30 protein-coding genes and 1 pseudogene are annotated in these 45414 nt (G+C 72.7%); 17 read left to right on the top strand and 14 right to left on the bottom strand.

Translation table 11 applies throughout. The features are described from left to right. Positions 1–335 (top strand): transposase (locus tag BMW88_RS39805; protein WP_143116501.1); only part of this gene is annotated, 335 nt, incomplete at its 5' end. 202 nt (positions 336–537) lie between these two features. Here BMW88_RS39805 and BMW88_RS39800 read toward each other — a convergent pair. The 3 genes and pseudogenes from BMW88_RS39800 to BMW88_RS42585 all read right to left on the bottom strand — a co-directional run bounded on the left by BMW88_RS39800 (position 538) and on the right by BMW88_RS42585 (position 1541). After that, positions 538–894, bottom strand: a complete 357-nt coding sequence (locus BMW88_RS39800; RefSeq protein ID WP_089962121.1) for a YciI family protein — start codon at positions 892–894, stop codon at positions 538–540. 112 nt (positions 895–1006) lie between these two features. Next, positions 1007–1126: pseudogene (locus BMW88_RS44610) on the bottom strand (winged helix-turn-helix transcriptional regulator); the annotation flags it as partial. 271 nt (positions 1127–1397) lie between these two features. After that, positions 1398–1541, bottom strand: a complete 144-nt coding sequence (locus BMW88_RS42585) for a hypothetical protein (protein ID WP_177221663.1) — start codon at positions 1539–1541, stop codon at positions 1398–1400. Between the two features lie 142 nt (positions 1542–1683). Here BMW88_RS42585 and BMW88_RS39790 point away from each other — a divergent pair, with 142 nt between their 5' ends. The 11 genes from BMW88_RS39790 (at position 1684) to BMW88_RS39740 (ending at position 29119) form a co-directional block, all read left to right on the top strand. After that, positions 1684–2304 carry an LOG family protein gene (locus BMW88_RS39790; protein WP_089962116.1) on the top strand — a complete coding sequence of 207 codons (621 nt, stop codon included), beginning with the start codon at positions 1684–1686 and terminating at the stop codon, positions 2302–2304. An 84-nt stretch (positions 2305–2388) separates the two neighbouring features. Beyond that, the gene (locus BMW88_RS39785; protein ID WP_143116500.1) at positions 2389–5358 is read left to right on the top strand and encodes an AfsR/SARP family transcriptional regulator; all 2970 of its coding nucleotides are present in this window, start codon (positions 2389–2391) and stop codon (positions 5356–5358) included. Positions 5359–5504: 146 nt separating this feature from the next. Further along, a complete protein-coding gene (locus BMW88_RS39780) occupies positions 5505–6773 on the top strand; it encodes a Zn-dependent hydrolase (RefSeq protein ID WP_143116499.1) in 1269 nt (422 codons plus the stop codon). Positions 6774–6790: 17 nt separating this feature from the next. Further along, positions 6791–8188 (top strand): amidophosphoribosyltransferase, encoded by a 1398-nt coding sequence (purF, locus tag BMW88_RS39775; RefSeq protein WP_089962110.1) that lies wholly within the window; start codon positions 6791–6793, stop codon positions 8186–8188. A gap of 271 nt (positions 8189–8459) precedes the next feature. Further along, a complete protein-coding gene (locus BMW88_RS39770; RefSeq protein WP_089962108.1) occupies positions 8460–10331 on the top strand; it encodes a non-ribosomal peptide synthetase in 1872 nt (623 codons plus the stop codon). Further along, the gene (locus tag BMW88_RS39765) at positions 10325–13141 is read left to right on the top strand and encodes a condensation domain-containing protein (protein ID WP_089962106.1); all 2817 of its coding nucleotides are present in this window, start codon (positions 10325–10327) and stop codon (positions 13139–13141) included. The genes BMW88_RS39770 and BMW88_RS39765 overlap by 7 nt, the downstream gene beginning before the upstream one ends. After that, positions 13138–16467, top strand: coding sequence for a non-ribosomal peptide synthetase (locus tag BMW88_RS39760; RefSeq protein WP_089962104.1), 3330 nt, complete (start codon positions 13138–13140; stop codon positions 16465–16467). The genes BMW88_RS39765 and BMW88_RS39760 overlap by 4 nt, the downstream gene beginning before the upstream one ends. Next, positions 16467–16706 (top strand): MbtH family protein, encoded by a 240-nt coding sequence (locus BMW88_RS39755; protein ID WP_281249524.1) that lies wholly within the window; start codon positions 16467–16469, stop codon positions 16704–16706. Before BMW88_RS39760 ends, BMW88_RS39755 begins: the two co-directional genes overlap by 1 nt. Continuing rightward, positions 16706–17761 (top strand): pyridoxal-phosphate dependent enzyme, encoded by a 1056-nt coding sequence (locus tag BMW88_RS39750; RefSeq protein WP_089962100.1) that lies wholly within the window; start codon positions 16706–16708, stop codon positions 17759–17761. The genes BMW88_RS39755 and BMW88_RS39750 overlap by 1 nt, the downstream gene beginning before the upstream one ends. 1 nt (position 17762) lies before the next feature. Then, complete coding sequence (locus BMW88_RS39745) at positions 17763–18794, top strand: ornithine cyclodeaminase family protein (RefSeq protein ID WP_089962097.1); 1032 nt, start codon at positions 17763–17765, stop codon at positions 18792–18794. Positions 18795–18835: 41 nt separating this feature from the next. Beyond that, positions 18836–29119: a non-ribosomal peptide synthetase gene (locus BMW88_RS39740; RefSeq protein ID WP_089962094.1), complete on the top strand. Its 10284-nt coding sequence runs from the start codon at positions 18836–18838 to the stop codon at positions 29117–29119. Positions 29120–29334: 215 nt separating this feature from the next. Here the strand turns inward: BMW88_RS39740 and thrC are convergent, their stop codons facing one another. From thrC to BMW88_RS39720, 4 genes are read right to left on the bottom strand one after another with little or no spacing between them, the layout of a single operon-like run. Further along, positions 29335–30651: a threonine synthase gene (thrC, locus tag BMW88_RS39735; protein WP_089962090.1), complete on the bottom strand. Its 1317-nt coding sequence runs from the start codon at positions 30649–30651 to the stop codon at positions 29335–29337. Continuing rightward, complete coding sequence (locus BMW88_RS39730; protein WP_089962086.1) at positions 30636–31859, bottom strand: MFS transporter; 1224 nt, start codon at positions 31857–31859, stop codon at positions 30636–30638. The genes thrC and BMW88_RS39730 overlap by 16 nt, the downstream gene beginning before the upstream one ends. A gap of 15 nt (positions 31860–31874) precedes the next feature. Continuing rightward, complete coding sequence (locus BMW88_RS39725; RefSeq protein WP_245778379.1) at positions 31875–32993, bottom strand: branched-chain amino acid aminotransferase; 1119 nt, start codon at positions 32991–32993, stop codon at positions 31875–31877. 1 nt (position 32994) lies between these two features. Further along, positions 32995–33357, bottom strand: coding sequence for a nuclear transport factor 2 family protein (locus tag BMW88_RS39720; RefSeq protein WP_089962083.1), 363 nt, complete (start codon positions 33355–33357; stop codon positions 32995–32997). Between the two features lie 148 nt (positions 33358–33505). On the opposite strand from BMW88_RS39720, the gene BMW88_RS39715 reads away from it, so the two are divergent. Beyond that, a complete protein-coding gene (locus BMW88_RS39715) occupies positions 33506–35014 on the top strand; it encodes an amino acid adenylation domain-containing protein (RefSeq protein ID WP_089962079.1) in 1509 nt (502 codons plus the stop codon). Positions 35015–35343: 329 nt separating this feature from the next. Here the strand turns inward: BMW88_RS39715 and BMW88_RS39710 are convergent, their stop codons facing one another. From BMW88_RS39710 to BMW88_RS39685, 5 genes are all read right to left on the bottom strand, one after another. Further along, a complete protein-coding gene (locus tag BMW88_RS39710; protein ID WP_089962075.1) occupies positions 35344–36027 on the bottom strand; it encodes a hypothetical protein in 684 nt (227 codons plus the stop codon). Between the two features lie 786 nt (positions 36028–36813). Then, entirely contained in the window at positions 36814–38265 is a 1452-nt protein-coding gene (locus BMW88_RS39695) for a hypothetical protein (RefSeq protein WP_089962072.1), read from the bottom strand. Further along, positions 38262–38693, bottom strand: a complete 432-nt coding sequence (locus tag BMW88_RS39690) for a hypothetical protein (RefSeq protein ID WP_089962067.1) — start codon at positions 38691–38693, stop codon at positions 38262–38264. Before BMW88_RS39690 ends, BMW88_RS39695 begins: the two co-directional genes overlap by 4 nt. A gap of 174 nt (positions 38694–38867) precedes the next feature. Then, entirely contained in the window at positions 38868–39107 is a 240-nt protein-coding gene (locus BMW88_RS44605) for a hypothetical protein (protein ID WP_143116498.1), read from the bottom strand. Then, positions 39088–39321 carry a helix-turn-helix domain-containing protein gene (locus tag BMW88_RS39685; protein WP_089962063.1) on the bottom strand — a complete coding sequence of 78 codons (234 nt, stop codon included), beginning with the start codon at positions 39319–39321 and terminating at the stop codon, positions 39088–39090. The genes BMW88_RS44605 and BMW88_RS39685 overlap by 20 nt, the downstream gene beginning before the upstream one ends. 244 nt (positions 39322–39565) lie before the next feature. On the opposite strand from BMW88_RS39685, the gene BMW88_RS39680 reads away from it, so the two are divergent. The 3 genes from BMW88_RS39680 to BMW88_RS39670 all read left to right on the top strand — a co-directional run bounded on the left by BMW88_RS39680 (position 39566) and on the right by BMW88_RS39670 (position 42801). Beyond that, a complete protein-coding gene (locus tag BMW88_RS39680) occupies positions 39566–40699 on the top strand; it encodes an RNA polymerase sigma factor (protein ID WP_089962060.1) in 1134 nt (377 codons plus the stop codon). A gap of 475 nt (positions 40700–41174) precedes the next feature. Next, positions 41175–41366: a hypothetical protein gene (locus BMW88_RS39675; RefSeq protein ID WP_143116497.1), complete on the top strand. Its 192-nt coding sequence runs from the start codon at positions 41175–41177 to the stop codon at positions 41364–41366. Between the two features lie 205 nt (positions 41367–41571). Further along, entirely contained in the window at positions 41572–42801 is a 1230-nt protein-coding gene (locus tag BMW88_RS39670) for a hypothetical protein (RefSeq protein WP_089962054.1), read from the top strand. Positions 42802–42815: 14 nt separating this feature from the next. Here the strand turns inward: BMW88_RS39670 and BMW88_RS39665 are convergent, their stop codons facing one another. Both BMW88_RS39665 and BMW88_RS39660 read right to left on the bottom strand, forming a co-directional pair. Beyond that, the gene (locus BMW88_RS39665; protein ID WP_089962052.1) at positions 42816–43379 is read right to left on the bottom strand and encodes a tetratricopeptide repeat protein; all 564 of its coding nucleotides are present in this window, start codon (positions 43377–43379) and stop codon (positions 42816–42818) included. A 34-nt stretch (positions 43380–43413) separates the two neighbouring features. After that, complete coding sequence (locus BMW88_RS39660) at positions 43414–44940, bottom strand: NB-ARC domain-containing protein (protein WP_089962049.1); 1527 nt, start codon at positions 44938–44940, stop codon at positions 43414–43416. 243 nt (positions 44941–45183) lie between these two features. Between BMW88_RS39660 and BMW88_RS39655 the strand changes: the two genes are divergently transcribed. Next, on the top strand, positions 45184–45414 hold a 231-nt coding region (locus BMW88_RS39655; RefSeq protein ID WP_143116409.1), incomplete at its 3' end, for a transposase.

Raw genomic sequence — 45414 nt, 5'->3', positions numbered from 1 at the left:
TGGGCCCCGGTCGCGCCAGGACACGTCCGGACCGGGTTCTGGCGGACAAGGCATACAGCTCCAAAGCCAACCGTGCCTATCTGCGGCAGCGGAAGATCAAGGCGACCATCGACCAGCCCCGTGACCAGGCCGCCCATCGCAAGGCCAAAGGCTCCGCAGGTGGGCGGCCACCGACGATCGACCGGCAGGTCTACAAACAGCGCCACGCCGTCGAGTGCGGCATCAACCTGCTCAAGCAACACCGGGCCGTGGCCACCCGCTACGACAAACTCGCCACCCGCTACCAGGCCACCGTCCACGTCGCCGCCATCAACATCTGGCTACGCCACATCTAAAACACCGCCTAGTCGTGCTCAGCGGGAGGCGACCGGCTTCGCCACACCGTCCAGGATCATCTCCAGGCGGAACTCGAACGAGTGCTCCGGGCTGAACGCGCTCTGGATCCCAGCTGAGCTGGGCGGTCACGCCGAACACCTTGGCCCAGCCGCGGCGGTGGGCCTCCCCTCACCGCCGCGACGACCTCGTCGTGCGGGTCGGTCACCCGCGCTCGACCAGCGGGCGGACTTCCAGACCGCTGTGCGTGTAGTTGAGTTCCGGCAGCAGCCGCGCCAACTCCAGTGCCTCGTCCAGGTCGGCCGCCTCGACGAGGTAGTAGCCGCCGAGCCCTTCCTTGGTCTTCAGGAACGGGCCTTCGGTGGCCTGGACCTGACCTCCGGCGTCCGCGCGCAGCGACGTGGCCGCGGTGGTCGCCTCGAGCTGCTGACCGTCGAGGAGGCGGGCGCCGGCCTTGGCCATGAATGCCCCGTGACCGGCGTGGTGCGCCTGCCACTGCTCCTCGGTCATCGCTGCCCACTGCTCGGCGTCGCCGTAGATGAGGATCATGTACTTCGCCACGTCGTCAACCTCTCGGTGCGGGCCGCCTCCACAGGCGGCCTCACCCTACGAGGTACAGCGCGGGGCGTCGGATCGACAAACGGCAAAATCCAGTCCCGCTTGAGCTGCTCCGTCACGAGGGGAGTGCGCTCGACCGTGATTCGCGGGCTGAACTGCGGTGATGCTCGCCCCAGGCATTCAGGTGCTCCACCACGGGGCTCAAGCTCCGCCCTAGTTCGGTGAGACCGTGTTCGACCTGGGGAGGGGACGCGGTGTGGACGGTGCGCGCGACGAGACCGTCCGCCTTGAGCCGGACGTCGCCGTGGCGTTCGTGATTCGCCGCGTCCGCCGCTGAACGCGGTCGGGGTGACTGGCAGCCGGTGCGGTGGCGGAGCGGGTCGGGTGCCGACGCCGCTGGCGCGGGCCTGAGGTGCGGCTGGGTGCGCATCCTCGGCGGGCTGATCAACCGGTGCGAACGGCAGCCCGCGGGAACAGCGGGCTCGGCAGCGGTGGGGCCGAGGGTGTCAGCACTGCTGCGTGCAGGCGAGGCCGGCGTTGCCGCCGCGGGTCCATGGGGTGTCGTCGTCCGCGAACGCGGTGCCGGTGGCTAACAGGGTGACGGCGAGCGTGGCGAGGAGAGCGGCGGTTGCGGAGCGGATCGTCGACATCGGTGTCGCACCCTTCGTCGGTGGAGGGGACTTCGGTGGAGCTGATGCGGCTGACGCTAGGAGCGCTGGTTATTGGTGGGTTATCGGTCCTCACGGGGACGTCGATGTCTGCCTGATAAGAACCGTGCCGATAGTCGCGGGCATGACCAGCATCGAATCGCGCACCATCACCGTCTTCTGCGGGGCCCGACCGGGATCGCCCGCCGCCGCCGTCGCCGCCGAGCGGCTCGGGCACGCCATCGGGATGGGCGGCCACCGGCTCGTCTACGGCGCGGGCGGGGTCGGGCTCATGGAGGTGACCGCGCGGGCCGCCGCGGCCGCCGGGGCGGTGGTGACCGGGGTGGTGCCCCGGTTCCTCTACGAGCTGGACCGCGTCCAGCAGGCCGTGTGCACCGACCTCGTCGTCACCGACGACATGTTCGAGCGCAAGCGGCTCATGATCGACCGGGCGGACGCGTTCGTCGCTCTGCCCGGCGGCTTCGGCACCCTCGACGAGGTGCTGGAGGTCATCGCCCTGGCGTACCTCGGGCAGTGCCCCAAGCCGCTGGCCCTGGTCGACGTCGACGGGCACTGGGACGCGCTCTGCGCCCTGTTCACCGATGTGCACCAGCGCGGGTTCACCAGGCCGGGTTTCGACGAGTACTACCAGGTCACGGCCAGTCCGGAGGCGGCAGTCGACTTCGTCACCGGTGTCGCGGCGCGTACCTCCCACGACTCCGCCGTCACCTGTTTGGCTCTTGCTCACAGTTCAGGCGCCGATTAGGTAAGAAGGTGACGAGGTGCGTCGGCGGGGTGAGGCGCGCCGGGGGAGGGGAGGACTGTGCACGGCGTGCCAGGGGGGAGAACTGTGCCGGGGCATGCCGAGGACTCCCGTCTCCACTACCGCGTGCTGGGGCCGCTCGCGGTCAGCCGGGGGGACGTGAGCCTGCAGGTCCCGGCAGGGCGCCAGCGGGTCGTGCTGGCGATGCTGCTGTTCGAGGCCAACCGCATCGTGTCGATCGAGCGGCTCATCGACGCGGTGTGGGAGACCGACCCGCCGGCCACGGCCCGCGTGCAGATCCAGATCTGCGTGTCCTCGTTGCGGCGGTTCCTGCAACTGCCCGGCCAGCCCGAGACCATCCTGACCCGGCCGCCCGGCTACCTGCTGCGCCTGGCCGCGAGCCAGCTCGACGTGCTGCGGTTCGACCAGTTGGTGGCCGAGGCGCACCGGGCGGTCGAGGCGGGGGAGAAGGCGACGGCGGTCGCGCTGTTCCGGACCGCGCTCGCCCAGTTCCGCGGACCGGTCGCCGACGGCGTGCCGAGCGAGGTGGTCCGGGCCAGTGCCACCCGGCTCACCGAGCGCAGGCTGCAGGTCGTGGAGAGCTGCGTCGACCTCGAGCTGTCGCTGGGCAAGCACCGCGAGCTGGTGGGAGAGCTGCGCGACCTCGTCGCGGCCAACCCGCTGCAGGAGCGGCTCCTCGGCTTCCTGGTGATCGCGCTGCACCGGTCCGGCCGCACCTCCGAGGCGCTGCAGGCCTACCGGGACGGTCGCCGACGCCTGGTCGACGAGCTCGGTCTCGAGCCGGGGGCGGAGCTGCGGGCACTCGAACAGCGCATCCTCGCCGAGGAAGACGACGTGGACCCCGCCACGGCCGCCGGCCAACCGGACACCACCACCGTCACCCAGCTCGTGCCCCGGCAGCTGCCCATGGACATCGCCGACTTCACCGGGCGCGCCGACCAGCTGCGGCACATCGACGTGCTGGTCGACGGCTCCACCGAGGTGATGCCGATCGTCGTGGTCACCGGGGCCGGCGGAGTCGGCAAGTCGGTGCTGGCGGTGCACATCGCGCAACGCCTGCAGACCGGGTCGTTCCCCGACGGCCAGCTCTACGCCGACCTGCACGGCACCGGCAACCCGGCCGCCTCCTCCGCCGTCCTGTCCCGCTTCCTGCGTTCGCTCGGGGTGCCGGGCGCCGCCGTACCCGAGGACCTCGCGGAGAGGGCCGACCTCTACCGCACGTTGCTCGCCGACCGGCGCGTGCTGGTCGTCCTCGACGACGCGAGCGACGAGGGCCAGGTGCTCCCGCTGCTGCCGGGCAGCGCGGCCTGCGTGGTGCTGGTGACCTCGCGGTCACGGCTGACCGGCCTGCCCGGCGCCCGGCTCGTCGAGCTGGAGCAGATGGACACCGACACCGGCATCGACCTGCTGTCGCGGCTGGTCGGACCGGCCAGGGTGGCGGCGGAGCGGGACGCCGCGACCCAGCTCGTCGCCGCGGTCGGCGGGCTGCCGCTGGCACTGCGCATCCTCGGCGCCCGGCTCGCCGCGCGGTCGCACTGGTCCTTGTCGGCCATGGTCACCCGGCTGCTGGACGAGCGGCGTCGTCTCGACGAGCTGACCTACGGCGACCTCGGGGTGCGAGCGAGCCTCGCGCTCACCGTCGACCCGCTGCCCGAGCGGGCCCGCACCCTGCTCCGCCGCCTGGCAGGCATGGACAACACGGTGTTCGGCGAGTGGTACGCCGCGGCGGTGCTCGACACGTCGATCGCCGACGGCGTCTCGGTGCTGGAGACGCTGGTGGACGCGCAACTGGTGGACTTCGCGGGCGAGGACCCGGCGGGCAACCCGCGCTACCGCTGTCACGAGCTCGTCCGGGTCTACGCGCGGGAACGGCTCGCCGCCGAGGAGGACGAGGCCACCCGCCTGGACACCGTGCGCCGCGTCCTGGGCTGCTGGCTCTTCCTGTTCGACGAGGCGCACCGCCGCGAGTACGGCGGCGACTTCACCCGCCTGCGCGGCGATGCGCCCCGCTGGTCGCTCGACGCCGGCTACGTGGCGACCATGCTGGCCGTGCCGCTGAGCTGGCTCGACCACGTCCGCGCCGACGCGCTGGCCGCGATGCGCCAGGCCGCCGAGTGCGGGCTGGCGGAGGAGTGCTGGGACCTCACCGTCGGCGCGGTGACCCTGTTCGAGTCGCGCAGCTACTTCGACGACTGGTGGGAGAGCCACGAACAGGCGCTGATCGCCGTCCGCCGCGCCGGCAGCGCCATGGGCGAGGCCGCTGTGCTGTGCTCGCTGGCGTCGCTGCAGATCACCCGGCAGGAGGTCGCGCTGAGCAGGGCGTCGCTGGAGCGGGCGCTGGAGCTGTTCGAGGGCCTGGACTGCGCCCTGGGCCGGGCGCTGGTGCTGCGCAACCAGGCGACGCTGGACCGCATCGACGGCGACCCCGACGCGGCGATGGACCGCTACCGGCTGGCACTGGCCGCCTTCGAGGAGGCGGGTGACCGGGTCGGCGTCGCGCACGTGCTGAACAACATCGCGCAGACCCACATCCTGCGCGGCGAGCCCGACACGGCCGAGGCGCTGCTGAACCGGTCGCTGGTGATCTGCCGCGAGGTCGGCAGCCACCGGGTCGAGGCCCAGGTCTGCTACCACCTCGGGGTGGTCGCGCTCAGCCAGGACCGCCTGCGCGAGGCGGAGGCGTCGTTGCGCGCCGCGCTCGAGATCGTCCGCGCGCACGGCGACCGGGTCGGCGAGTGGCGGGCTCTGGCCAAGATCGGCGTCGTGCAGGCCAGGCTCGGTGATCCGGGTGCCGGCAGCGAGTCGCTTCTCGCCGCCATCGAGGTGTGCGAACGCACCGGTGACCAGATGGGCGGCGCCGAGGTGCGGCTGGACCTCGCCGAGCAGCTGCACGCCTTGGGGGCCTCGGACGCCGCGGAGGAGGCGGTCGTGCTGGCGCTGGCCGTGCTCACGCGGTCCTGCACCGAGCAGCTCACCGACCGGGCGGCGCGCCTGCTCGCGATGATCCGCGCCGGAACGGCGATAAGCCTTCGATAACCCGGGTCGGGACCTTGGTGACGGCCGCGGCGAGACCGCGTGCCGCCGTCCAGTTTTCCCGACGCGGGAGGAACAACCATGATGCCCTGGCACGCGTGTGAACTGTCCGAAGTGGTCGGACCGGTCGGCCGGGAAGCGTGACCGGCATGGCCCGCAACGCAACCGTCGTGGGCGGTGTGGCCGTCGGGTCCCGGCCGACCATCGACGGGTCCAGACTGCTCGGTCGCATCGAGGCGCTGGCGCGGGTGGGCGCCGACCCCAGGGGTGGCATCACTCGGCCGGCCTTCAGCGACGCCGACCGCGCCGCCGTGCGGCTGGTGTCCGAGTGGGCCCGCGAGGGCGGCCTCACCGCGAGCGTCGACGCGGCGGGCAACCTCCTGCTGCGCGGCCCGGTCCGCGGTGGCAAACCGGTGTTGATGATCGGGTCGCACCTGGACACCGTCGTCAACGGCGGCCGGCTCGACGGCGCCTACGGTGTGCTGGCCGCGCTGGAGGCGCTGCAGTCGGTCGTCGACCAGGGCCTCGACTGCCGCCACGAGCTGGTCGTGGCCGGCTTCGCCAACGAGGAGGGATCGTCCTTCCCGCAGCCGTTCTGGGGGTCGATGGCCATCGCCGGCCGCGCCGGTCAGTTCGGTCCGGAGCCCGTCGACTACCTGGGTAACCCGTTGCGCGCGGCCCTGGCCAGGTCCGGCGGCGACCTCGACGGTGTCGCCCGCGCGGCGTGGCCGCTCGGCTCGATCGCGGCGTACCTGGAGCTGCACGTGGAGCAGGGGCCGGTGCTGGAACAGGCCGGGCTGCCCATCGGCATCGTCGACGGCATCGTGGGCCGCACCGTGCTCTCGGTGGACCTGATCGGCCGCGCCGGGCACGCGGGCACCACCCCGATGGCCGGCAGGCACGACGCGCTGGTCGCCGCCGCGGCGGTGGTGCTGGGGGTGCGCGAGCTCGCCGCCACCCGCGACCTCTGCCAGGTCAGCACCACCGGCCGGATCGAGGTGGAACCCAACAGCACCAACGTGGTTCCCGGGGTGGCTCGGCTGACCGCCGAGGTGCGCGATCTGGACCGGACTCGCCTCGCCGTGGTGGAGCGCGAACTGCGCTCGGCGATCCACGCGTCGGCCGCCGCGGCCGGGGTGCGGGCCGAGATCCGCGTTGCCATGCGGCAGGACCCGGTGATCACCGACGACCGGCTGCGGGCGGCGTGCGTCGCCGCGGCCGAGTCGCTGGGCCACGACCACGCGGTCGTGTCCAGCGGGGCGGGCCACGACGCGCAGGTGATCGCCGGGATCGCCCCCATCGGCATGATCTTCGTCCCCAGCCGGGGCGGGGTCAGCCACGTGCCGGAGGAGGACACGGCCCCCGCCGATCTGGTGGCCGGCGCCGAGGTCCTGTTCCGCGCCGCCGTGTCGCTCTGACCCCGAAGGAGAGCACGATGCCTCTTGACGAGGTGGGTGAGGCGTGTGGTGTGGCCGGACTGTGGCACCGCGACGCGGACGTCGCCCGGCTGTGCTCCTATGCCCTGGTCGCGTTGCAGCACCGGGGTCAGGAGTCGGCGGGCGTGGTCACAGGCGACCGCCGCACCCTGCGCCAGGCCGGTGGGATGGGCTTGGTGCAGCAGGTGTTCGACGAGGCGAAGCTGGCCGCGATGCGCGGTCATGTCGCCGTCGGGCACGTGCGGTACGCGACGGCGGGAGGCTCGACCGAGGCGAACATCCAGCCGCTGCTGGGCATCACCCGGCTCGGCTCGGCGTTCGCCTTGGCGCACAACGGGAACCTGACCGGCATCGGCGACCGGGAACGGTCGCCGGACGCGGTGGCCGGCGGTGCGGACACCCAGGAGCTGGTGGACGCGCTCGCCGACCGGACCGACGACGTGGCAGGCGCGCTGCGCGCGGTGCTGCCGCAGGTGAGGGGCGCGTTCAGCATCGTGGTGGCCACCACCGGCGCTCTGTACGCCGCGCGCGACCCGCAGGGGTTCCGGCCTCTGTGCCTCGGCCGGCTTCCTGACGGCGGGCTGGTGGTCGTGTCCGAGACCGTCGCACTGGACACGCTCGGCGCGACGTTGCTGCGCGAGGTCGCACCCGGCGAACTGGTCACGATCGACGACCGGGGAACGCGCGGCGAGCTGTTCGCCGACGCCCGGCCGGCGCCCTGCGTGTTCGAGCGGGTGTACTTCGCCCGTCAGGACTCGCTGCTGGACGGGGTGCGGGTGCAGGGGATGCGGCACGCGATGGGCGTGCTGCTCGCCCGGGAGGCACCCGCGGTGGCCGACGTGGTGACAGCGGTGCCCGACACCGCCAGACCGGCTGCCATGGGCTACGCGCAGGAATCCGGTCTGCCATATGTGGAAGCGTTGGTGCGCAACCAGTACCTCGGCCGCACGTTCATCAAACCCAGCGACTTCGAGCGCAGCCTCGGGGTGCGGATGAAGATCAACGTGGTGCCGGAGGCGGTGGCCGGCAAACGGGTCGTCGTGGTGGACGACTCGATCGTGCGGTCCACCTCGATGCGCGAGGTGGTGCAGCTGCTGCGCCGGGCGGGCGCTGCCGAGGTGCATGTGCGCGTGTCCTCGGCACCGGTGCGCTGGCCCTGCTTCTTCGGCGTGAACATGCGCTCCAGGGCCGAACTGGTGGCCAGCGACCGCACCGTGGCGGAGGTCGGCGTCCTCGTCGGCGGCGACTCGCTGAACTACCTGTCGGTGCGGGGCATGGTCGAGGCGGCCGGTGGCGGCCCGGCCTGCACCGGCTGCTTCACCGGCGTGTACCCGGCGGCAGTGCCGACGGCCGGGCACGTGCACCTCGAGCGGACGGTGCCCGCGCAGATCGGCTGAGGCTGCTCGTACCCCGTCGGGCGGGTGGTGGCCGTGCAGATGGGCTGGCGCTGCTCGTGCAGGTCGGGCGGGTGGTAGCCGTGCAGATGGGCTGAGGCTGCTCGCGCCCGTCGGGCGGGTGGCGCTCGTGCACCTCGGGCGGATGGAGCCCGTGCAGATCGGCGGACGCCGTCCGCCACCGGGCATCGCCGCTGCTCCGCGGTCGATAACCCACCGATAACCGCACCCGCCACGGTGGGAACCGTCGCGGTTGGACCTTGAGGAGGCCAGGGTGTCGAACGAGTTCGCGGTGCCGGTGGTGCACCAGATGTTCGCCCGGCAGGCACGCAGGACGCCCGACGCGCGGGCGGTGTTCTCCGACGACACCACCCTGACCTACGCCGAGCTGGACCGGCGGGCCAACCGGCTCGCCCACCACCTGCTCGGTCTCGGTGCCGGTCGAGGCGACCTGGTCGGGCTGCGGGTGCGCCGCTCGGTCGACTCGGTCGTGGCGATGCTCGCCGTGCTCAAGACCGGTGCGGCGTACGTACCGCTGGAGGACGGCCTGCCCGACGACCGGCTCACCGTGATGGCCGCCGAGTGCGCGGTCCCGCTCGTGGTGGTCGGCGGCGGTCTGCGGTGGACGCTCACGCCGGCGCCGGTGGTGCGGGTGGACGACCCCGCGATCGCCGTGGCACCGGACACCGATCCCGGGGTCGAGGTCTCGCCGGACGACCTCTGCTACGTGCCCTACACGTCCGGCTCGACCGGCCGGCCCAAGGGGACGCTGGTGTGCCACCGCAACGTCCCCGGGTTCTTCGCGGGCGACGGCTACGCGGACTGGGGTCCCGGTGCGGTGGCGGTGCACCACTCCGCGCAGTCGTGGGACGGCCACGTGCTCGACGTGTACCCGGCGCTGCTCTCGGGCGGCGCTCTGGCGGTGTACCAGGGCGATGCCACCGACCCGGTGGCGGTCGTGCGCTGGGCGGCGGCCAGGGGCGCCACCGTCCTGTGGCTCACCGCCGCCGCGTTCAACGCGGTGGTCAACGTCGACCCCGCGTTGCTCACCGGGGTGCGGTACCTGATGGCAGGCGGTGAGTCGCTGTCGGTGCCGCACGTGGCCGCGGCCGCTGCCGCGCTGCCGGGCACCCGCATCGTCAACGGCTACGGCCCGTCGGAGTGCACGGTGTTCAGCTGCGTGCGCGAGATCGAGCCGGCCGACCTGACCGCGGCCGCGATCCCGATCGGCCGCGCCGTCGGCGACCGGGTCGTCTCCGTCGTCGACGAGCGCGGCGACGCGGTGCCGGCCGGGACGGTGGGGGAGCTGTGCGTCGGTGGCGACGCCGTGTCGCGCGGCTACCTCGGCCGCCCGGCGATGACCGCGGAGCGGTTCGTGCCCGATCCCGGCGGCCCGCCCGGCGCCCGCCGCTACCGCACCGGTGACCACGTGCGCCGACGCCCGGACGGCGCGCTGGAGTTCGTCGGCCGCACCGACGGCCAGGTCAAGATCCGCGGGATGCGCGTCGAGCTGGACGAGGTGGCCGCGGCCATGCGCGCCCGGCCGGGGGTGGTCGACGCGGCGGCGGTCGTGCGCGAGCGGGCACCCGGTGACCCCGTGCTCGTCGGGTACCTGGTCATGGAGCCCGGTGCCGACCACGACGCCGATCACGACGAGGAGCTGCGGACCTCGCTCGGTGCGGCGCTGCCCGCGGCCATGGTGCCGACCGCGTTCGTCCGGCTCGCCGCGCTCCCGCTGACCCGCAACGGCAAGCTCGACCGGGCCGCGCTGCCGGAACCGGCAGGGCCGGGCGCGGACGTGCGCTACGAAGCACCGGTCGGGGCCACCGAGGCGTTCCTCGCCAGCACCTGGCAGGAGGTGCTCGCCGTGCCGCGCGTCGGTCGCGGTCACGACTTCTTCCGGCTCGGCGGGCACTCGCTCGCCGCGACCCAGGTGGTGTCCCGGATCCGCGGCCGGTGGGGTGTCGAGCTGCGGGTGCGCGACGTCTACGACGCGCCGCGCCTGGCCGACCTCGCCGCGGTGACCGACCGCGCGGTCACCGCCGGTGCCGCCGCACCCACCGCGATCGGCCGCGCCGCGCGGGCCACCAGGACCCGCGCCACCAGAACCGATACCACTCAGGACAGTGGGAGAGCACAGTGCTGAACCAGGAGACGGTCGAGGACACCACCCAGGAGACGGTCGCCCCCGCTTCACGCGCCCAACAGCGGCTCTGGCTGATGGAGAAGGTCGACTCCTCCTCGTCCGCCTACAACATCCGGTTCGGGTGGCGCCTGCTCGGCCGCGTCGACCGGGCCGCGCTGGGCGCGGCGGTGACCGACCTGGTGAGCCGGCACGAGGTTCTGCGCACCACGTTCGAGCACGACGGCGACGAGCTGCTCCAGGTGATCGCGCCACCGGCCCCGGTGCCGGTGTCCGACGTGGACCTCAGCGACCGGCCCGACCGCGAGGCCGCGCTGGACGCGCTCGCCGAGGCGCAGCTGCGCATCCCGTTCGACCTGGAACGCGGTCCGCTGCTGCGGGCGCACCTGGTGCGCGTGGCCGACCAGGAGCACGTGCTGTTCGTCGTGCTCGACCACCTGGTGTGCGACGCGTGGTCGCTGCGGCTGATGCACACCGAGCTGGTCGAGCGGTACGCCGCGCACGCCGCCCCTGGCATCGCGGCGCCGCTCGACGAGCCGGACATCCAGTACGCGGACTTCGCGGTGTGGCAACGTGACCAGCTCGCCGGCGGCGGGCTGGACCGCCAGCTCGACCACTGGCGCCGCCACCTCGCCGACCTGCCCGCCCGGCTGGAGCTGCCGACCTGCCGCCCGCGCGGGCGAGCGCCCCGCGGCCGGGGCGGCAGTGATGAGATCGAGCTGCCCGCCGACCTCGTCGCCGACGCGGAGCGACTGGCGGCCGAGACCGGGTCGTCGCTGTTCACCGTGCTGCTGACCGCGTTCAGCGTGCTGCTCGCCCGCTACTGCGGCCAGCCCGACCACGTGGTCGGCAGCCTCGTCGCCAATCGGACCAGGGCCGAGACCGAGGGCGTCATCGGGTTCTTCACCAACACCGTGGCCCTGCGCATGGACGTCGGCGGCGAGCCGACCTTCCGCGAGGTGCTGGCCAGGGTCCGCGAGACCGTGCTCGACGCCTACGCCCACCAGGAGGTGCCGTTCGATCGCGTGGTGGAGGAGCTGCAACCCCGCCGCGAGTCCGACCGCCAGCCGTTCTTCGACGTGATGATGCAGTTCGCCGACATCGACCGGGAGTGCGTCGAGCTCGCCGACGTGCGGGTCGAGCCGCTGCGCATGGCCAGTGAACCCGCTCCGGTCGACCTGATCCTCGCCGTGCTCAAGGAGGAGGGCCGGCTGGTCGGGGTCTGGGACTTCGACGTGCGGCTGTTCGACCTCGGCGCGGTGCGGCGGATGCAGCGCCACTACCTGACCCTGCTGCGCGCCATGGTCGCCCACCCGGACACGCCGGTCGCCGCGGTGCGGCTGGTCGACCCCGACGAGAGGCTGCAGCTGCTCGGCTGGGGCCGGGGCACCGCGCTGCCGGTCGACGGCTGGGCGGAAGCCGTCCACGACCCGGTCGTCGACATCGCCCGCCGCGCGCCGGACGCGATCGCCGTCGCCTCGGCCGAGCCGCTCACCTACGCGGATCTCGACGACAAGGCCAACCGGCTGGCACACCACCTGCGCTCGCTCGGGGTGCGGCGCGAGACCCTGGTCGGGGTCGCCCTCACCGGCGCCGACCGGGTGGTCGCGGAGCTCGCGGTGCTGCGCGCCCGTGGGGTCGTGGTCGATCTGAGCTCCCCCGTGGACGGTGCGGCCCCACCGCGCTGCCGGGTCGTGGTCACCGAGGCGGGGGCGACCCGCCCCGCCGGGCACGGCCCCGCGGTGGTGCACGTCGACCAGGACGCGGCGACGATCGCGGCCTGGCCGGCCGATCCGCCCGGTGTGCCGCCGGTGCCCGAGGCCAACGCCTACCTGCTGGCGGAACCGCGCTGGGGCGGGCACATGATGCTCAGCTACCGGGCACTCGCCGGGCTGATCGCCTTCCAGCGCGCCGAGTTCGGCATCGGCCGGGACGTGGTGGTGCCGCTGCGCGGCCGGACCGGTTCGGCCGCGGCGCTGTTCGAGAGCACGCTCGCGCTGTGCGCCGGTGCCCGGCTCGCGGTCTGCGACGGACCGGTCACGGGTGCGGCGCTGGTCGTGGTCGACGCCGACGAGACCGACCGGGTGCCCGACCTGCCCGCCGACGCGGAGGTGGTGGTGCTCGGCGACGTGGACGCGCTGCCGCTCGCCCGCGGCCTCGGCAAGCGGCTCGACCGCTGCGTACGCGGTGTGTACGACGTGCCGGCCGGTGTGTGGTGCGCGCTGCACGCCCCCGCCGACGAGCCGCCTGGCGGCACGCTCGGCGTCGGGGTGCCCGCCGCCAGCGGCACCGTCTACGTGCTCGACGAGTGGCTGCACCTGGTGCCTGCGGGCGTGCGCGGCGAGCTGTGCTTCGGCGGACCGTCCATCGCCCGCGGCGTGCCCGGCAGCCCGGCCGGCACCGCGGCCCGTTACCTGCCCGACCCGTTCGGTGGTCCCGCGTCCCGGCTCTACCGGACCGGGGTGCCGGCTCGCTGGTCCCGCAGCGGCGTGCTCGAACTGCTCGAGACCACAGCACCCGGACCGGTCGAGGCCGAAGCGCCGGCGGAGACCAGGACGGCACCGGCCGGCCCGGTGGAGCAGATCATCGGCGAGGTCTGGTGCGACGTGCTGCACCTCGACGACGTCGTGCTGGAGGACGACTTCTTCGACCTGGGCGGGCATTCGCTGCTCGCGAGCCAGGTCCGCACCCGGCTGGACCGGGAGTTCGGTCTCGACGTGCCGGTCCGGGTGCTGTTCGAGAACCCGCTGCTGAGCGACTTCGCCGCCGCGGTGCTGGAAATCGCCGACTCGGCGGGAAGGGAAGACCAGTGATCGACCAGACCCGACGCGGCGAGCTGGAGGCCAGGCTGCTCGCCCGGCGCAACGGCAAGGCCCGCGCCGACGTGCTGCCGCACCAGCCGCCGCACCTGCCGGTGCCGTTGTCGTTCAGCCAGGAGCGGATGTGGCTCTACGACCGGCTCGAGCCCAACAGCTCGGTGAGCAACCTGGCGTTCTCCTTCCACCTCGCCGGGCCGCTGGACACCGCAGCGCTGGCCGAGGCCGTCGCCGAGGTGCAGCGCAGGCACGCGGTGCTGCGCACCGTGCACCGCGTCTCCACTGTGGACGGTGTGGAGGGCGTTGCCGTGCAGGAACCGCTGCCCGAGCCGCTGCCCGCCCCGCCGGTGCACGACCTGAGTGCCGCGGGTGACCCGCTCGCCGCGGGGCGCGCCTGGGCCAGGGAGGCGGCCGAGCTGCCGTTCGCGCTGGACACCGCACCGCCGTTCCGCTGGCACCTGGCTCGGCTCGGCGCCGACGAGCACCTGCTGCTGCTGTGCGCGCACCACATCGCCGCCGACGGGTGGTCGGAGTCGGTGCTCAACCGCGAGCTGGGTGCGCTGTACGACGCGTTCGCCGCCGGTCGGCCGTCACCGCTGGCCCCGCTGCCGGTGCAGTACCGCGACTACGCGGCCTGGCAGAGGGCCCGGAGCACCGGACCGGCCTTCCAGTCCGCGGTGGACGAGGTGGCTGAGCGGCTCGCCGGTGTGCCCGACACGCTCGCGCTGCCGTTCGACCGCAAACCCCGCGCGGACAGCGGTTTCGGCGGTGGCACGCTCGCGCACAGGCTGCCCGCCGACCTGGTCGCCGCCGTCGCCGCGTTCGCCAAGGCGCGGTCCGCGTCGCCGTTCATGGTGCTGCTCGCCGCGTTCGGCACGCTGCTGTCGCGCCACAGCGGCCAGAGCGACATGGTGATCGGGGCGCCCACCGCCGGCCGGGCCCGCACCGAGCTGGAGGGCCTCGTCGGGTTCTTCGTCAACACCCTGCCGCTGCGGGTCGACCTCACCGGCGACCCCGCGTTCGGTGAGCTGGTGGCGCGGGTGCGCGACGGGGCGCTGGACTCCTACTCCCGGGAGGACGTCCCGTTCGAGCAGGTCGTCGAGCGCCTCGCGCCACAGCGGGACCCCGGCCGGCAGCGGCTGGTGCAGGTGATGTTCCAGCTGCACAACACCCCCGCGTGCCCGCTGGCGCTGTCCGGGCTGACCGTCACCCCGGAGCAGGTGTTCACCAACTCCTCGGCGCTGGACCTCACCCTGTCGCTCATCGACCGCGGCGACGAGCTGGAAGGGCTCTGGGAGTATCGGGGCGCGCTGTTCGACGTCGCCACCGTGCGCCGCCTGCAGCACTGCTACGAGGTGCTGCTCCGCGCGGCCGTCACCGACCCGGACAGCCCGGTGAGCCGGCTGCCGCTGCTGCCGGCCGACGAGCGGCACGCCCTGCTGCACACCCGCAACGCCTCGGAGTTCCCGCGCGAGGCGGCCTGCGTGCACGAGCTCTTCGCCGCCCAGGCCGCCGCCACCCCGGACGCGGTCGCCGTCTCCGGCGACGACGCCGAGCTTTCCTACCGCGACCTCGACCTGCACGCCAACCGCATCGCGCACCTGCTGCGCCGCCACGGCGTCGGGCCCGACGTGCCGGTCGGCGTGCTGCTGGACCGCTCGGTGCAGCTGCTGCCCGCGCTGATGGGCATCCTCAAGGCAGGCGGTGCCTACCTGCCGATCGGCACCGAGGCGCCGGCGCCTCGCGTGCGGCAGCTGCTCGACTCCGCCCGCCCGCCCGTCTGCCTGGTGCGCCCCGACCTCGCGGACACCGTTCGCGAGCTGGGCAGCGAGCCGATCGTGCTGACCCCCGACCTCGCGGCCGCCGCGGGCGAGCCGGACACGCCGCCCGACACGGGCGTCACGCCCGAACACCTGGTCGCGGTGTTCTACACCTCGGGGTCGACCGGCGCGCCCAAGGGCGTGATGTGCCGGCACGCCGGCTGGGCCAACCGCATGCAGTGGATGCAGCGCGCGCACGGGCTGCGGCCCGGTGAGGCCGTGCTGCTCAAGACGCCGCTGACCTTCGGCGACTCCGCCGTGGAGCTGCTGTGGCCGCTGCTGGCCGGCGGCCGGGTGGCGCTGCTCGAACCGGGCCGCCACCGCGACCCGAGGGCGATCATCGAGGCCACCCTGCGCCACGGCGCGGTGCACGTCCAGTTCGTGCCGGGGATGCTCGGCCTGGTCCTGGACACCATGACCGACGACGAGTGCGCGCAGATCAGCGCCAGGGTGCGCACCCTGCTCTCCAGCGGCGAGGCGATCAGCGCCGAGCTGGTCCGCCGTTTCCGCGACCGGTTCGGCGACACCGTCGCGCTGGACAACACCTGGGGCATGACCGAGGCGTCCATCGACTCGTCGCTGCACGTCTGCGACGGGACCGACACCGCGGAGGGCGTGCCGGTGCCGATCGGCTTCCCGGTCGACAACTGCCAGACCTACGTGCTCGACGAGCACCTGGAGCCCGTGCCGGTCAACGTGCTCGGTGACATCCACGTCGGCGGCGCGGGCCTGGCCCGCGGCTACCTGCGCGACCCGCGCCGCACGGCCGACGCGTTCCGGCCCAACCCGCACCGGCCGGGGGAGCGGCTCTACGCCACCGGCGACCGCGGGTACGTCCGCGCCGACGGCCAGGTCGTGCACGTCGGCCGGGTGGACGGCCAGGTCAAGATCCGCGGCGCGCGGATCGAGATCGGCGAGGTCGAGGCCGCGCTGCACACGCACCCCGACGTCGACGACGGCGCCGTCGGCGTGTGGGAGCCCAGCCCCGGTGACCGCAGGCTGGTCGCGTACGCCGTCCCGGTCGCGGGCGCCGTGCTCACCCCGGCCTCGGTGCTGGACCACCTCAAGCGCCAGCTGCCCAGCTACTCGGTGCCGTCCACCGCGCTGCTGCTCGAGGAGTTCCCCCGCAACCCCAACGGAAAGCTCGACCGCAAGCAGCTACCGCTGCCGGACGAGTCCTCGGCCCGGCGCGCCGCCTACGTCGCGCCGCGCACCCCGGTCGAGGAGCTGGTCGCCGGGGTGTGGTGCCAGGTGCTCGGCGTGGAGCGGGTCGGCGCGCACGACGACTTCTTCGCACTCGGCGGCCACTCGTTGCTCGCGATCCGCGCCGTGGTGCAGATCGGCTCGCGGGTGGGCACCGAGCTCGCGCCCAACCTGATGTTCGACCGGACCGTGCTGGCCCAGGTCGCCGACCACGTCGAGGCCGCGGTGCTGGCCGACGTGTCGGCGATGACCGACGACGACGCGCTCGCCGAGCTGGCGTCGCAACCCCTGCTCGGCTGATCCGGCCGACCCCTGAGGAGGACTGGAAGATGGACTACCAAGTCGTGGTGAACACCCAGGAGCAGTACTCGATCTGGCCGCGCGGGAGGGACCTCCCGGCCGGCTGGACCGCCGAGGGCACCGCGGGCACCAAGGACGAGTGCCTCGCCCGGATCGAGGAGGTCTGGGTCGACATGCGGCCCCGTAGCCTGCGCGAGCAGATGGCCGCGACGGCCGCCGTCCCAGGGGACGGGAACTGATGGTCTACGCCCGCGCCACCACCGTCTGCCGGCGGAGCTCGGCCGAGGTGCTCGGCGCGTTCCGGGCGACGGTCGGCAACACCCCGATCGTCCACATCGGACTCGACATCGCCGGGACGCGCCGCTGGATCGGCCTGAAGCTGGAGGGGCACAACCCCTGCGGCTCCATCAAGGACCGGACCGCGGCGAGCCTGCTCGAGTCGATCGGCCCGGACGCGCTCGACGGCGCGTCGGCGATCGTCGAGTCCACGTCGGGCAACCTCGGGGTCAGCCTGGCCCACCTCGCCGGCGAGCTGGGGCTGCCGTTCCACGCGGTCGTGGACCCCAAGCTGTCCCCGGTGGTGGCCGAGCGGATGCGGGAGCGCGGCGCGCTGCTGCACCGGGTCACCGAGCCCGACGACACCGGCGGCTACCTGCTGACGCGGCTGGACACCGTGGCGCGGCTGCACCGGGAGATCCCCGGCGCGGTCTGGCCCAACCAGTACGCCAACCCCGCCAACCCGGCCGCGCACCGCGACGGCACCGGACCGGAGATCCTGCGCCAGACCGGCGGGGCGGTGGACGCCGTGTTCGTCGCGGTGTCCACCGGCGGCACCATCGCGGGCGTCTCGGAGCACCTGCGGACCGCGAGCCCGGCCACCAGGGTCATCGGTGTCGACGTGGTCGGCTCGGTGGTGTTCGAGAACCGGCCCGGCGCGCGCAGGCTCTCGGGCATCGGGGCGAGCAGGCGGTCGGACTTCCTGCGCGCCGACACCGTGGACGGCCACGAGATGGTGACCGACGAGGAGGCGTTCGCGTTCTGCCGCGCGCTGGATCGCTGGTGCGGGCTGCGGGTCGGGGGGTCCAGCGGCGCGGTGCTCGCCGGGTGCGTCCACCACCTCGTCCGCCACCCCGAGATCACCCGGCCCGTGTGCATCGCCCCCGACATCGGCGAGAACTACCTGCGGACCCTGTTCGACGACGACTACCTGCGCCGCGAGGGGATCGAGCTGCACGACGACCTGCTGCGCCCGACGCCTGCGCACGACCCGGTGCGCTTCCTCGGAAAGGCCTGACATGCGCGACCCGATCCGCTACCTCACCGAAGCCCAGACGCGGCAGGCGTGCGACCTGCTCGACCCCCTCGCCGTGATCCGCGAGGTGCTGGTGCGCCACGCGAAGCACGAGGTCGTGCTGCCCGCTGAGGCCTACCTCGGCTGGACCACCCCGGCGGGCGCGTCCGCGCGCAGCATCAACATGCCGGCGATGGTGCTCGGCCGCGAGCCCGCCGCGGGCACCAAGGTCATCAACGCCAGCCTGGACAACGTCGACCACGGCCTGCCCAGGGCGAGCGGGCTGACGATGGTCTTCGACGTCCACACCGGACGGATCACCTGCCTGATGGCCGCCGCTCACGTGAGCGCGCTGCGCACCGCCGCGGTGTCCGTCGCGTCGGCCGCCGAGCTGCTGCGGCCCGGTGCCCGGACGGCCGCGGTGATCGGTTCCGGCGTGATCGCCGAGAGCCACGTGCGGTTGCTCGCCGAACGACTCGACGGCATCGCCGAGCTCGCCGTCTTCGACCAGGTACCGGCCAGGGCCGCGGCCTTCGTCGAGCGGCTCCGCCCGCACCTGGACGCGCACGGCGTGCACGCGGTCGTCGCCGGGTCGGCGCGGGCCGCGGTCGACGGCGCGGACCTGGTCATGCCGTGCACCACCACGACCACGCCCTACATCGAGATGTCCTGGCTGCGCCAGGGGGCTGTCGTGGTGAACGTGTCGCTGGACGACGTCGGCCCGGACGTGGTCGCCGGCTGCGACCTGCTGCTGGTCGACGACTGGTCGCTGGTGCGCGACGACACCCACCGCCTGCTCGGCCGGATGCACCGCGCGGGCGAGCTGACCGGCCCGGACGAGGTGCCCCGGCAGGGCGTGCCCGCGGTGCACGGCGAGCTGGGCGAGGTGTTCGCCGGCGTGAGCCCCGGCCGCGTCGCCGACGACCAGACGATCCTGGTGAACCCGTTCGGCATGGCGGTCGAGGACGTCGCCCTCGCCGGCGAGGTGTTCCGCGTGGCCCGCGAGCTGGACCTCGGCACCCTGCTGGACCGCTGACCCCAACGCCCGAGACCGCACGAGCACGAGCGAGGACGCGGATGTACACGGCACATGACACCGTTGACCTGTCGGACGCGAAGCGGGCGCTGCTGGCGCGGCGGCTGGCCGGCGCCACCAAGGCCGTCACAGGCATCCCACGCCGGGAGGACCGCGGCCCGGCGCCGCTCTCGCCAGCCCAACGCGGGCTGTGGGTGCTCGACCAGTTGCTGCCCAACAACGCGCTCTACGGCGTGCACCGCGTGCTGTGGCTGCGCGGACCGGTGGTCGTCGACGCCCTGCGCGACGCCGCCGCCGTGCTCCTGCGCAGGCACGAGGTGCTGCGCAGCACCGTCCACAGCGGACCGGTGCAGGTCGTGGCACCGGACGCCGAGCCCGCGTTCCGCGTGGCCGACGTGCGCGGTGCGGACCACGGCGAGGTGCTGGCCCGTGCCGACGCCGAGGTGCGCAGGCCGTTCGACCTCGCCGAGGGCCCGCTCGTGCGCTTCACCCTGTTCCGCCGCGCCACCGACGAGCACCTGCTGGTGCTGCACGCCCACCACCTGGTCGTCGACGGCTGGTCGCTCGGCGTGCTGGCCCGTGAGCTCGACGCCGCCTACCGGGCGCTCGCGGCGGGCGAGCCCGTGGACCTGCCGCCGGTCGCGGTCCAGTACGCCGACGTCGCCGCCTGGCAAGCCGGGCGCGCGCAGCCGGCGGGACTGGCGTACTGGCGCGACCGGCTCGCCGGCGTCTCACCGGTGCTGGACCTGCCGACCGACCGCCCCCGGCCGCGCGACCCCAGCTACGGCGGTGGCTCCGTGCGCCACCGGCTGACCCCGCAGGTGAGCGCCGGGCTGCGCGCGCTGGCCGCCGGCACCGGGGTCACCGAGTTCAGCGCGCTGCTCACCGCGTTCACCGTGCTGCTGCGCACCTGGTCCGGCCAGGACGACTTCGCCGTCGGCTCGGTCGTCGCGGCCCGCACGCACGCCGACAGCCAGGACGTGGTGGGGCTGCTGGCCACCACGGTGGCGCTGGTCGCCGACCTGTCCGGGGACCCGACGGTGCGCGAGCTGCTCGCCCGCCAGCACGCGGTCGTCCGCGACGCGCTCGCCCACCAGGACGTGGCGTTCGAGCAGGTCGTCGACGCGGTCGCGCCGGCCCGCACGCTCGGTCGCAACCCGCTGTTCCAGGTGCTGTTCCAACACACCGGCCCGGCGTCCGAGCGGTGGGACCTGGCCGGGGTCGAGGTCACCCCGGTCGACGCCGACAACGGCATGACCAAGTTCGACCTGTCCCTGTTCACCGTCGACGACGGTGACGCGATCGAGCTGGTCGTCTACTACGCCACCGACCTGTTCGACCGCGACACCGCGCACCGCATGACAGCGCACCTGGCCCGCGTCGTCGAGCGGTTCGCGTCCGCACCGGGCACTCGGCTGTCCGAAGTGGACTCCGTTGACCCGGCCGCGCTGACCGCACTGCTGGCGCTGGGCCGCGATCACTCGCCGCAGATCCCGGCCGGCACCGTCGAGGAGCTGCTCGCCGCCGTCACCGCACGCACCCCGGACGCCGTCGCGGTCCGGGACGGCGCCGGTGCCGCGCTGAGCTACCGCGAGCTGACCGAACGCGTCGGGCGCCTCGCCGGGCACCTGCGCGCCGTCGGCGTCGAGCGGGAGTGCCTGGTTGGGGTGTGCCTGCCGCACGACGCCGACCTGCTCGTGGCGCTGCTCGCGGTGTGGCGCGCCGGCGGCGCCTACCTGCCGCTGGACCCCACCCACCCCGCCGACCGGCTCGCCATGGTCCTCGGCGACGCCGCGGCCCCGGTCCTGATCACGACCGAGGCGATCGGCGCCCGCCTCACCACCCCGGCGCGGCCGGTGCTGCTCGACGGCGACCGGGACCTGATCGCCGCCGCCGACCCGGTCCGGCCGGCACCGGGCGACGCAGAGCGCCTCGCCTACGCCATCTACACCTCCGGCTCCACCGGCCGGCCCAAGGGCGTGCTGATCGACCACGGCGCGCTGGCGAACCTGGTGTGCGGCCTCGGCGAGCGCATCGGGTTCGGTGACGGCGACACGATGCTCGCCACCACCACCGTCTCCTTCGACATCGCCGGCCTGGAGCTGTTCCTCCCGCTGGTCGCCGGTGGCACCACGGTGCTCGTCGACCACGAGCGGGCCGCCGACCCGCACGCGTTCGCCGCGGCCATCACCGGCTCCGGCGCCCGGTTCACCCAGGCCACCCCGTCGGCGTGGCGGCTGCTCGTCGAGGCGGGCTGGGCCGGTGCGCCCGGCCTGGTCGCGCTGTGCGGCGGCGAGGCGCTGCCGGCCGACCTCGCCGTCGCGCTGCGGGCCAGGGTCGAGGTGCTGTGGAACGTCTACGGCCCCACCGAGACCACGATCTGGTCGGCCGCCGCCGACGTGACCGCCCCTGCGGCGGGCGTGGCCATCGGCGGCCCGGTCGCCAACACCGGCCTGTACGTGCTGGACGAGCGCCACCGCCCGGTCCCCGTCGGCGTGGCCGGCGAGCTGACCATCGGCGGCGCGGGCGTCGCCCGCGGCTACCTGGGCCGGGCGGGGCTCACCGCGGAGAGGTTCGTACCGGATCCCTTCGGGCCGCCCGGAGCGCGGATGTACCGCACGGGCGACCGGGCCCGCTGGCGAGCCGACGGGCTGCTGGAGTTCCTCGGCCGCACCGACCACCAGGTGAAGGTGCGCGGCTACCGCATCGAGCTGGGCGAGATCGAGTCCCGGCTGCTGGCCTGCCCCGGTGTCGAGCAGGCGGTCGTGGTGGCCCGCGAGGACCGGCCCGGCCGGCGCACGCTCGCCGCGTACGTGGTCGGTTCCGCCGAGGCCGATCGGCTGCGTGACGCCCTGCGCGCCGACCTGCCCGACTACATGGTCCCGGCAGCCGTCGTCGTGCTCGACGCACTGCCGCTGACCCCCAACCAGAAGGTGGACCGCGCCCGCCTCCCGCGCCCCGAGATCGCGGGCAGCGCGCACGAGCCCCCGCGCACCGGGACCGAGGCGGTGCTCGCCGCACTGTGGTGCACCGTGCTCGGCGCCGACCGGGTCGGCGTCCACGACAACTTCTTCGAGCTGGGCGGTGACTCGCTCGCCGCCCTGCGCGTCGTGCTGCTCGCGGCCGAGCGCGGGCTCACCCTCGCACCGCGTGACGTGTTCGCCCACCAGACCGTGGCCGAGCTCGCGGCCGGTGCAGGCCCGCGCGTGGTGGTCGAGCACGAGCCGTTCGCCCTGGCGCCGGCGTCGCTGGACCGCACCGGCCTGGCCGACGCCTACCCGCTCACGCCGCTGCAGACCGGCATGCTGTTCCACTCGCTCGACGCCGGCTCCGGCGACTACACCCGCCAGTTCGTGCTCGACCTCGACGGGCCGCTCGACGCCGACCGGCTCGCCGCCGCCTGGGCCAGCGTCGTCGCGGCGCACCCGGTGCTGCGCACCACCTGCGCTTGGACCCAGGGCGCGGAGCCCGTGCAGGTCGTGCGGCACACCGGTGGTGGCCTCGCGGTCACCGGCACCGCCGACTGGGATGGGCTGGTGCGCGCCGAGCGGGCCGCGATCGACCTCGAACACACCCCGCACCGGATGGTGCTCGCCTCGACCGGCGCGTCCCACCGCCTCCTGTGGACGGTGCACCACCTGCTGGTCGACGGCTGGAGCGTCGGACTGGTGCTGCGCGAGCTGCTCGCCCGCTACGGCGGCGTGACCCCGCGCCCCGCGGCGCCGTTCCGGTCGTTCGTCGAGTGGCTGCGTGCGCGCGACACCGCGGCCGACGAGCGGTTCTGGCGCGGCCGCCTCGGTGCGCTGGCCGCGGCGACCCCGCTGTCGGTTGACCGGGCCACCGGCCTGTCCGGCGTCGGCGCCGCCGGGGCCGAGCTGCCCGAGTCGCTGGTGAGCGGTGTGCGGGAGCTGGCGGCGCGGCTGCACGTGTCGGTGGCGAGCGTGCTGCACGCCGCGTGGGCGCTGGTCCTGCACCGCTACTCCGGCGAGCCGGACGTGACCTTCGGCAGCACCTCCCTCGGCCGGGCCGGTGACCTGCCCTGCGCCGGTGAGATCGTCGGCCTGCTGATGAACACCGCGCCGCTGCGCGTGGCCGTCGACCGGTCCGCCACGGTGGACCGCTGGCTGCTCGCGGTGCACGCCGAGCAGTCCGCGGTGCGCGAGCACGAGCACTGCTCGCTGGTCGACGTGCACCGCTGGAGCGGAGTACCGGCCGGGCAGCCGTTGTTCCACAGCATCCTGGTGCCGCAGGGCGGCGTCGAGCACTACGACGACGTGGCCGGGCTGCGGATCACCCCGCGCGACACCGGTCTCGACGGGCCGGGGGAGCTGCCGATGACCGGCTACCCGGTCGTGGTCGAGCCCACGATCGCCACCGGGGACGGCGGCGTCTCGGCGCTGCACCTGTACTTCGACCGCGCCGTGCTGCCCGAGCCGGCCGCCCGGCGCCTCGCCGACGGGTTCGTCCGCGTGCTCGGCGGCTTGGTCGCCGGTAGCCGGGCCGGTGGCACGGTCGGTGCGGTTCCGCTGCTCTCCGCCGAGGAGCTGGCCACCGTCGTCCTGGACTCCAACCGGTCGGCGATGAGCTACCCGGCTGACCGTTGCGTGCACGAGTTGTTCGAGGAGTGGGCGGCTCGTACGCCGGAGGCGACTGCGGTCGTCGATGGTGTGACCCGTGTGTCCTATGGGGACTTGAACGTGCGGGCGAATCGGGTCGCGCACCTGTTGCGGGACAGGGGGGTGGGTCCGGACGTCTTCGTCGGGGTGTGTTTCGAGCACAGTGTGGAGATGTTGGTGGCGTTGCTCGGTGTGCTGAAGGCCGGTGGTGCGTACGTGCCGCTGGACCCGTCGCATCCGGCCGACCGGCTCGCCTACGTGCTCGGTGACACCGCGGCGCCGATCGTGCTCACCCAGGCCGCCGTGCGTCACGCCGTGCCCGAGGTCGACGCGGTCGTGATCGACATGGCCGACGCGGCGTTCGCCGCGCAGCCCGGCACCGACCCGCGGCCGCTGGCAGGGCCGGAGAATCTGATCTACGCGATGTACACGTCCGGGTCGACCGGTCGTCCCAAGGGTGTGCTGGTGCATCACCGGGGCGTCGTCAACTACCTGTGGTGGGCCGTTGAGGGTTATGGCCTTGGTGGCGCTTCCGGTGCGCCGATGGTGGGTTCCATCGCGTTCGACCTGTCGGTGCCGAACTTCTTCCTGCCGCTGATCGGTGGCAAGGACGTGACGCTGCTCGACCAGGACCGCAGCCTCGAACCGCTCGCGTCCCTGCTCGCCGCACCGGGTGACTTCAGCCTGCTCAAGATCACTCCCGGGCACGCCGACGTGTTGAGCGGCCAGCTCGCGCCCGCCTCCGTGTCCTCGGTGCGCACCTTCGTGGTCGGCGCCGACGAGGTGCGGCCGGAGACCGCCGCGGCGCTGCGCCGGGCGGCGCCGGCAGCGCGCATCATCAACGAGTACGGCCCGACCGAGACCGTGGTCGGCTGCTCGACCTACGTGGTGCCCGACCCGGTGGACTACTCCGCGTCGGTCCCCATCGGACGGCCCATCGGCAACATGCGCATGTACGTCCTGGACGAGCACCTCGAGCCGGTGCCCATCGGTGCCGCGGGCGAGCTGTTCATCGGTGGCGACGGCGTGGTCCGCGGCTACCTCGGCAGGCCGGACCTCACCGCGGACAAGTTCATGCCGGACCCGTTCGGCGCGCCGGGGGACCGGTTCTACCGCACCGGAGACCTCGCCCGCTGGCGCGAGGACGGCGAGCTGGAGTTCCTCGGCCGCATCGACCACCAGGTCAAGATCCGCGGCTACCGCATCGAGCTGGGCGAGATCGAGGCGCGCATGCTGGCCCACCCGCTGGTCCGCGAGGCCGTCGTCGCCGCCCGCGAGGACCGGCCCGGCCACAAGCAGCTCGCCGGCTACGTGGTGCCCGGCCCTGGCTTCACCGTCGATGACCTGCACGCCCACCTGGCTCGGTCGCTGCCGGACTACATGATCCCGGCCAGCGTCACGCTGCTCGACGCCATGCCGCTGAGCACCGGTGGCAAGGTCGACCGCAGGCTCCTGCCGGCACCCGCCCACGCCGGTGAGCGAGCCGGGCACACCGCGCCCCGCACACCGGTCGAGCGCGCGCTCTGCGACATCTGGCGCACCGTGCTCGACGTCGCGGCCGTCGGGGTGCACGACGACTTCTTCGCCCTCGGTGGCGACTCGCTGCTGACCGTGCGGCTGGTCGCGCTCGGCCGCGCCGCCGGGCTGGAGTTCACGCCGCGGAGCGTCTTCCGCGCGCCGACCGTGGCCGAGCTGGCCGCGTCGGTGTCCGCGGCGGACGGCGGCGTGGCGGACGGCGGCGTGGCGGACGGCGGCGTGGCGGTGGCGCGGCAGCCGTTCGTCCTCAGTGGACTCGACGAGGCCGGGCTCGCTGCTCGCGCCCATGCGCTGACCGGGCGCACCGACCTGGTCGACGCCTACCCGCTCACCCCGCTGCAGACCGGCATGGTCTACCACTCGATGCTGGGCGAGCACTCCGACGACTACACCCGCCAGCACGTCTCGGACCTGCCGGCCGATGTCGACACCGACCGGCTGCTCTCCTGCTGGCACGACGTGGTGGCCGCGCACACCGCGCTGCGGACCACGGTCGCGCTGACCGATCTGCCCCGCCCGCTGCACCTGGTCTGGGCCGGTGCCGCACCGGACGTGCGGGTGGTCGACGTCGCCGGCGCGGCGGAGGCCGACGCCCTGGCCACCGCCGAGTTCCACACCCCGTTCGACCTCACCACCGCCCCGCCGCACCGCCTCGTGCTGGCCCGCCACCCCGGCGGCTGCCGTCTGGTGTGGACGGTGCACCACCTGGTGGTGGACGGGTGGAGCGTGGCACTGGTCTTCGGTGAGCTCGCCGCCCGCTACGCCGGTGAGGCCGCGGCCGGGTCGGACTTCGGCGACGCCGTCGCCTGGCTCGCCACCGCCGACGCGCAGGCCGACGAGCGGTTCTGGCGCTCGCGGCTCGGTTCGCTCGCCGAGGCCACGCCGCTGTCGGTGGACCGCGCGACCGGCCGGGCGGGCGCCGGCGTGCACGTGGAGGTGCTGCCCACCGACCTGCTGGGCGAGCTCCGCGTCACCGCCAGGGACCTGCGGGTGTCGGTGGCGAGCGTGCTGCAGGCCGCGTGGGCGCTGGTGCTGCACCGCTACGCCGGCACCCCCGACGTCACCTTCGGCGTGATCGGTTCCGGGCGCACCGGCGGGCTCGCCGACGCCGGTGAGATCGTCGGCCTGCTGATGAACACCGTGCCGCTGCGAGTCCAGGTGGACCGCACGGCGCCGGTCGGGGAGTGGCTGCGAGCCGTGCACGCCGAGCAGCTCGCCGTGCGGGAACACGAGCACTGCTCGCTGGTCGAGGTGCAGCGCTGGAGCGGCGTCCCGGCCGGGCAGCCGTTGTTCGGCTCGATCCTCGTCTACGAGAGCACGCAGGCCGACGGCCTGGCGAAGGCCGGGTGGGAGCGCGCGGCCAGCCCGGTCACGCCGGCCAACGGCTACCCGATCGTGCTGGAGCTGTCGCCGTCAGGTGACAGCCTCGGGGTCGAGCTGTTCTTCGACCGGGCCCGGCTCGACGACGACACCGCGGCTCGTGCGGTCGCGCACTTCGTCCACGCCCTGCGAGGGTTGGTGCGCGGCGGCACCGTCGGCTCGGTGCAGGTGCTGCCCGCCGCCGAGCACGAACTGGTCGTGCACGCGTCGAACCGCACCGCGATGGACTACCCGGCTGACCGTTGCGTGCACGAGTTGTTCGAGGAGTGGGCGGCTCGCACGCCGGAGGCGACGGCGATCGTCGACGGTGTGACGCGGGTGTCCTATCGGGACTTGAACGTGCGGGCGAATCGGGTCGCGCACTTGTTGCGGGACAGGGGAGTGGGCCCGGATGTGTTCGTCGGGGTGTGCTTCGAGCACAGTGTGGAGATGTTGGTGGCGTTGCTCGGTGTGTTGAAGGCCGGTGGTGCGTACGTGCCGCTGGATCCGTCGCACCCGGCCGACCGGCTGGCCTATGTGCTCGGTGACACCGCGGCGCCGATCGTGCTCACCCACGCCCCGGCGCGTGCGGCCCTGCCTGCCACCGACGCCCGCGTGCTGTGCGTTGACGACCCGGCCGAAGGGTGGCACGGCGACACCGACCCCGTCTCCGGAGCCGGGCCGGAAAATTTGATCTACGCGATGTACACGTCCGGGTCGACCGGTCGTCCCAAGGGTGTGCTGGTGCATCACCGGGGCGTCGTCAACTACCTGTGGTGGGCCGTTGACGGTTACGGCCTCGATGGCGCTTCCGGTGCGCCGATGGTGGGTTCCATCGCGTTCGACCTGTCGGTGCCCAACTTCTTCCTGCCGCTGATCGGTGGCAAGGACGTGACGCTGCTCGACCAGGACCGCAGCCTCGAACCGCTGTCCGCGCTGTTGACCGCGCCCGGTGACTTCAGCCTGCTCAAGATCACCCCAGGCCACGCGGACGTCCTGAGCGGGCAGTTGGCGGCGGGAGCGGTGTCGTCGGTGCGCACGTTCGTGGTCGGCGCCGACGAGGTCCGGCCGGAGACGGTGGCCGGGCTGCGGCGCATCGCGCCCGGCGCGCGGGTGGTGAACGAGTACGGCCCGACCGAGACCGTGGTCGGCTGCTCGGTCTACCTCACGCCCGGTGACGTCGACTACTCGGCGTCGGTGCCGATCGGCAAGCCCATCGGCAACCTGCGGATGTACGTGCTGGACGAGCACCTCGAGCCGGTTCCGGTCGGTGTGGCCGGTGAGCTGTTCATCGGTGGCGACGGCGTGGTCCGCGGCTACCTCGGCAGGCCGGGCCTGACCGCGGAGAAGTTCCTGCCGGACCCGTTCGGCGCTCCGGGGGACCGGTTCTACCGCACCGGGGACCTCGCCCGCTGGCGTGCCGACGGGGAGCTGGAGTTCCTCGGCCGCATCGACCACCAGGTCAAGATCCGCGGCTACCGCATCGAGCTGGGCGAGGTCGAGGCGCGCATGCTGGCCCACCCGCTGGTCCGCGAGGCCGTGGTCGCGGCTCGCGAGGACCGGCCGGGGCACAAGCAGCTCGCCGGCTACGTGGTGCCGAACCCCGGGTTCGCCGTTGAGGACCTGCTGGCCGAGCTGCGCGGCGTCCTGCCCGAGTACATGGTCCCGGCGAGCATCACCGTGCTGGACGCCATGCCGCTGAGCACCGGCGGCAAGGTCGACCGCAGGCTCCTGCCCGACCCGGTGCGGCGCACCGGCGGTACCGGCTCCGACGAGCCGCGCACCCCGACCGAGTCGGTGCTGGCCGACCTCTGGCAGTCCACCTTGGGCACTCCGGTGATCGGCCCGCACGACGACTTCTTCGCGGCGGGCGGCGACTCGCTGAGGGCCATCACCCTGGTCGACCGGATGCGCACCGCGCTGAACCTGCCGGTGTCGCTGGGCCTGCTGTTCCGCCACCCGACCATCGCCGAGCTGGCGGTCGCCCTGCGCGACCTCGCCACCGTCACCACCGGCGGCGAACCGTTGCGGCTGCGTCGCGGCAGCGCCGGTACGGCACCGCTGTTCCTGCTGCCCGCCCAGGGCGGCATGGCCGGGCCGTACCTCGACCTCGCCCGTCTCCTGCCCGACGACGTACCGGTGTACGCGCTGCAGTCGCTGGGCATCGAGGCGGACACCGAGCCGTTGGACACCGTCGAGGCGATCGCCGCCGACGCCGTCGCGCGGATCAGCGCGGTCGCCCCGGACGGGCCGGTGCGGCTGGCCGGCTGGTCGTTCGGCGGTCTGGTCGCCTACGAGACCGCCCGGCTGCTGGAGGCCGCGGGCCGCGAGGTCGCGTTCGTCGGGCTGCTGGACACCGCGGTGTTCGACCCGGAGAACGTGCCCGGCTGGTTCGCCGACTACGACGCCGGTTCCGAGGTGATGAAGTTCGCCGCGCACCTCGGCATGGCCGGGGTGGACGCGCTCGGCGACGAGCAGGCCGTCGTGGACGCCATGCTCGGTCACCTGCGCATCGGCGGGCACATGTCGGACATGATCGACGCGGTCGTCCTGCGGCGGATCGTGCGGGTGTACGCGGCCAACGGTGCCGCCACCACCCGTTACACCCCGCGCGGCACGGTCGGCGCCGACCTGCACCTGCTGCGTGCCGCCGAGCGCGACGCGCTGTCGCTCAACGAGGCCGACCCGGTGGCGTGGCGGCCGCACACCACCGGCACCGTGCACGACGTCGCGTTGCGCGGCGACCACGAGAACCTGCTCACCGCCCCTCACGTCCACGAGGTAGCCCAGGTCCTGACCGCGCTCATGAGCTGAGCACACGGGAGAAGGGGTGACCGCGACGAACTGCTCTCCGAAGCCGGTCCGGCATTCGGAGAGCAGTTCGTCGTCGCAGGAGCACAAGCGAGCCGCCGCTGCGGACACCAGGCTCACGCAACCCGGGAGAGTTGTTGCGCCACCCAAGTTCCACACGCTCAAGGGCCTGAGCCCGGTCGCACACCGAGCTCAGGCCCTCGCGACTCGCACTGCGCTCAACCGGTCCGGCTTCCGGGCAGCAGCCCAGACCCCTGCTCGTTCCCCGGCAACGGGCTTCGCACGCCGACGCCGAGCACCGAGGACAGCTCGCGCAGGGACGGCGCGCAGCGCAGCACCGGCGTGCCGGCCCCGGCCACCCGGTCCACGGCCTTGAGCCCGGAGCCGGTGTTGATCAGCACCACCCGCTCGCCCGCAGCGAGGTGACCGTCGGCGAGCAGCGCGGGCAACGCGGCGACCGCGGTGGCGCTGGACGGCTCGGGGAACACCCCGGTCGTGGCGGAGGTGCGGTGCACGGCGACAAGGATCTCCTCCTCGGTGACCGTGGTCATGGTCCCGCCGGTGGTGCGCACGGCGGCCAGCGCCCGCAGCGCGTCCTGCGGGTCGGCGACCGCGATGCCGTCGGCGATCGTGCCGGCGCCGCGGCCGGGCACCACCACCGGCGCGTCCTCGCCGGTCCGCCACGCCTCGGCGAGCACCGACGCGCCCGCGGCCTGCACGCCGATCAGGCGCGGCAGCCGGGAGATCCAGCCGGCGGCGAGCGCGTCGGCGAACCCGCGGTGCACGCCGGTGATGATGTTGCCGTCGCCGACGGGCACCACCACGGCGTCCGGGACCGACCACCCGAGCTGCTCGCAGATCTCCAGCGCCACGGTCTTCTTGCCCTCGGCGGTGAACGGGTTCACCCCGGTGCTCCGGCAGTACCAGCCCCACTCCACGCACGCCGACCAGCACAGCGCCACCGCGTCCTCGTAAGAGCCGGACACCACGACCACGCGCGCGCCGAGCACCGACAGCTGCGCGATCTTCGCCGGCGGCGTGCCGGTCGGCACGAACGTCACGCAGGTGATGCCGGTGGCGGCCGCGACCCCGGCGAGCGAGGCCGCCGCGTTGCCCGACGACGCCGTCGCCACCACCTGTTCGCCCCTCACGAGCGCGGCCGCGACGACCAGGGAACTGGCCCGGTCCTTCAACGCTCCGGTGGGGTTCGCCGCGTCGTTCTTCAGCCACAGGTCCGCGACGCCGGTCTCCGCACCCAGCCGGGGTACCGCGTGCAGCGGCGTCCAGCCGACCGGCAGCGCGGTCGCCACCCGGCGCACCTCGGGAGAGTCGGCCAGGGGCAGCAGGTCGGCGTAGCGCCACATCGTCGGCACGTCGGTGCGCACTCGGGCCGATGCGGCGGAGGCGGGGGAGAGGGCCATGCCGAGCCTGCCGTCCCCGCAGCGCGGGCAGGTGTAGGTCACCCCGCCCGGCGGGAACGTCGCGGCACAACGGGCGCAGCTCCACACGAAGCCGGGCATCAGGTGGTCGGGCACGGCGACACCTCCGGGTCGAGCCGGGTCCGGTCCGCCGTTCGGATCCGGAGCACCAGCGCGGTGCTCAGCAGCAGCACCACCGCCTCGGCGATCAGCAGCACCCGGTGGTCGAGCACCGTGATGAGCGACGCGCCGAGCGCGATGGACGCGGTCTGGGGCACGGTCGTGGTCACGTCGAACGACGTGTACACCCGGCCCTGCAGGTTGTTGGGGGCGCGGCGCTGCAGCAGCGTCAGCGCGCCGATCACGATCCACGGCAGGCCGAGCCCGCCGGCCGCCGCACCGGCCAGGACCGCGGGCAGGCTCGGCAGCGTCCAGCACAGCACGCCGATCGCGGACGCGACGAGGCCCGCGGCCACGACCTCGTGCTCGGCACGCCTGCGCAGCAGCAGCGCCGCGGTCACCCCGCCCACCACCGAGCCGACGCCCTGCACGCTCGCGAGCACACCGAAGAACTCGGGCGGCTTCTGCAGCCCGCGTTCCAGCACGGCGTACACGGCGGACTCGGTGAAGCCGAAGACGGTCATCGCGACTGCCGCGCCGATCGTCAGCCGCCGCAGGTCGACCTTGCCGGTGAGGAACCGGAAGCCGGCTGCGAGCTCGGCCGCCATCCGCGTTCCGGGGGTGCGCTCCGGGCGCGGCTCGACGATCCGCATGCGCCACAGGCACCACGCCGCGACCAGGAACGTGATCGCGTCCACCACGGCGATCGCGGCGCCGCCCGCCCAGGCGAACAGCGCGGCACCGGCCAGCGGCGCGACGATGCGCAGCCCCTCCCGGATCGTGCGCAGCGTCGCGTTGGCGTCGGCGAGCAGCCGCGTCGGCACGAACGTCGCCAGCAGGGCCTGTTGTGCCGCACCGACCAGACACTCGCAGCAGCCGTAGAGCACCATCACCGCGTAGAGCAGCCACAGTTGTTCCGGTCCGGCCACTCCCAGCAGTGACAGCACGACCAGGGCACCGGCCAGGTTGACCCCGATCAGCAGCCTGCGTCGGCGCACCCGGTCCACGAGCAACCCGAACAGCGGCGCGGCGACGGCGGGCAGCGCGAAGAAGAAATAGGTCATGCCCGCCGCCGCGTCGCTGCCGGTGAGCTGCTTGACCCAGATGCCCGCGGCCAGCCACATCGACGTGTCGCCGAACAGCGAGAAGGTCTGACCGACGAAGTACCGGCGGGTGTCGCGGTCGGCGAGCAGCTCGCGGATCATGAAAGCGCCACCCGGTCAGCCGAGCGGTCCGGCGAGCCGGTACCGCCAGCCGTCCGGATCGGGAGCCCGGCCGAGGTGCAGATCGACGAGGTGGGCGCGCAGCCGCCCGGTCACCGGACCGGTGGCGCCGTCACCGACCCGCCACTCGCCCTCTTCGGTCACCACCCGCCCGATCGGGGTCACCACCGCCGCCGTGCCGCACGCGAACGCCTCGGTGATCGTCCCGTCGGCACACCCGGCCAGCACGTCGGCGAGCGGTACCGGCTGCTCGCGCACCGCGAGCCCGGCCCGTGCGGCGAGCGTCAGCACCGACTCCCGGGTGACGCCCGGCAGCAGCGTCCCGGACAGCGGCGGGGTGACCAGCGCGCCGTCGACGACGAAGAAGATGTTCATGCCGCCCATCTCCTCGACGAGGCGGTGCTCGGCGGCGTCGAGCCAGACGACCTGCTGGCAGCCGTGCTCGGCGGCTTCGGCCTGCGCGAGGAACCCGCCCGCGTAGTTGCCGGCGCACTTCGCCTCGCCGGTGCCGCCGCGTGCGGCCCGGCTGTAGCCGGTGCCTGCCCACACCGACACCGGCGGCGAGCCGGCGCCGAAGAAGTTCTCCGTCACCAGCGCCAGCAACAGGTACCGGTACTCGCGAGCAGGGCGCAGCGCCAGGCTGGCGTCGGTGGCGTACAGAATCGGCCGCAGGTAGAGGCTGCGGGTGTCCGCGGCCGGCACCCAGGCGCGGTCGACGTCGACCAGCGCGGCCAACGACTCCAGGAACAGCTCCTCGGGCAGTTCCGGCATGGCGAGGCGCGCGGCCGAGCGGCGGAACCGGCGCGCGTGGTCCTCGGGCCGGAACGCGGCCACCGACCCGTCGGGCTGGTGGTAGGCCTTCAGGCCCTCGAACACGACCTGCCCGTAGTGCAGGCCGACCATCGCCGGGTCCATCGCGATCGGGGCGTGGGGCAGCACCTCGCCGGCGTGCCAGCCGTCGCCGGCCGACCAGCGCAACGAGACCATGTGCTCGGTCAGCACCTCGCCGAAGGCGGGTGTGGCGCAGCGCGCGGCGATGTCCGCCGTGGACAGCCGGCGCGGCGCGGGGCGGGTGGTCCAGGGGCTCGCCGGGGTCATCGTGCTCTGAGCGGCCACGTCACACCATCGGCGAGAAGAAGAAGGTGTCGCGGCGGGCGAACAGCCCGTCGTCGGTGAACGCGAAGAAGTCGGCGAAGCGCAGGCTCACCTCGCAGCCGTCCTTCAGCACCCCGGCGAACGTGCCCTGTACGGCCACCCCGCCGTCGTCGGCGGTGACGCTGTTGAGCGTGTGCCCGCCGGTCTCGATCACCCGGTCGCCCCGGTAGAAGCGCGACAGCTCGGTGCGGCCGTTCATCGGCGGGTAGCCGGGCCGGTGGTACACCGCGTCCGGCGCGAACAGCGCCAGCAGCCCCGGCACGTCTCCTTTGTCGACGCACGTGTAGTAGCTGCGAACTTTCTCGACACTGGTCTGCGCGGGCATGGTTCCTCCTCGGTGTCGGCGTGTCCCCAGCACGATCACCACGTGCGGCATCGACCGGTTATCGATGTCTTATCGCAGGTCAGCAGCTACGCGACCGGTCGATAAGAGCCGTTGCCCCGGCTCGTCGGCGGCCACCACAATCGGCTCTATGACCCAGCTCGCGACCGAGACCCTGCACGAGCGGTTCGCCGCCGTGGCCGACCGCTTCGCCGACGCGGTCGCGGTGTCCGACCACGGCCGGCATCTGCGCTACGCCGAGGTTTTCGACCGTGCGCGGTCGCTCGCGGCCGACCTGCGCGCGCTGGACGTGCCGCCGGGATCGCTGGTGGCCCTGCGGGTGCCGCGCAGCGCCGAGTTCGTCGTCGGCGTGCTCGGCATCATGCTGGCCGGCTGCGGCTACGTGCCGGTCGATCCCGCCTACCCGGCCGAGCGCCAGGAGTACGTCCTGGACGACTCCGGCGTCGCCGCGGTGGTGACCCCGGACGGCGAAGCGTTCGCCGTCCGCGCCACCGGCGCTGTCGCTCCCACCGAACTGCCCGACGACATCGCGTACGTCATCTACACGTCCGGGTCCACCGGTGCGCCCAAGGGGGTGCTGGTCGGACACCGGCAGGTGCTCGCGCTGATCGACGCCTGCGACGAGCGCTACGAGTTCGACGCCGCCGACGTGTGGACGCTGTTCCACTCGCCGAGCTTCGACTTCAGCGTCTGGGAGCTGTGGGGCGCGTTGCTGCACGGAGGCCGGCTGGTGGTAGTACCGGCCGAGACCGGGGCCAGCCCACCGGCGTTCGCCCGCCTGCTCGCCGAGGAGTCGGTGACGGTGCTGAGCCAGGTGCCGACCTCGTTCGGGTACCTGGTGGCCGCACTGGAGGACGAGCCGCTCGCGCTGCCGTGCCTGCGGTACGTGGTGTTCGGCGGCGAGGCGGTGAACCCGGCCGCGGTGGAGCGGTGGTTCGCCGCAGGCTGGGCGCCCGGCGCGACGGTGGTGAACATGTACGGCATCACCGAGACCACCGTGCACGTGACGCACGCCGTGCTGACCCCCGGCCGCACCCGGCCGCGCCGTGACGCCACCCCGATCGGCACGCCGCTGGCGCACCTGCGCGTGATCGTCGTGGACGACGACCTGCGCCCGGTGCCGCCGGGCACGGCGGGGGAGATGCTCATCGCGGGTGCCGGCGTCTCGCACGGTTACCTCAACCGGCCCGAGCTGACCGGACGTCGCTTCGTCCGGATGTCCGATGTGGACGGACTGGTGTACCGCAGCGGCGACTGGGGCGTGCTCGACGAAGACGGCCGGTTGCACTACGTCGGCCGTCGCGACGGCCAGGTGCAGCTGCGCGGGTTCCGCATCGAGTGCGGCGAGATCGAGGCGACGCTGTCCGTCCACCCCGGGGTGCTGGAGTGCGCGGTCGTGCTCGGCGCGAACCGGCTGGCCGAACCGGTGCTGGAAGCACATGTCGTCCCGCGGGGCGCGCCGGTCGCCGCCGCGGAGTTGCGCGCCCACCTGAGGGCAAGCCTGCCCGCTCACATGGTGCCCGGCCGGTTCCGCGTCCACACCGAGCTGCCGCGAGCGGCGAGCGGCAAGATCGACCGAGCCGTGCTCGCCGCCGCCGGACGTCCTGCCGCTCAAGGCAGAGGTCTCGAACGAGCGTAGGAAGGACCGGTCAGATCGAGTCCGGCGTCCTCGCACCGCGGCCGCTCGTCCGGATGCCTGCGGCGCTCTGGATCACCTGTGGCGAGGTACTGGTAAGGCGTGACCTTGATCGGCAGTACCGTTATCCAGATGCCGGGGCGCAGCGTTGGCGATTCTGGGAAGACCAAACTTCGACGGGCATGAACTCGCCTCAGCCTGCTGCGCAGGTCAGGTCGCTGAGCCGTGTTCACATCACCCTGGTGCTTGCTGTCGGTGACATCGGAATGCCGTACAGACGTACGCGAGCTGGGCTGACGTACTCGCGCAAGATGGCGTTACGTTGTGGCGGTTCAGGTGTCGATGAGGTCTGCCAAGGTCATCCCGTGCACCTCGTCGTGATGCGGTAGCTCGGAAGACAGCACGCGTGCCAGTCCGGATTCCTCACGTGGCACGGCTCCGACCTGCTTCACCTCGTCGATCCGGTCCGCGACTAGCTTCGCGAGCCGGACCGTGTCCTGGCGGCTGTGGTCGGGACACGTCATCGCCCGGCTGATGGCCGTGATGCGGAGGTTGTTGAAGGTTTCCAGCTGTCCCTGCAGATACGCGTCGACCGCACGCACTCGGAGCTCCTCGAGTTCCGGGAGCCAGTACTCGTCCCGTTCGGTGCGGCATTCGATGCGCAGTACCAGGAAATCAACTCCTGTCAATGGGGTTCCGCCGGCGTGCAGCCGGTCGTTCACGATGTTGAGGTCCTCGGGCAGACTGCCCTGGGGCGTGTTGGCCACCAGGAGGTGGCCAGGCCGGAGGACCTGCCCTCCGCCGCCCGCCGAAACCATGGTCCAGTGCAGCCCAAGGACCGGGTCGTCGTCCTGTGACTCAAGGATCACGTCGAGGCCGTCGGAGACCTTGTCGGCGATGGTGCCCGCCATGCTCAACGGCGGGCCGATCAACGATGCGAGCCCGCTGACGACCTTCGCAGCGATCCCGATGGGCCCGGTTCCGGAGGCGCGGTAGAGCGCGGCGTCGACCTCCACGACGCCACCGTTGTAGGGCAGCAGCGTCGTGACTGGGAAGTTCAGGTAGGCGCCGGGAGCCTTCCATGACGGGCGTTCGGCTCGGTGGCTGGCTGGTTCTGCTCGGCCGGTCCGCGGCGGCCAAGGACGTCGAGTTGCTGGTGTTGCGACACGAAGTCGCGGTGTTTCGTCGAGGTCGGCGCTGTCTCGGTTGAATTGAGCTGATCGTGCGGTTCTGGCCGCGTTAGTGCGGCAGTCGCCGGGGGTGGCTGCGTGGGTACCGGTTGTGTCTCCTGGCGCGGTGTTGCGACGGCATCGGCGCCTGGTCGCCAAGAAGTGGACCTACCCGAACCGGAGTGGTCGGCCGCGCATCATTCGATTCCGTTTCCGCTGACGCCGGCATCGACGTCGTGAAGATCCCACCGAGAAGTCCGCAGGCGAACTGCTACGTGGAACGGTTCGTCGGCACCATTAGACGCGAGCTCCCGACCGGTTGCTGATCATCAATGAGCGGCACCCGAAGTCAGTGCTGAACCGCTACGTCTCCCACTAGGCGAAGCGCACGACGACGCCTCAGCGGTCATGCGCACCATCCAGGAATGCCTGCGGGCAGTCGTGTGGAACGGGAGCTCCGCGGTGGCCCCGTCGACCAACCGCTGCCGGTCGGCCTGGTCGTCGTCCCGCTGGCCGACCGCCCGCCGAGCGAGATCGCCGTGGCCTGGCCGAAGACCAGCCGGAACCCATTGGCCCGCAGCTTCGTCCAGGCGGCTGGCACCACCTGGAGCACCGGGAGGGCCGAGGGGCCGGTCATTCACTGGACTGGCGGAACCGCTGCATCCAGCGCTGGTGTTCCTCGTCCCAGGTGCGCGCTCCGTACCCGTTGATCAGCACGAGGGCGGGCCCCGCGATGAAGAGCAGGAAGAAGGGGATCGACGCGAGTGTCGCCCCGGTGTGGGTGACGTTCGGCTTCTCGTGGAACGGGATGATCACGAGTTCGGCGAGCAGGTCCTGCACGAAGAGGAAGGAGCCGAGGAGCACGAGCTTCCCCAGCGCCCGGCGCAGGCCCGCGAAGGTCGTGGGCAGCCACTTGAGGACGTGCAGGACGGGCGGCCGGTAGGCCGAACCGAGCTGTCGGACCTGCGGAATGCGGTTGACGAGGGCGGCGAGCGTCAGGACCGCGATCTGGAAGTACATCGCCCTGGTAGCCGGGAAGACGCCGTCCTTCCCCCATGCGAGCCAGTAGCCGATGGCCGTGAACACACCCCACATGCCGTGCCACGCCGCGGCGCGCAGGACCGCGAGCCGTTGGGCCTCGGGAGTGGTGCGCCGGGTCTGGTAAGCATCCAGTGCGCATCGCCGCTCCCACTGCGTCCGCTCCCGTTCGCGCAGTTCTCGTTCGGCCTGCCTCCGCTCCCGCTCCCACAGGACGTCGTCCGCCGCGGACTTCGCGTACATGATGCGGACGACCTGGGCGAGCGGCGTGTCCGCACCGCCGACGCGGTCCAGCAGCTTCTCGTACCACTCGACCGGCTCGTCGGGCACGGGGAACGCCTTGGCGCGCTTCCGCAGCCGTTCCGAGGCACGGGGGTCGTCGAGCACCGACAAGAGGAGCAGGCGGGCGGCGTTCGTCTTCACGGGAACCCGATAGCCGAGTCCCTCCCACCACCGGCAGCGGTCGTCCCACGCGTCCTGCACGCCGGAGAGCGCGTGCAGTTCCCGGAACCGGGACAGCGCGTCCAGCAGCGGGTACCGGAACAGGTCCTGGGCGAGGGGCGTCTCCCGCTCGCCCAGGCAGGCGTCGATCAGCCCGGGGACGGTCACCCGGTCTCCCCGGTAGGTCGCCTCGCCCTCGGGGTCGAGCCAGCAGAGCAGGTGGAGGAGCTTCACGTCAGCCGGCAGGGCGTCGTTCCGCAGCCGGTGGTCGATCAGTTCGACCAGTGCGCCGAGGTCCGCCGGGCTGAGGTCGTCGAGGGCGCGCAGCCAGGCGAGGAGGCCGAGCCACCCCTCGGACCGCGCGTCCGCGCCCTCGAAGAACTGACGCCTCGCCGCGTCCCAGTTCCGCCGGATCGCCGAGGCGAGCTCCTGCCGCGTGGTGTGCGCGGCACCCGCCAGGACCAGCGGGCGGTGCCGCGGCTTCGGCGCGCCCGGCCCGTGGAGGTGGATGTTCTGGACGTTGTTGTCGCCGACCTGGAACGGTGCCGGTCCGTGGAACGTGTTGCCCGAGACCCTGCCTTCGCCGGGCGCCGGGTCGCTGGTCACTTCTCCGGCCCGAAGCGGTTGTCCTGGCGGTTGTGGTCGCCGACCTGGAAGGCGGTCGGCCCGTGGAACGTGTTCCCCGAGACCGCGCTGCTGCGCGCCTGCGCGGTCTCGTCCACGAGACCCCGCAGTTCGTTGACGAGTTGTTCGCGCTCCGCGTCGTCCGCGTCTTCGAGCAGCAACTCGAACCGGGTCTGCCAGGACGCCTCCTGGCGTGTCCTCAGCGCCGCCTCCTGGCCGGGGTCGGCCGCGTCGAGCGCCGCCGCGGTCTGGTCCAGTCGCTCCAGTTCGGCCCGCTCGCGTTCGGGAGCGTTGCGGCCGAGCAGCCGCGCCACCCGTTCCCGCACACTCCTCCAGGCGTCCGTGCCCGCGGCCTCCACCACCGCGGTGCCGCCTGCGGCGGCTATCGCCACCAGTGCCTCTGCCAGCATTCCAACCTCCTGGACGACACGCCGGACCTCGACCGTAGCGCCGGCCGCCGGAGTCCCTCCAGTTTTTGCGGAACTCCCTCCGCGCGAGATGTCCCGAAGGCGGCACGCGTCGTGACCGGTCAGCTCTGGTCTACCACCACTGCCGGTCGGCCTCACCGAGCGTCGAGATCGGGTCTAGGAGGGACAACGACGGTCCAACGCCTCCGGGCCTTCCAGCGCGATGCCGGTCCGGTAGTTCTTCGTCCGGTGGGAAATGCCCAGCTCATGGTCATATTCGGCCTGTACGAACCTGCGGCAGGCTGATAGGCAGGTCAGACCCACTGGACCGCGTTGCGGCACCCGACAAGCCGGATCGAACGCCTCGCCATAGATCGACAGGTCCGTCTCGACGGCGTCATGCGCGAGGACCACCATCCCGCTCAACTTGCGCGGAGCGGGGCATGCCGATGCCCGGCAGCGGATCGATGTCCCCGGTGGTGCGCCTCAGCTGGAACACGATGGCGCCCAACGCCCTCGCGGAGGACAGCGTGCGGTTGCTCGCGTGGATCCGCTCGCCGAGCACCTGGTGCGTCAGGCCAGCGTCTTCGCGCAGTGCCCGCAACGTGCTGCCGAACAACACCAGGGTCACCGGCCGACGGTAGGGCACGCCGGGTTCCGGAGTTGCAGAGGGCGTCCCGGGGTCACGCCGCTTCTGGCGGTGTCGCTCGATCGTGTTCGCCGTTGTAGGTGCGCATGGACTTGCTTCAGGGACAACGCCGAGTGCAGGTGACGCTGGGTGATCAACTTCTCTGGTCCGCGACGTCGCTCGTCCCCATCGAGGGAATGTTTCCTGGGCGCTACCCCGGGGTCCGCATGTCGAACGTCTACCAGGTATGGCCTACAGCAACAACGAAGAGGCAGCGCCAGAAGGCCGAGACCTCGCTCAATACCTCTTCGAGGAATACGGAAACTCTATTCATGCAGTGTGCAAACGAGTGCTGCGCGATCAGGCCATGGCAGAGGATGCCACGCACACGGTCATCTTGCGAGCTATGAGCAACCTTCCGACGACGTTCGACAGGAGCCTCAAGTCATGGCTCTGCACGGTGGCGGTGAACGTCGCAAGGGACATCAGGCGCTCGAACAGGAGAAACGAGCGGATCGTCGAAGAGCTCCAGAAGCAGCCCGAGCAGCCCCGAGGAGACAGGTTCCGCGCCGTCCAGATCCGCCTGGACACGGAACGGCTGCTGACCCGCCTGAAAGGACTGATAGGCGAGTCCTACGCCGAACACGTCGACTTGTCCACCGTCGTGCTGCTGACGAACATCACGGAGCGAGACCTGGCCAAGCGCCTGGGGCTCTCGCTCGACACGGTGAAGAACAGGCGGCGGACAGGGCGGATGAAGGTCCAGGAGGCCGCTGCCGTTCTCTCCCTGCTCACCGACGACCGGCACGACAGCTGCGCTCTTCTGCTCCGCATCGCCACGAACAGGGAGGACTCTCCCGAACTGCTGCACGAACTGCGCGTCCACATCAACAGGTGCGAGCGCTGCAAGGACCGTGCGAAGGGGTGGAAGCGTCTCTACTGGAGCATTCTCGCGATTCCGGGAATCGCCCTCTGCGGGCATCTGGCCGATCGGCTGGCAGAGTCGGGGCCGCGGGTGAGATTCGCAGCCGTCGCGACGGCGGTGGCGGTAGCCGGAATCCTCTTCCTGCAGGGCGCCACGAGCTCCGAGACCCCATCCGCGTTGGAGCCAGGGCCGACCATCGAGCTACCGATCGGCCGGATGAACGCCGTGCCGGCGGCACCCCTGCCCGTGAGCCCTCCCGAGTCGACGACCCGGACACCGGCTCAGCCCGAGCGGGCGTTGGTGGCAGTTCCCCCGGCGCCGGCCGCCACCGCCCCCACGAAGCCGACCGCGGAAGCGCGGGCCGGGCGTCCCAAGCGAACCCATCGGCGTGAGCACCACCGCACCGCCGAACCCAGGAAGAAGTGCCGAAAGACCTACGTGCACTGGAACATCTGACGACCGGAGCGGCGCGGCGGACCGGGAGCTCCGCTGCGCCGCTCCGACGTGACACCACGAACAGAGGGAACGGCTTCGAACAAGCATGACCGGGTCATCGCGCAAGGCGATCCGGTCTCAGAGTTCTGGCTCACCGGACAGAGCTGCCGCCTGCGGCCGGGACTGTCCGAGCTGGACGCTCCAGCGGAACTGGTATCGCACGGGCTTGCACCCAGCGATCCCGCGTCGGACCGGCCGGTGGCGGTGTGCCGCGTCTTCCCACCGCGATCGCCTCATCCGCAGTGCTGAGGTCGTGCCGGCGGCGCTCGCCCTGGCCGGCGACAGGGAAGCGGCGGCGCTGGTGGTCCTACCGCGCCGCCTTGGGCGTTCACCTCGATCTCCCGGCCACGGCTGGCGCGGGGGTCTGTGCGCCGCCGATGTCGTGATCACCGGTCACGGTTCCGTCAGTCTGCCCGCGGCAGGTCCCGTGACACCGGTGCTGACGAGCAGAGGCTCGCCGGCCGACGTGCAGCCCCGCTCCGTGCCGCCCCTGCACCTGGACCGTTCTAGCGTCCCGCAGATCCGCCAGGCACTGGCGAACCACGACCCGGCGCGGTCCGCGAACGCCACCGGGATGATCACGGCCAAGCCCGTCGAGTCGATCACGATCCCGCGCGCGCTGTTCTAAGACCCGCTGGAGCTTTCCGAGCCCGCTCGTCGAGCCGCTGTTTCGGCCGTCGCACTGCCCCGGACCGTTCGCTGACCTGTCACGCCGGCGCGGTAGCCGAGGTGTCCGACGGTGTGACAGGGGGATTCCGAGTTCGGCGATCGGATGACAGATCAGCTCGAACATCTGTGGTGACAGGACAGCAGGACCAGCCGAGGAGCACCACGTGCCACACCACACCGCGCCGTCCGAGGGGCAGAACCCAGGCGGTCGGCAGCGAATCATCACGACCGGAGACCCGGTCACCGCCGCCTGGATGAGCCGCCCGCACGTCCGGACCGCACTCGCGATCACGGGAACCCGGCAGGGTCTCCAACGGGTCCTGGACACCCTGCCCACGATCGAGGCCGACTACCGGGTGCAGGTCGTGTTCACGGTGCCGGAGACCGGCTACGAGTGGGCGGGCATGAGGGAGCGGCTGCGGCAGCTCGACGTGCTCGTGATGCCCTGGCACCAAGCCGTCGACACGCCCTTCGACCTCGTCATCTCGGCGTGCCGCTGGGGCATCGAGGAGATCAGGGCGCCGTTGGTGCTCATGCCGCACGGCGCGACCAGCATCCGCTCCCGCGTCGCGCACGAGACCGGCGCGCACGATCTCGTGACCGCGAAGCTCCTGCGAGGCGACGAGGTCCTGCCCGCAAAGCTCATGCTCGCCACCGACGACGAGGTGCGCACGCTCGCCAGCTCGTGCCGCAAAGCCCTGCCGGCGGCGGTCGTCGGCGGCGACCCGTGCCTCGACCGGATGGCCGCGAGCCTGCCGTTCACCGCCCCCTACCTGGAGGCGCTCGGGGTGGTCCCCGGCCAGCAGGTGATCTTCGCCGTCTCGTCCTGGTCGAAGCACTCGTTGTACGGCAGCGATCCCGAGGTCTTCGCGCGGCTGACTTGCGAGCTGGCCGGAACCGAGAACGTCGTGATCGCGTCGCTGCATCCGTTCTGGTGGGATGCGTACGGGCAGCGGCAGATCCTCGCGTGGCTGGGCCCCGCGAGGGAGCACGGCCTGGTGGTGCTGCCTCCGGACGAGGGGTGGCGCGCGGCCGCTGTCGTCGCCGACATCGTGCTGACAGACCACGGATCGGCAGGGCAGTACGCGGCGGCGCTCGGTGGGCGCGCGATGATGAGCGCGACGTCTCTCGCCGACGTGCACCCCGGAACCAGCGCGGACCTGTTGTCGCGTATCGCCACGCCGTTGCACCTGGGCCAGCCGTTGCGGCCTCAGGTGGAGAGGGCGCTCGCGTCGCCGGTGGACCCCCGCCACGCCGAGTTGGCCGCGCGGATCACCGGACGGCCCAGGCAGGCGTTGTCGATCTACCGGCGGGAGTACTACGGCGTGCTGGGCCTGTCAGAGCCGGTGCATGCCGCGCCGGTCTCGCCGGTGCCGCTGCCCCGGCCGTGGTGAGCGGGATCGGCCGGTCACCCGGCCTGCCGGGTCTCGGGCTCGAGCCTCGCGCGCAACGCCTCCGCACGTCGGTCACCGAGCGAGGTGGCGATCTGCACCGCCTCCTGCCGGTGCCGGCGTGCCTCGCCGGTGGCCCCGGCCCTGTCCTGCAGAACGGCCAGCTCCTCCAGCACCGGCAGACGCAGGGACGCGGCCTCGCCCGCAGGCAGCGCAGCCAGTCCGGCCTCCACCTCGGCGATCGCCTCGGCCACCGCACCAGCCGCCGCGAGGCACCTGCCCGCTCCCACTACGGCCTGGGCTCGGCAGTGGCGGTCGCCGATCTCCTCGGCGACCTGAGCCGACGATCGGAAGTGCCTCACGGCTTCGTCCAGCTGGCCGGTGTCGGCAAGGGCGTGGCCCAGGTAGCACAGCGACAGCGCGACGCCGCGCTGTCGGCCGTGACGTCTGTTGAGCTCGAGCGACCGTCCATAGTGGTCGATCGCGGTCGGCAGGTCCCTGCGGGCGTGCGCCGCGGCGCCGAGTCCTTCTCTGGCGGTGGCTTCCCCCTGCCAGTCGCCCGCGTCGAGCGCCCTGACCAAGGCGCGGTGGAACAGGGCGGTCGCGGCTGCCGGGTCACGGGAGTCTGTTGTGGACGGCCGCGAGCTGCAGCAGCATCCGGACCTCCGCGACGCCGTCTCCGCACCGGACGGCGGCGTCGACGGCGATCGTGCCCAATGCCTGCCAGTCGTCGGTGTGGCCCCGGTACAGGAACACTCCCCACATGGCCTCGTAGAGCTGCCAGACGAGCTCGTACCAGCCGTGGCCGAACGCGGTCCTGGTGCAGGCCACCAGGTTCGGCAGCGCGTCCTCCAGCCGGTCCAGCGCCTCGCCGCGGCTGGAGAACGGAGCCTTGGCCTGCGAGCGGTACCGCTCGCCGAGGTGGGGGCGCAGCGGCGTGACGAGCCAGTCCGCCGCCACCGCCCGGTTCAACGTCGTCTCCACCAGGGCGCGCAGCGCGGCTCGGCGTTCGTCCTCGTCGTCGTCGCGCTCCGCCTGCCGACGTGCGTGCAGCCGGAGCAGATCGTGGAACCGGAAGCGCTCAGGGCCGGAGTCCATCACCAGATTCGCTGCCAGCAACGTTTCCAGCAGTTCGTCCACATCGGCATCAGCGGCACCCAGCAGGGCGGCGGCGCTGGCGGGGTCGAACTCGGCGCCGGGGAACAGGCCGAGCCGCCGGTACAGCCGGGCGGCGTCGACCGGCAGTCCCCGATAGGACAGGTCGAACGTTGCGGCGACGGACAGTTCACCGTCCTCCGCCACGAGCGCACGCAGGCGGCGCCGTTCGTCGGTCAGCTGGGTCGCGATCGTGGCGAGCCGCCAGCGGGGTCGTGCCGCCAGCCGAGCCGCGACGACGTGCACGGCGATCGGCATGCCTCCGCAGAGCAAGGCCACGTCGTGCGCCGAGTGCGGTTCCTCGCGGACCCGGTGTTCGCCGACCGCGCGGCTGAGCAGTTGCACGGTGGCTTCCGGTGGCAGCGCTTCCAGCGACACCAGCCGGCCACCGTCGGCGACCAGCCCGGACAGGCGCTTGCGGCTCGTCACGATGACGGCGCTGTGGCGCGAGGCAGGCAGCAGTGCCCGTACCTGAGTGCTCGTCGCGGCGTCGTCGAGGAAGAGGGCGATCTGCCGGTCGGCCGTCAGCGACCGGTAGAGCGAGGCCCTGCTCCCGTGCCCGACCGGCACCTCCGCGGATGGCACGCCGAGCCCCAGCAGAAGTCCGCTCAGCAGTTCTCCCGGAGCCGCAGGCCCGTTCGGTCCGTGTGCGGCCATGTCCGCGTACAACTGGCCGTCGGGGAAACGTTCGCTCACAGCGTGCAGCACGTGCAACGCCAGCGCTGTCTTGCCGATGCCTCCCGGGCCGGTGACGACCGCCAGGCCCGGTCCGTCCCGTTCCGGATCCTCCGCGAGCACCGCCGTGACCGCCGCGGACTCCGGCCACCGGCCCGTGAAGTGCGCCGGTGGGGGAGGCAACTGGCGGGGTGTGCCCGCTTGCCAGCGGTTGTGGACGTGAACACCGCCGTGCACGCTGCCGGCCTGGACAACGTTGCCGCCGGCGTTGTGAGCGGCCTCGTTGACCACGGCCGGCCGTGCAGGGTCCACGGCGCACCTCCTGTCCCGGCTTCCGAGGCTATCGCCTGTTCGCCACGTCCAGGGCTCGTGAACTCACCCCGTCAGCGCCATGCACGAGACTTCTCCGGACGCCGTTCACATTTCGATGGTCCATTCACCCGGCTAGCCCGTGTTTCAAAGGTGAGGTGATCGGCGGCGTGTCGGTGCCGGAACGTGGCGAGGTCTCCGGTAAGTGGGTTAGCGACCAAGCAAACCTGCAGTACCGGAGACCTCGTGGCCAGCGTAGCGGCAGCGGGGCGGGCCGACCTGACCGACGCGCAGTGGGCTGTGTTGCAGCCGCTGCTGCCCGTCGGCGCCAAGCCGGGCCGCCCACCGAAGTGGAGCAAAAGGCAGTTGATCGACGGCATCCGATGGCGGGTGCGCGTCGGTGCCCCGTGGCGCGACATCCCGCCCGACTACGGTCCCTGGCAGACCGTGTACGGGTTGTTCCGCCGCTGGCAGCGT

Source organism: Lentzea xinjiangensis, from assembly GCF_900110955.1.
Classification (GTDB): domain Bacteria; phylum Actinomycetota; class Actinomycetes; order Mycobacteriales; family Pseudonocardiaceae; genus Lentzea; species Lentzea xinjiangensis.
Note: the sequence above shows the minus strand (reverse complement) of the source record. Positions and strands in the feature narration are given on the sequence as shown.

Excerpts from the sequence above, each read along its gene's own strand:
- purF (WP_089962110.1), top strand. The coding sequence starts at position 6,791 with ATGCCTCTTGACGAGGTGGGTGAGGCGTGTGGTGTGGCCGGACTGTGG.
- BMW88_RS39690 (WP_089962067.1), bottom strand. The coding sequence starts at position 38,693 with ATGCTGGCAGAGGCACTGGTGGCGATAGCCGCCGCAGGCGGCACCGCG.
- BMW88_RS39750 (WP_089962100.1), top strand. The coding sequence starts at position 16,706 with ATGGTCTACGCCCGCGCCACCACCGTCTGCCGGCGGAGCTCGGCCGAG.
- BMW88_RS39790 (WP_089962116.1), top strand. The coding sequence starts at position 1,684 with ATGACCAGCATCGAATCGCGCACCATCACCGTCTTCTGCGGGGCCCGA.
- BMW88_RS39715 (WP_089962079.1), top strand. The coding sequence starts at position 33,506 with ATGACCCAGCTCGCGACCGAGACCCTGCACGAGCGGTTCGCCGCCGTG.
- BMW88_RS39730 (WP_089962086.1), bottom strand. The coding sequence starts at position 31,859 with ATGATCCGCGAGCTGCTCGCCGACCGCGACACCCGCCGGTACTTCGTC.
- BMW88_RS42585 (WP_177221663.1), bottom strand. The coding sequence starts at position 1,541 with ATGTCGACGATCCGCTCCGCAACCGCCGCTCTCCTCGCCACGCTCGCC.
- BMW88_RS39740 (WP_089962094.1), top strand. The coding sequence starts at position 18,836 with ATGTACACGGCACATGACACCGTTGACCTGTCGGACGCGAAGCGGGCG.
- BMW88_RS39680 (WP_089962060.1), top strand. The coding sequence starts at position 39,566 with ATGGCCTACAGCAACAACGAAGAGGCAGCGCCAGAAGGCCGAGACCTC.
- BMW88_RS39780 (WP_143116499.1), top strand. The coding sequence starts at position 5,505 with ATGGCCCGCAACGCAACCGTCGTGGGCGGTGTGGCCGTCGGGTCCCGG.
- BMW88_RS44605 (WP_143116498.1), bottom strand. The coding sequence starts at position 39,107 with ATGGTGGTCCTCGCGCATGACGCCGTCGAGACGGACCTGTCGATCTAT.
- BMW88_RS39720 (WP_089962083.1), bottom strand. The coding sequence starts at position 33,357 with ATGCCCGCGCAGACCAGTGTCGAGAAAGTTCGCAGCTACTACACGTGC.
- BMW88_RS39745 (WP_089962097.1), top strand. The coding sequence starts at position 17,763 with ATGCGCGACCCGATCCGCTACCTCACCGAAGCCCAGACGCGGCAGGCG.